The organism is Roseateles sp. FW305-36, from assembly GCF_058787015.1.
Genome location: NZ_JBYSZK010000010.1, coordinates 220,681 through 271,714 on the forward strand (window position 1 = coordinate 220,681; position 51,034 = coordinate 271,714).

General features: G+C 66.5%; 45 protein-coding genes and 1 pseudogene (1 of these 46 cut by a window edge). 19 read left to right on the forward strand and 27 right to left on the reverse strand.

From position 1 onward, the window contains the following. Together AC3WOE_RS19615 and AC3WOE_RS19620 are read left to right on the forward strand one after the other, a co-directional pair. A protein-coding gene (locus tag AC3WOE_RS19615) for an ABC transporter permease (RefSeq protein WP_492692795.1) crosses the window boundary here: on the forward strand, positions 1–106 show its final stretch. The gene continues 1,076 nt to the left of window position 1, outside the view; only the last 106 of its 1,182 coding nucleotides appear in the window; its start codon lies beyond the left edge, outside the window; it ends in the stop codon at positions 104–106. A gap of 20 nt (positions 107–126) precedes the next feature. Beyond that, positions 127–618, forward strand: a complete 492-nt coding sequence (locus AC3WOE_RS19620) for a DUF3299 domain-containing protein (protein ID WP_492692796.1) — start codon at positions 127–129, stop codon at positions 616–618. Between the two features lie 262 nt (positions 619–880). On the opposite strand, the gene pdxH is transcribed toward AC3WOE_RS19620, so the two are convergent. Next, positions 881–1,516, reverse strand: a complete 636-nt coding sequence (gene pdxH, locus AC3WOE_RS19625) for a pyridoxamine 5'-phosphate oxidase (protein WP_492692798.1) — start codon at positions 1,514–1,516, stop codon at positions 881–883. A 134-nt stretch (positions 1,517–1,650) separates the two neighbouring features. On the opposite strand from pdxH, the gene AC3WOE_RS19630 reads away from it, so the two are divergent. Beyond that, positions 1,651–2,259, forward strand: coding sequence for a nucleotidyltransferase family protein (locus tag AC3WOE_RS19630; RefSeq protein WP_492692800.1), 609 nt, complete (start codon positions 1,651–1,653; stop codon positions 2,257–2,259). Between the two features lie 9 nt (positions 2,260–2,268). Here AC3WOE_RS19630 and AC3WOE_RS19635 read toward each other — a convergent pair whose 3' ends face one another. Further along, on the reverse strand, positions 2,269–2,892 hold the full coding sequence (locus AC3WOE_RS19635) for a gamma-glutamylcyclotransferase (RefSeq protein ID WP_492692802.1): 624 nt from the start codon (positions 2,890–2,892) through the stop codon (positions 2,269–2,271). Positions 2,893–2,994: 102 nt separating this feature from the next. Between AC3WOE_RS19635 and edd the strand changes: the two genes are divergently transcribed. Then, positions 2,995–4,824, forward strand: a complete 1,830-nt coding sequence (gene edd / locus AC3WOE_RS19640; protein ID WP_492692803.1) for a phosphogluconate dehydratase — start codon at positions 2,995–2,997, stop codon at positions 4,822–4,824. Positions 4,825–4,838: 14 nt separating this feature from the next. Next, entirely contained in the window at positions 4,839–5,459 is a 621-nt protein-coding gene (eda, locus tag AC3WOE_RS19645; protein WP_492692805.1) for a bifunctional 4-hydroxy-2-oxoglutarate aldolase/2-dehydro-3-deoxy-phosphogluconate aldolase, read from the forward strand. An 8-nt stretch (positions 5,460–5,467) separates the two neighbouring features. Here eda and AC3WOE_RS19650 read toward each other — a convergent pair whose 3' ends face one another. From AC3WOE_RS19650 to AC3WOE_RS19660, 3 genes are all read right to left on the reverse strand, one after another. Continuing rightward, entirely contained in the window at positions 5,468–6,241 is a 774-nt protein-coding gene (locus AC3WOE_RS19650) for a substrate-binding periplasmic protein (protein ID WP_492692806.1), read from the reverse strand. A gap of 8 nt (positions 6,242–6,249) precedes the next feature. Beyond that, positions 6,250–6,798, reverse strand: coding sequence for a PaaI family thioesterase (locus tag AC3WOE_RS19655; RefSeq protein WP_492692807.1), 549 nt, complete (start codon positions 6,796–6,798; stop codon positions 6,250–6,252). Positions 6,799–6,866: 68 nt separating this feature from the next. Then, positions 6,867–7,283, reverse strand: a complete 417-nt coding sequence (locus tag AC3WOE_RS19660) for a DUF4902 domain-containing protein (protein ID WP_492692809.1) — start codon at positions 7,281–7,283, stop codon at positions 6,867–6,869. Between the two features lie 87 nt (positions 7,284–7,370). On the opposite strand from AC3WOE_RS19660, the gene AC3WOE_RS19665 reads away from it, so the two are divergent. The 4 genes from AC3WOE_RS19665 (at position 7,371) to AC3WOE_RS19680 (ending at position 11,263) form a co-directional block, all read left to right on the forward strand. Beyond that, positions 7,371–8,099, forward strand: a complete 729-nt coding sequence (locus AC3WOE_RS19665) for a helix-turn-helix transcriptional regulator (protein WP_492692811.1) — start codon at positions 7,371–7,373, stop codon at positions 8,097–8,099. 283 nt (positions 8,100–8,382) lie between these two features. After that, positions 8,383–8,634, forward strand: a complete 252-nt coding sequence (locus AC3WOE_RS19670) for a hypothetical protein (protein ID WP_492692813.1) — start codon at positions 8,383–8,385, stop codon at positions 8,632–8,634. Between the two features lie 83 nt (positions 8,635–8,717). Beyond that, positions 8,718–9,365 (forward strand): CatA-like O-acetyltransferase, encoded by a 648-nt coding sequence (locus AC3WOE_RS19675; protein ID WP_492692814.1) that lies wholly within the window; start codon positions 8,718–8,720, stop codon positions 9,363–9,365. Between the two features lie 176 nt (positions 9,366–9,541). Next, positions 9,542–11,263 carry a T6SS phospholipase effector Tle1-like catalytic domain-containing protein gene (locus AC3WOE_RS19680; RefSeq protein WP_492692815.1) on the forward strand — a complete coding sequence of 574 codons (1,722 nt, stop codon included), beginning with the start codon at positions 9,542–9,544 and terminating at the stop codon, positions 11,261–11,263. Here AC3WOE_RS19680 and AC3WOE_RS19685 read toward each other — a convergent pair. The 3 genes from AC3WOE_RS19685 to AC3WOE_RS19695 all read right to left on the reverse strand — a co-directional run bounded on the left by AC3WOE_RS19685 (position 11,260) and on the right by AC3WOE_RS19695 (position 14,235). Further along, positions 11,260–12,486, reverse strand: coding sequence for a vanadium-dependent haloperoxidase (locus tag AC3WOE_RS19685; protein ID WP_492692816.1), 1,227 nt, complete (start codon positions 12,484–12,486; stop codon positions 11,260–11,262). The genes AC3WOE_RS19680 and AC3WOE_RS19685 overlap by 4 nt on opposite strands. A gap of 89 nt (positions 12,487–12,575) precedes the next feature. Then, a complete protein-coding gene (xth, locus tag AC3WOE_RS19690) occupies positions 12,576–13,346 on the reverse strand; it encodes an exodeoxyribonuclease III (RefSeq protein WP_492692817.1) in 771 nt (256 codons plus the stop codon). Positions 13,347–13,356: 10 nt separating this feature from the next. Then, the gene (locus tag AC3WOE_RS19695; protein ID WP_492692818.1) at positions 13,357–14,235 is read right to left on the reverse strand and encodes a LysR family transcriptional regulator; all 879 of its coding nucleotides are present in this window, start codon (positions 14,233–14,235) and stop codon (positions 13,357–13,359) included. Between the two features lie 107 nt (positions 14,236–14,342). Here AC3WOE_RS19695 and AC3WOE_RS19700 point away from each other — a divergent pair, with 107 nt between their 5' ends. Further along, complete coding sequence (locus AC3WOE_RS19700) at positions 14,343–15,353, forward strand: zinc-dependent alcohol dehydrogenase family protein (RefSeq protein WP_492692820.1); 1,011 nt, start codon at positions 14,343–14,345, stop codon at positions 15,351–15,353. A 13-nt stretch (positions 15,354–15,366) separates the two neighbouring features. Here AC3WOE_RS19700 and AC3WOE_RS19705 read toward each other — a convergent pair whose 3' ends face one another. The 3 genes from AC3WOE_RS19705 to AC3WOE_RS19715 form a co-directional block, all read right to left on the reverse strand. Next, the gene (locus tag AC3WOE_RS19705) at positions 15,367–16,134 is read right to left on the reverse strand and encodes an SDR family NAD(P)-dependent oxidoreductase (RefSeq protein ID WP_492692822.1); all 768 of its coding nucleotides are present in this window, start codon (positions 16,132–16,134) and stop codon (positions 15,367–15,369) included. 79 nt (positions 16,135–16,213) lie between these two features. Beyond that, positions 16,214–17,635, reverse strand: coding sequence for a dihydrolipoyl dehydrogenase (locus tag AC3WOE_RS19710; protein ID WP_492692823.1), 1,422 nt, complete (start codon positions 17,633–17,635; stop codon positions 16,214–16,216). Continuing rightward, positions 17,632–18,531, reverse strand: coding sequence for an AraC family transcriptional regulator (locus AC3WOE_RS19715; protein ID WP_492692825.1), 900 nt, complete (start codon positions 18,529–18,531; stop codon positions 17,632–17,634). The genes AC3WOE_RS19710 and AC3WOE_RS19715 overlap by 4 nt, the downstream gene beginning before the upstream one ends. 114 nt (positions 18,532–18,645) lie before the next feature. Between AC3WOE_RS19715 and AC3WOE_RS19720 the strand changes: the two genes are divergently transcribed. Beyond that, the gene (locus AC3WOE_RS19720; RefSeq protein ID WP_492692826.1) at positions 18,646–19,278 is read left to right on the forward strand and encodes a hypothetical protein; all 633 of its coding nucleotides are present in this window, start codon (positions 18,646–18,648) and stop codon (positions 19,276–19,278) included. Here AC3WOE_RS19720 and AC3WOE_RS19725 read toward each other — a convergent pair. The 10 genes from AC3WOE_RS19725 to dgoD form a co-directional block, all read right to left on the reverse strand. Continuing rightward, the gene (locus tag AC3WOE_RS19725; RefSeq protein ID WP_492692827.1) at positions 19,275–20,222 is read right to left on the reverse strand and encodes a LysR family transcriptional regulator; all 948 of its coding nucleotides are present in this window, start codon (positions 20,220–20,222) and stop codon (positions 19,275–19,277) included. The two genes, AC3WOE_RS19720 and AC3WOE_RS19725, sit on opposite strands and share 4 nt — an antisense overlap. Further along, the gene (locus tag AC3WOE_RS19730; RefSeq protein ID WP_492692829.1) at positions 20,219–20,986 is read right to left on the reverse strand and encodes an SDR family oxidoreductase; all 768 of its coding nucleotides are present in this window, start codon (positions 20,984–20,986) and stop codon (positions 20,219–20,221) included. The genes AC3WOE_RS19725 and AC3WOE_RS19730 overlap by 4 nt, the downstream gene beginning before the upstream one ends. Continuing rightward, positions 20,979–21,887 carry an L-arabinose ABC transporter permease AraH gene (gene araH, locus AC3WOE_RS19735; RefSeq protein WP_492692859.1) on the reverse strand — a complete coding sequence of 303 codons (909 nt, stop codon included), beginning with the start codon at positions 21,885–21,887 and terminating at the stop codon, positions 20,979–20,981. The genes AC3WOE_RS19730 and araH overlap by 8 nt, the downstream gene beginning before the upstream one ends. A 74-nt stretch (positions 21,888–21,961) precedes the next feature. Then, positions 21,962–23,476 carry an L-arabinose ABC transporter ATP-binding protein AraG gene (gene araG, locus AC3WOE_RS19740; protein WP_492692830.1) on the reverse strand — a complete coding sequence of 505 codons (1,515 nt, stop codon included), beginning with the start codon at positions 23,474–23,476 and terminating at the stop codon, positions 21,962–21,964. Then, positions 23,473–24,447: an arabinose ABC transporter substrate-binding protein gene (locus tag AC3WOE_RS19745; RefSeq protein WP_492692861.1), complete on the reverse strand. Its 975-nt coding sequence runs from the start codon at positions 24,445–24,447 to the stop codon at positions 23,473–23,475. The genes araG and AC3WOE_RS19745 overlap by 4 nt, the downstream gene beginning before the upstream one ends. Positions 24,448–24,476: 29 nt before the next feature. Next, positions 24,477–25,367: an SMP-30/gluconolactonase/LRE family protein gene (locus AC3WOE_RS19750; protein WP_492692832.1), complete on the reverse strand. Its 891-nt coding sequence runs from the start codon at positions 25,365–25,367 to the stop codon at positions 24,477–24,479. Continuing rightward, on the reverse strand, positions 25,364–27,760 hold the full coding sequence (locus tag AC3WOE_RS19755; protein ID WP_492692833.1) for a beta-galactosidase: 2,397 nt from the start codon (positions 27,758–27,760) through the stop codon (positions 25,364–25,366). The genes AC3WOE_RS19750 and AC3WOE_RS19755 overlap by 4 nt, the downstream gene beginning before the upstream one ends. 35 nt (positions 27,761–27,795) lie before the next feature. Next, positions 27,796–28,413 carry a 2-dehydro-3-deoxy-6-phosphogalactonate aldolase gene (locus AC3WOE_RS19760; RefSeq protein ID WP_492692862.1) on the reverse strand — a complete coding sequence of 206 codons (618 nt, stop codon included), beginning with the start codon at positions 28,411–28,413 and terminating at the stop codon, positions 27,796–27,798. A gap of 5 nt (positions 28,414–28,418) precedes the next feature. After that, positions 28,419–29,312 (reverse strand): 2-dehydro-3-deoxygalactonokinase, encoded by an 894-nt coding sequence (locus tag AC3WOE_RS19765; RefSeq protein ID WP_492692835.1) that lies wholly within the window; start codon positions 29,310–29,312, stop codon positions 28,419–28,421. Continuing rightward, entirely contained in the window at positions 29,309–30,457 is a 1,149-nt protein-coding gene (dgoD, locus tag AC3WOE_RS19770; RefSeq protein WP_492692837.1) for a galactonate dehydratase, read from the reverse strand. Before dgoD ends, AC3WOE_RS19765 begins: the two co-directional genes overlap by 4 nt. A 714-nt stretch (positions 30,458–31,171) precedes the next feature. Here dgoD and AC3WOE_RS19775 point away from each other — a divergent pair. The 4 genes and pseudogenes from AC3WOE_RS19775 (at position 31,172) to AC3WOE_RS19790 (ending at position 35,718) form a co-directional block, all read left to right on the forward strand. Continuing rightward, the gene (locus AC3WOE_RS19775) at positions 31,172–31,534 is read left to right on the forward strand and encodes a hypothetical protein (RefSeq protein WP_492692838.1); all 363 of its coding nucleotides are present in this window, start codon (positions 31,172–31,174) and stop codon (positions 31,532–31,534) included. A gap of 27 nt (positions 31,535–31,561) precedes the next feature. Then, the gene (locus tag AC3WOE_RS19780) at positions 31,562–32,656 is read left to right on the forward strand and encodes an OmpA family protein (protein WP_492692839.1); all 1,095 of its coding nucleotides are present in this window, start codon (positions 31,562–31,564) and stop codon (positions 32,654–32,656) included. Between the two features lie 708 nt (positions 32,657–33,364). Next, positions 33,365–34,246, forward strand: a complete 882-nt coding sequence (locus tag AC3WOE_RS19785) for a hypothetical protein (protein ID WP_492692840.1) — start codon at positions 33,365–33,367, stop codon at positions 34,244–34,246. Between the two features lie 606 nt (positions 34,247–34,852). Further along, positions 34,853–35,718: pseudogene (locus AC3WOE_RS19790) on the forward strand (lysophospholipid acyltransferase family protein). Between the two features lie 48 nt (positions 35,719–35,766). Here the strand turns inward: AC3WOE_RS19790 and AC3WOE_RS19795 are convergent. After that, positions 35,767–36,894 carry a HEPN-associated N-terminal domain-containing protein gene (locus AC3WOE_RS19795; protein ID WP_492692841.1) on the reverse strand — a complete coding sequence of 376 codons (1,128 nt, stop codon included), beginning with the start codon at positions 36,892–36,894 and terminating at the stop codon, positions 35,767–35,769. Positions 36,895–37,171: 277 nt separating this feature from the next. Here AC3WOE_RS19795 and AC3WOE_RS19800 point away from each other — a divergent pair, with 277 nt between their 5' ends. The 3 genes from AC3WOE_RS19800 to AC3WOE_RS19810 are packed head-to-tail and all read left to right on the forward strand — an operon-like array spanning position 37,172 to position 39,704. Next, positions 37,172–38,062: a hypothetical protein gene (locus tag AC3WOE_RS19800; RefSeq protein WP_492692842.1), complete on the forward strand. Its 891-nt coding sequence runs from the start codon at positions 37,172–37,174 to the stop codon at positions 38,060–38,062. Between the two features lie 3 nt (positions 38,063–38,065). Continuing rightward, positions 38,066–38,785 (forward strand): hypothetical protein, encoded by a 720-nt coding sequence (locus AC3WOE_RS19805; RefSeq protein ID WP_492692843.1) that lies wholly within the window; start codon positions 38,066–38,068, stop codon positions 38,783–38,785. After that, complete coding sequence (locus AC3WOE_RS19810) at positions 38,760–39,704, forward strand: ATP-grasp domain-containing protein (protein WP_492692844.1); 945 nt, start codon at positions 38,760–38,762, stop codon at positions 39,702–39,704. The genes AC3WOE_RS19805 and AC3WOE_RS19810 overlap by 26 nt, the downstream gene beginning before the upstream one ends. A gap of 191 nt (positions 39,705–39,895) precedes the next feature. Here the strand turns inward: AC3WOE_RS19810 and AC3WOE_RS19815 are convergent, their stop codons facing one another. From AC3WOE_RS19815 to AC3WOE_RS19830, 4 genes are read right to left on the reverse strand one after another with little or no spacing between them, the layout of a single operon-like run. Next, on the reverse strand, positions 39,896–41,005 hold the full coding sequence (locus AC3WOE_RS19815) for a Wadjet anti-phage system protein JetD domain-containing protein (RefSeq protein WP_492692846.1): 1,110 nt from the start codon (positions 41,003–41,005) through the stop codon (positions 39,896–39,898). Next, the gene (locus AC3WOE_RS19820; RefSeq protein WP_492692848.1) at positions 40,998–45,893 is read right to left on the reverse strand and encodes a coiled-coil domain-containing protein; all 4,896 of its coding nucleotides are present in this window, start codon (positions 45,891–45,893) and stop codon (positions 40,998–41,000) included. The genes AC3WOE_RS19815 and AC3WOE_RS19820 overlap by 8 nt, the downstream gene beginning before the upstream one ends. Before the next feature lie 7 nt (positions 45,894–45,900). After that, a complete protein-coding gene (locus tag AC3WOE_RS19825; protein WP_492692850.1) occupies positions 45,901–46,614 on the reverse strand; it encodes a hypothetical protein in 714 nt (237 codons plus the stop codon). 50 nt (positions 46,615–46,664) lie between these two features. Then, positions 46,665–48,020 (reverse strand): hypothetical protein, encoded by a 1,356-nt coding sequence (locus AC3WOE_RS19830; protein ID WP_373716919.1) that lies wholly within the window; start codon positions 48,018–48,020, stop codon positions 46,665–46,667. A gap of 201 nt (positions 48,021–48,221) precedes the next feature. On the opposite strand from AC3WOE_RS19830, the gene AC3WOE_RS19835 reads away from it, so the two are divergent. Then, on the forward strand, positions 48,222–49,025 hold the full coding sequence (locus AC3WOE_RS19835) for a WYL domain-containing protein (RefSeq protein WP_268149091.1): 804 nt from the start codon (positions 48,222–48,224) through the stop codon (positions 49,023–49,025). A 166-nt stretch (positions 49,026–49,191) separates the two neighbouring features. Here the strand turns inward: AC3WOE_RS19835 and AC3WOE_RS19840 are convergent, their stop codons facing one another. Continuing rightward, positions 49,192–50,769, reverse strand: coding sequence for a hypothetical protein (locus AC3WOE_RS19840; protein ID WP_492692852.1), 1,578 nt, complete (start codon positions 50,767–50,769; stop codon positions 49,192–49,194). Positions 50,770–51,034 lie beyond the last annotated feature (265 nt).

The following is a 51,034-nucleotide window of genomic DNA, read 5'->3' on the forward strand; positions in this document are numbered from 1 at the left end:
GCTGGTGCCGCTGATGGCGGCCGGCCTCGCGCTGATCGCCGCGGCCTGGCCGGCCTGGCGCGCCTATCGCCTGGATGTCACCACGTTGCTGCAAGCTCCACGCTGAACACCGACAATCCGCCCACCATGAAGTTCAAGCCTCTTCTTGCCCTCGCCCTCGCCCTGGCTATCTCTGCCGCGTTCGCGCAGACCGCCCCCTCCATCGGCCAGGGCCCCGGCTATCACGACCCGCGCAGCCCTTTCAAGCCTCTGGAGGAGCGCGCCGACATCCTGTCCTGGAAGCTGCTGTCCCAGGTCACCGCCAAGGCCGAAAAGAAGAAGATCGTGCCGACCTTCCCGGCGGCAGTGCAGGCCCTGGACCGCAAGACGGTCAAGGTGCAGGGTTTCATGATGCCGCTGGAGGCCGGCGACAAGCAGCAGCATTTCCTGCTGTCCTCGGTGCCGACGACCTGCTCCTTCTGCGTGCCGGCCGGCCCCGAAGGCCTGGTCGAGGTGCGCACCAGGAAGCCGGTGCGCTACACGCTGGAACCGGTGGTCGTGGAAGGCCAGCTGGCCGTGCTGAACGACGACCCCTACGGCCTCTACTACCGCGTCGAGGACGGCAACGCCGTCAACTAGGGCCTTTTGCCCTGCGCCAACAGGCCGCGTTGTGGCCAGAAAGGCCGCAGGCCCGACAGCAGACCGCAAGCTGGGTGTCGACCCAGCGAGGATCTGCAACACAGCATGCGGCCTTTCTGGCCACAACCCTCCGGGAAGGCCCGCCGCAAGGTGCCACTCGTTGTTGCAGCCCTGGCCCGCACATGAGTGCGGGCGGCGCGCTGCGTCTAGATTTGCCCCTTGCGGCGGGCCTTCGCGGCCCATTGGCGCAGGGCAAAAGGCCCTAGGGTGCGAGCCGCTCACGCAGCCAGTTGCTGCCTTCCAGCTTGAAGCGCAGGCGGTCATGCAGCCGCGAGCGGCGCCCCTGCCAGAACTCGAAACTGTCCGGTACCAGGCGGTAACCGCCCCAGTGCGGCGGCCGGTCAGGGTTCAAACCGTGCTGGACCGCTGCCTTGGCCGCATTCGCCACCAGCACCGCGCGGGTGCTGATGACGCGGCTCTGCGGCGAGGCCCAGGCGCCCAGGCGCGAATCCAGCGGCCGGGTCTTGTAATAGTCGTCCGATTCCTGGGCCGAGGTCTTCTCGACGCGGCCCTCGATGCGCACGACGCGCTCCATCTCCACCCAATGGAACTGCAGGGCCGCGAAAGGATTGCCTGCTAACTCCTCACCTTTGCGGCTTTCGTAGTTGGTGAACCAGACCATGCCGCGGGCGTCGCTGCCCTTGAGGAGTACCACGCGCGTCGACGGCCGGTGGTCCGCGCCGACGGTGGCCACCGTCATGGCGGTGGGCTCGGACACGTCGTGGGCAATGGCCTCATCCATCCAGCGGTTGAACAGGGCCAGCGGTCCATCGGCCGCCTGCGCCTCGTCCAGCTCCCCTAGTTCATAGCTCTTTCGAAACTCGCTCAGCTTGCTCATGACCCGAAGTATGCAGACCTTCCCTTAAGTGAACGTCCCAGTTTCAAGAGCAAGACCACTCGGCATGCTTGTGGCACTGCAGCAAACGGCGCAGACCGGTGCTCGGCGAGTGGGTTTGGAAGGATCAATTGCACATGACAAAGCGACGCCCCGCCGTCGTGGTGCTGGCCGCAGGTCGCGGCTCGCGCTTCCGCGGCTCGGGTCACAAGCTCGAGCAGCATCTGGGCAGCGTGCCCGGCGGAGACACTTTGCTGGCGCGCAGCCTGCGCCATGCCATCGCGACGCAGCTTCCCGTCGTGGTGGTGACGACGACGGCGCTGGCGCCGGCCGTCCACAAGCTGATCGCAGCCCGTGACGTCGTGACCCTGCCGGATCGCGATGCCCAGGGCCGGCCCCAGCCCATCGGCATGGGGCATTCCATCGTGGCCGGCGTCAGCGCTACGGGCGATGCCGATGGCTGGCTCATCCTGCCTGCCGACATGCCGCTGGTGCAGCCCACCACCATCATGGCCGTCGCCGAAGGACTGGAGCGCTACCCGGTCTGCTATGCCCAGTACCGCGGCATCCAGGGCCATCCCGTCGGCTTCGGCACCGAGCTGTATTCCGAATTGATGGCCCTGCGGGGCGACGAGGGCGCCCGGCGCATCGTCGCGCGCTACGCGGCCCAGCCCATCGCCGTGGACGACCCGGGCGTGCACATCGACGTCGACACCGAGGAAGACCTGGCGCGGCTGCGCGGCTGAATCAGGGCTTCAAAGCGGAGCACACAGCCCGTGCTGCGCCGCCAGATGAGCCTGGCGCTCCAGCTCCATGTCCCGGATGCCGTGCTCGCGCAAACCCTGGACGGTGCGCAGCAGATAGTCCAGCGTGGTGCCGTAGCGGCCGCTGGCGTGCTGGAAGATGTGCAGCAACTCGGGCTCGTGCAGCGGGCCGGTCCAGTTGGGGCTCTGGCGCGACAGCGTGAAGGCCAGGGCGCGCAGCCGGCCGGCCGAGGTGTCGCAGTTCAGCCAGCGCGGCTCGTAGACACCGTTGGGCATCTCGCGTGCCCACAGCCGCGGCAGCACCTCTTCGCCCACGGCGCGCGGGATGCGGTAGACGAGGCCACGGCAGCTGCCGCCGGAGATCAGCGCCAGCACCAGCCCTGGTTCCTGGGGCGAGCCCCGGTTCACCCGCGAACGCATGCGCAGCACGCGGTGAAAGCCCAGCACCCGGGCCGGCAGGGCCTGGGCATACTCGAACTCCGGGCGCCAGATCAGCGAGCCATAGGCAAGCAGCAGCAGGTCATCGCCGCTGGCCCGCCATTCGGACGCCGTCCGCTGCAACAGGTGGGCGCTGCGTTCCGGGCCGTGGGGAATGTGAATTGCCTGTGACGCCATTGCCTCCATCGTACCCAGCACGTAACCCGGGCGACCCTGGAGACAAGTAATATGGTTACCTAAATTCTCAACGGCCGGTTACGAGAGCCGCAGGAGACCCGAATGCACGACACACTGACCCAAGTTACAGAACGCATCCGCGAACGCAGCGCCAAGCTGCGGGCCGACTACCTGGCCCGCATTGCCAAGATGAGCGGTCGCCAGCGCGGTTTCGAGCGCATGGGCTGCGCCAACGTCGCCCACGCGGTCGCGGCCCTGCCGTCCAACGACAAGCTGCGCATCGTGGCCGAGAAGGCGCCCCACCTGGGCGTCGTCACGGCCTACAACGACATGCTGTCGGCCCACCAGCCCTACGAGGGCTACCCCGAGCAGATCCGCGCCGAAGCCCACCGCCTGGGCGCCACGGTGCAGGTCGCCGGCGGCGTGCCGGCCATGTGCGATGGCGTGACCCAGGGCCTGCCCGGCATGGAGCTGAGCCTGTTCTCGCGCGACACCATCGCCATGAGCACGGCCATAGCGCTGACCCACGATGTCTTCGACGCGGCCCTGCTGCTGGGCATCTGCGACAAGATCGTGCCGGGCCTCTTGATCGGCGCCCTGCATTTCGGCCATCTGCCCTGCGTCTTCGTGCCGGCCGGCCCGATGAGCTCGGGCATCTCCAACAGCGACAAGGCCAAGGTCCGCGAGCTCTATGCCCAGGGCAAGGTCGGCCGCGACGAGCTGCTGAAGAGCGAGTCCGCCGCCTATCACGGTGCCGGCACCTGCACCTTCTACGGCACGGCCAACAGCAACCAGATGCTGCTGGAAGCCATGGGCCTGCACACGCCGGGCAGTGCCTTCGTGCACCCGCATGACGACCTGCGCACGGCGCTTACCCGCGAGGCCGTCGGCACGGCGCTGAACATCAGCGGTCGCGTCCAAGGCCAGGCCGCCAAGCCCATCGGCCACGTCGTCGACGAGCGCTGCATCGTCAATGCCATGGTGGCCCTGCTGGCCACCGGCGGCTCGACCAACCACCTCATCCACTGGGTGGCCGTCGCACGCTCGGCCGGCATCCTGATCAACTGGACGGACTTCTCCGACCTGTCCGCCGTCGTGCCGCTGCTGGCCCGCGTCTATCCCAACGGCAGTGCCGACGTGAACCAGTTCCAGGCCGCCGGCGGCCCCGGCTTCGTCATCCGCGAGCTGATGGACGCCGGCCTGATGCATGAGGACGTCCTCTCGGTAGCGGGCGACAGCCTGCGCCCCTATGCCTTTGTGCCGCGCGCGGTGGGGCAGGGCGGTGAGGTCGTGCGCGAGGCGTTGCCGGCCGCCAGCGGCGACGCCGGCGTCGTGCGCACCGCCGCCGAGCCCTTCAGCGCCACCGGCGGCCTCAAGCTGCTGGACGGCAACCTGGGCCGCGCCGTCATCAAGTCCTCGGCCGTGCCGGAAGACCGCCACACCATCGAGGCGCCCTGCCGCATCTTCACGACGCAGGAAGCCATGCTTACCGCCTTCAAGAACGGCGAGCTGGAAAAGGACGTCGTCGTCGTCGTGCGCTTCCAGGGGCCTCACGCCAACGGCATGCCCGAACTGCACAAGCTGACGCCGCCGCTGGCCGTGCTGCAGGGCAAGGGCTTCCGCGTGGCGCTGGTCACCGACGGCCGCATGAGTGGCGCCTCGGGCAAGGTGCCCGCCGCCATCCACGTCAGCCCCGAGGCCCTGGCCGGCGGCCCGCTGGCCAAGCTGCGTGACGGCGACGTGGTGCGAGTCTGTGCCGTCAATGGCGTGCTCGCGGCTCTTGTCGACGAGGCCGAGTGGGCCAAGCGCGAAGTGGCCAAGCTCGATCCCGATGAAGCCGCCGTCAACGGCCATGGCCTGGGCCGCGAACTCTTCGCCGGTCTGCGCCGCAATGTGCTGACCGCTGAAGAAGGCGCCGTCACTTGGCTATGAACCTAGAGAAGAACATGCTCGACACCCTCAGCCTGGCCAGCCACGGCCCCGTCATTCCCGTCATCGTCATCCAGCGCCTGGAAGACGCCGTGCCGCTGGCCGAGGCCCTGGTGGCCGGCGGCGTCAAGGTGCTCGAGGTGACGCTGCGCACCCCCGTCGCCCTGCAGGCCATGGAAGCCATGGCCAAGGTACCGGGCGCCATCGTCGGCGCCGGCACGCTGCGCACGCCCCAGGACGTGGCCAATGCCAGGAACGCCGGCTGCCAGTTCGGCGTCAGCCCCGGCTATACCGACGCCATCGGCACGGCCTGCCAGCAGCATGGCCTGCCGCTGCTGCCCGGCGTGTCCACCGCCTCCGAAGTCATGCAGGCCAACGCGGCCGGCTATGGTTTCCTGAAGCTCTTCCCGGCCGTCGCCGTGGGCGGCATCAACCTGCTGAAGGCCCTGGCCGGTCCCTTCCCGGATGTGGTGTTCTGTCCCACCGGCGGCATCTCGCTGGAAACGGCACCTCAGTTCCTGAAGCTGCCCAACGTCAAGGTCTGCGGCGGCTCCTGGCTGACGCCACAGGACGCGGTCGATGCCAAGGACTGGGCGCGCATCACCCAGCTCGCCGCCGAGGCTTCAGCACTGCGCTGAACGCGTCGTCAGCGTCGGGCCGGATCGCCGGCGCCCGTCACCTCGGCCTCGTAGCGGCGCCGGATCTGCTCGATGCTGCCGTCACGTTGGGCCGATTCCAGGCCACGCTTCAGGGCTTCGAGCAGCTCCGGCGTGGCGGATTTCCTGGCGACATGCAGCCAGAAGTCCTGACTGCCGACCACCAGCGGCGGCGCCAGCCTGTCCAGCGGCAGGTCCAGGCGATGCGCCGCGCCGAGCAGGCCCAGCCGGCTGCCGAAGGCCGCCTTCACGCGCCCGGCAGCGACCATGCGCACCGACATCTCGTTGTTCTGCACGCGTTCGAATTGAATGCCGGGCACCGCCTCCAGCCGTGGATCCAGCGGCGCACTGCGCGCTACCGCAACGGTCGCGCCCGCCAGGTCGGTCAGCTTTTCGACATGCGCCCCGGGCAGGCTGATCAGCACCGTCTGCATGGGCAGCACGCGCGCCAGTTGCACGGCAACCTCTGCCAGTTCCTCGTTGCTGAACCGGATCACCATGTCGGCGCTGCCGTTGCGCAGGCTGATCACCGTGCGGGCATAGGGCACGATCTGGTTGACGGCTTTGCGCCCGGCCCGCTCGGCGATGAGATTGCCGATCTCGTACATCATGCCGCTGCTGACGCCTGCCTCGACGACGCCGAAAGGTGCGGACTGGATGGTTTCGATTCGCAAGGTCTCGGGGTTCGCGCGGGCGCCAGCGCAGGCAAGCGCCAGGCCGGCCAACAAGGCCAGGCGACATCTGTCGCGGCGGCGCACGGCCATGGGTGGTTTCAGGCGGGATCGGGCAGGTCGAAGAGCAGGCATGTTGTGCTGGCATGCGCATAGAGCTTGCCATCATGACCGACAAGTTGCGCCTCCGACGTCGTCACCTGGCGGCCGCGGTGCACCACCTTGCCGAGAGCGCGCACCAGCGGCACCTTGTCGCTCAGCGACCGCACCAGATTGACCTTGAACTCCAGTGTCGTGTAGCCGCGGCCGACCGGCAGCGTCGTATGCACCGAGCAGCCCAGGGCCGAGTCCAGCAGCGTCGCGAACCAGCCGCCATGCACGCTGCCCAGCGGGTTGTAGTGCTTGAACTGGGGCCGCCCCTGGAAGGTCGCTTCGCCGTTGGCGACCGACACCAGCAGGAAGTCCAGCGTCTCGCTGATGGGCGGGCGCGGCGCCAGGCCATCCAGCATGGCCTGCATCTGCTGCAAACCGGTCTTGCCGGCCAGCACCTCGCGCGAGGCGAGACCCGCCTGCGGTTGCTGGCGCGAGCGCAGTGCGGCTTCGTCAGCCTGCCATTGCGCAAGGATGTCGTCGGGAGAGGAAGAACTCATGGTGGCGGCTTCGAGCAATGAAGCCGCCGATTCTGGGCAAAGCTCTCGCCCGACGCTGTCACCAGGGTTCAGGCCGCCAGGCGCTGGATCAGCGAGGCCGCGCGGCGGGCGGGTTCGTCCGCCCTCAGCTTGTCCAGCACCGGCCCCTGCCAGGGCAGCAGATAGACCAGGGTGGCCAGGGTGGCGCGGCGCCGCGAAGACAGCAGTGGCCGGCCGCGTTCGTTCAGCAGCAGCACATTCGACCTTACATTGAGCGGATCGGCCTGGGCGACGGTGCCCTCGCTGATCTCGACCCAGTCCCACTCCACCCAGGCGCAGGCATCCGCATAGCAGCGTTCCCAGCGCGTCGAGCCGCTGACGCGGCGCTCGCCGCCACGGGCGCGATGGACGTAGGTCTGGGCGTGGCGGACGTCCTGTGCCGCGCTGGACAGGGCGGAAACCGGCCAGCAGACGCTGCCTTCGGGCAATTGGATCAGGCTGGGCATGAGCTGCACCTCGCGGTCGTGTGATTCGAACGGGAGCGCAGTCTCTGGTCGGCGCCAGTGCGAAACAAGCTGGCAGACTTGGCAGGTATGGGCAAGCCCGAAATGGACTATCAGCAACTGGTCGACGTCGGCCTGAGCGAAGACTTCGAGAGCTTCGAGCGCCGGCTCGTCGCGACGGCGCACGCACTCGGGTTTCCCATCATCTCGGGCGTGCTGATGCGGGGTGCGCTGCAGGATGCCGACGTCCAGATCACGTCCCTGGGCAACACGCCCGAGGCCTATATCGCGGCCGCCAAGGACCTCGGCGACGCCCGGCGCGACCCGGTGATGGCCCGGCTGATGACCCAGGCCGTTCCGGTCGTCTACGACCAGCAGACCTATGTCGGTGCCGGCGTCGGCGAGCTGTGGGAGATGCAGGCGCCCTACGGCTACAAGACGGGCATTGCCGTCAAGCTGCACCTGCCCGGCGACAAGCACTTCCTGCTTGGCGTCGACCGGGAAGAGGCCTTGCCCCGGTCCGGAGCCCAGCTGATGCAGATGGTTGCAGGATTGCAGCTTCTTGCAGCACATGCGCTGACGGCGGCCGACCGCCTGCTGAGCCCCAATCTGAACCAGGGCGATCTGCCCAAGCTCACCAAGCGTGAGCTCGATGTGCTGAGCTGGACGGCCCAGGGCAAGACGGCCTGGGAAGTCAGCGTCATCCTGGGCATGAGCGAGAAGACGGTGAACTTCCATCTCGGCAATGCCATGCGCAAGCTGGGCGTGACGTCCAAGCACCAGGCCGTGCTCAAGTGCGTCGCCGCTGGCGTGTTGTAAGCGCTGCAACCTAGAAGACTTGCTAGGTTTCCGCAGGGGAGAAAACGAGGACAGTCCGGGTCAAGCGAATTTTGACCATCTCCCCGGAGCTCCCCATGGAAATCATTGACCTGATCTACGCAATCCTCGGCCTGCCTCGCCTGGGAGGCTGATCCGCCCGGCCGCGATGCATGCAGCCATGGATTGCCAAGGTGACCAGCTCCAGACACCGAGCTCCGCACCCGACGCAGACCTGAAACCGCTGCATCCAGCCCCAACCCTGACGCCCAAACGTGCAGCCATCGTGTCCATCTCCGCAGAAACCTATGCACGACTGCTCGGCCTGGCCGATCAGGCGCCGCTGGATTGCCTGCCGCTGAATTCGCGCACCCTGGCCTACGCCAAGACGCTGGGCTACAACCGGATCGGCCAGATCCGCAGCGCCTCCAGCAGCCGCCTCTTCGCCGATCTGGGCGAGGACCGTGCCGAGGAATTGCAGCGCGCGCTTTACGACTTCGGCGTGCGTCCGTCCCAGCGGGGTGAGCTGAGCGACTGACGCGCCTCAACCCGTCAACTCCTTCGAGCCCGCCTGCTTCGGCAGACCGGGCTTCTTTTTTGCCGCCGTGCGAGCATGCGGGCATGCAAGACCGCGACATTCCCCTGGACGCGTGGCCGCGCCGCGCCGCGCTGGCCCATTTCTGCAGCATGGCCCAGCCGGCCTTCAGCATCACCGCGCCCGTCGACGTGACGGGCCTGCGCGAACGCGCCGCCACCCACGGCGCCACGCCCTGGCTGGCCTACCACCATGCCGCGCTGGAGGCCGCCAACGGCATCGATGCGATGCGCCAGACCCTGAAGGCCGACGGCAGCGGTGTGCGCGAGTTCGCCGTCATCCATGCCAGCACCACCGTGCTGCGCGAGGACGGCAGCTTCGGCTTCCTGACGCTGCCACGCGACACCTCGCTGGCGGCCTTCGCCGCGCGGGCCCGACCGAACCTGGACCGCGTGCGCCAGGCCAGCGGCGACCTGTTCGCCGCCGACGATGCGGGCGAGGTGCGCGAGGAGACGCTGGTGCACATGACGGCCTTGCCCTGGATGTCCTTCACGGCCTTCACCCATGCGCGAGGCCGGGGCGACGACCGGCCCAAGGTCGCTTTCGGCCGCTTCAAGGAAGAGGGCGGCCGGCTGCTGATGCCGGTGGCCGTCGACGTGCACCACGCGCTGTGCGACGGCGTGCATGTGGGCCGCTTCTTCGAGCAGCTGCAGCGCCATCTGGATGCGATCTAGGACCGGCGGCCCGTCGATGGCCGGGCCCCACGTCATGGGCCACGGCCACGCGCCGGTGGCCTGATGCCTGGCCAAGGGCAAGTCGCAGGGCGCGCCCTCCACGTTTATGGGGATGATGCGGCCCGGATCGGGTGCAAGACTGCACTCGATCCGGTGCTTTCCTCACGAGGCTCCCCATGAAATCGCCACGTCAACTCGTGCTGCTGTGCGACGGCACCAACAACAATCTCAGCGGCCGCCACGCCGACACCCACGTGGTGCTGATGGCGGAACTGCTGCGCCTGTTTCCCGACCCCGACCGCCTCGTCTACTACGATCCCGGTGTCGGCAACCCGGGGCAATTGCCCGGCACGACGTTCGCCGACAAATTCGGCCGCGCCAAGGATCGCGTCAACGGCCTGGCCTTTGGCCGGGGGCTGTATGACAACGTCGCCGAGGGCTATCGCTTCCTGATGGCCAACTGGGAGCCGGGCGACCAGATCTTCCTGTTCGGCTTCTCGCGCGGCGCCTTCACGGCGCGTTCGATCGGCGGCATGGTCAATGCCTTCGGCATCATCGACAGCCATCAGGACACCCTGGTCTCCAGTCTCGTCGCCACCTATTTCTCGCGCGCCTCGCCGGCCCACGCGGCCATTCGCGAGCAGGCGGCGCGGCTGTTCGGCCAGGCCGGTTCGGCCCAGCCCTGGCCCGAGGTGCATTTCGTCGGCGTCTGGGACACCGTCGCCAGCGTCGGTCTGCCGCCCTTCGGCCTGAAGATCACCGCACGGCCGACGCTGGATGGCAAGCATTTCCGCCATGTGCGCCAGGCCATGGCCCTGGACGAACAGCGCGCCCAGTTCATGCCGCGGGCCTATGCGCAGCACAACGGCAGCTACGAGACGGCCGACCACCAGCCGGGCGACATCCGGCAATGCTGGTTCCGCGGCTCGCATTGCGACGTCGGCGGCGGCAACGTCTACCCCTATAGCGAGCTGTCTCGCGCGCCCTTTGCCTGGCTGGTGGCCGAGGCCATCCACTGCGGGCTCAGTCTGCCGGCCAACGCCGAGCACGCCACACCGGCCAGCGAGGCCGAGTTGCTGCAGCTGATACCGGTCCTCGATCCGCATCCGCCGCAGCGCCATGTCGCCCGCATCAACAGCGAGACCTGCGCCACGCCGCTGTGGGCGCTGACGGGCCTCAAGGTCAGGGACACCCTGCATGCCGAGGTGGACGAAGGCACCAGCATGCCGGTCAGGATGGAAGCGCATCCGTCGGTCACCCAGTGGACCCATGCCTTCCCGGCACGCACCGCCTGGTGCGAACGCGGCGGCATGGCGTCCTGGGGCCGGCTGGCCCTGGGCCTGCTGCTGCTCGTCGGCCTGATGGCGGTGATGGGGTGGATGCATGTCGCCTCGGGAGGCTGGCTGCCGCCCGCCGCCCAGGTTTCGGCTGCCTTCGACGCCAACCTCGATTTCCAGCGCTGGCAGCTCAGCCTCTCGTCCGTCGGTGAATGGGTGGCGCAGGCGCGGGTCTTCGCCCGGCCCAACCTGGCCCTGTTGCTGGATTTCGCGCTGATCGCCACCTGGGCCTGGCTGCTGGCGCCCTGGTTCTGCCGCGCCTTCGCCCGCCATGCCGGCCTGATCCAGTTGGGCACGACGCCGCCGGCCTGGCTCAACCGCGCCGGCTGGGCCCTGGCTGCCGCCGTGGGCGCCGATCTCGCCGAGGATGTGCTTTCCTTTGCGGCGCTGGCCGTGGCGGCGTCCAACCCGAGCGACCTGCTGGCCTGGGCGGTCCGACTGCCGCTGCTGCTGGCCAGCACACTGAAGTGGCTCGCTCTATTGAGCGTGGCGACGCTGATCCTGACGTCGCTGGTGCGTCGTCACCGCGCACTGCCGACATCGAAGCCGGCCATGACCTAGCGCGCGGCGCCGGCCGGTGCCGCGAACTGGCGCTGCACCAGGTCGCCCACCGACTGGCCCAGCTTGCTGCCCTCGCGGGTCGAATTGCGGTAATGCACGCCGTCGTAGATGCGAGCCAGGGCGACCTCTTCCATGAAGGCGTCCATGCTGCTCCACTCACGCACGGCGCCGGGCAACGTCGGGCTGCTCGCGCTGAACCTCGGAGAAGTGCTGCTGCCCAGCTCCTGCCGGACGACGGCGCCCAAGGCACCCGACACCACGCAATGCGCGCAGGGGTATTCGGGGTGCATGGGCGTGCTGATCAACGGCACCCAGCGCAGGTCGGCCTCGGTCTTGCTACCACCGGCCTGGTGCTCGGTGCGGATGGCCGTGACGGGTCGCCAGAAGTTGTAGGCGTACTTGGCGTCGAAGACGGCGATCAGGGCGTCGTCAACAGCCATGGTCGCGGCAGCGAAGAGGCGGGCGTTCTGCGCCACGCTGCGGCCCGGCATCAGGGCCACGCTACGCAGCACCGGGTGATAGACCAGGGGGCGGGTCTCTTCCCAGAAGCGCGCGATGTCGGTCTGCGCGGCCGTGCGCGCCGTGCTGTTCTTGCCGCCGAGCTGGCGCACCTCCTGAAGATCGCGAGCCCATGTCTCGCTCGCCAGGTCCGGCGGCGGGCCGGGTCGGAACTGGCTGGGGCTTTGCAGCATCCAGGGCTTGCGGCGCGGCCAGGTGGGGGCGGCCGGAACCACTGTGGGCACGTAGCGACCCGGCGTGGTCTGCCATTGATAGTTGTCCGGGCCGTCCGCGCCGTCGGCGGCGGCGCGCGCCATCACCTGGGCGGCGGACTTTTCGCCGATGGCGATGCCGTCGGCCTTGGCCGCCCCATCGGGCAGATTCTTCAAGGCTGCCTGGTAGGCGGCCTCCACCATCGCCTTCTCGGCCGGCATCAGCGTCGTCAGCACGCTGCGGTTGGCCGCGGCGATGGCGGCATCGACGGCGGCCCCGGGCGGCGCCGCGAGCTTCTCCAGATAGGGCTGGTAGCGCGGCTCGATGGCGTTGACGGCCTCGAACACGGCCACCTGCACGACCGCCATCAGACGGTGGCCGGGCGCTCCCGGGCCCAGCTTGGCGCTGACGTCGCAGGCGAGCTGGTTCCAGTCGGTGATCGCATCGGCCCTGGCAGAGGGCGCCAGGGCGAGTGCAGACAGCAGCAGGACGAGGGCTTTGCGCGTGGTCATGAACGCCTCCGCAGGACAGGCTGCGAAGATACGCGACGCGCCGCGGAGCCGTCACGCCGCGCCCCTCCATCCCCGGGAGGCGGCATCCTCTAGCCGTCGATGGTGACGATCACCGGCGCATGATCGCTGGGCCGCTCGTTCTTGCGCGGCAGCTTGTCGATCTCGCAGGCCGTCACGCGGCCCTTCAAGGCCGCGCTGACGAGGATGTGGTCGATGCGCAGGCCCTGGTTCTTGCGGAAGGCCAGGTTGCGGTAGTCCCACCAGCTCCAGCTCTTGGGCGGCTGCTCGAAGAGGCGGAAGGCGTCCGTCAGGCCCAGGTTGATGAGCTGCTGGAAATGTTCGCGCTCCTCGGGCGTGCAGTGGATCTGGCCGGCCCACGCAACGGGGTCGTAGACATCACGGTCCTCGGGGGCGATGTTGAAGTCGCCCATCAGCACCAGGTTCTCGTGGGCCTTCAGCTCCTCGACGAGCCAGTTGCGCAGCCCCGTCAGCCAGTTCATCTTGTAGACGAACTTCTCGCTGTCCGGTGCCTGGCCGTTGGGGAAGTAGCCGCCGATGACGCGCACGCCGTCCACGGTGCCGGCGATGACGCGGGCCTGCTCGTCGGCAAAGCCGGTGATGTTCTTGATGACGTCGGTGGCCGTCGTCTTGCTGATCAGGGCGACGCCGTTGTAGGTCTTCTGGCCGAACCACTGCACCTGGTAGCCGGCCTCGCCGATTTCCATCGTGGGGAATTTGTCGTCGGTGAGCTTGGTCTCCTGCAGCACCAGTGCGTCGACGGGATGGGCGGCCAGCCAGTCCAGCACCTGGGGCAGGCGGATGGACAGGGAGTTGACGTTCCAGGTGGCGAACTTCTTCATCGCGGCAATCTCAGGGCAGGGCGGTTGCGGGCATTGTGACCGGCGCCAGCCGGTCCACGACGTGGGCGAGCAGCTTCTGCAGCCGCCCCAGCCGACGCAGGTCGCGGTGATAGCCCACATAGACGTCGCGACTGGGCGGCGCCTCGACGGGGTCGGCGCGCTGCAGGCCGGGGTGGGCATCACCCAGGCGCCGCGGCAGCACGCACCAGCCGCAACCGGCCGCACACAGCGCGGCCTGCACCTCGCGGTTGTTGCTGCGCATGGCCACCTGGGCATTCGGCAACACGCGCTGCAACCATTGCACGTCAGGCATCTCGGCAAAAGCGCTGTCCATGGTGACCAGGGACAGGCCCTGGCCGTCACCCCAGTTCGGCACTGCCTGCCCGGGGGCGCCGTAGAGTGCGTAGTCCAGCGTCATCAGCCGGCGCTGCACGACCTCGGCGCCCTCGAAGGGCCGGATGCGAAAGACCAGCTCGGCCTCACGCCGCGCGAGGCTGAACAGGCGCGAATCGGTGATCAGCTCGATGCAGACGCCCGCATGGCGCTGGCGGAATTCCGCGAACACGGGCGCCAGCACATGCAGGCCAAACCAGTCGGAAGAGGACACGCGGATCAAGCCCTGCGGTTCATCGCCCTGGCCGGCCAGTCGCCGTACAAAGCCCAGGGCCTCGTCCTCCATGCGCTCGGCATTGGTCAGCACCTCTTCGCCCAGGTCCGTCAGCACGAAGCCGGCCGCGCTGCGCTGGAACAGCGGCGTCCCCAGGCTCTCCTCGAAGGCCTTGAGCCGTCGACCCATGGTCGGCTGCGACTGCCCGAGCGCCCGCGCCGCGCCACCCAGCGAGCCGGCCCGCGCGACGGCGAGAAAGACCTTGATGTCGTCCCAGTCCATGACCCGAAGCATACGAAATTGCATGAGTTCCGTACGAGATCGTTGCTTTTCATTCGAGATCGAATGACCAAAACTGAGTTCATCGCAATCACCCATGCAGGCAAGCCATGACTCAACCCAACGCGACGATGCACGCCCTGCGCGTGGAACAAGCCGGCGGCGATTTCCTCGCCGTCCAGTTCGCCCGGCCCGAACCCGCTGAAGGCCAGGTGCTGGTGCGCCTCCATGCCAGCGGCGTCAACCCGCTGGACACCAAAATCCGGGCCGGCCAGGCGGCGCATGCGCGCCAGCCCTTGCCGGCGGTGCTCGGCATCGACGGGGCCGGCGTCATCGACCGGGTCGGTACCGGCGTGGCCGGCTGGAAGCCGGGCGACGAAGTCTTCGGCATGCTGGGCGGCATCGCCGGCCTGCAAGGCACGTTGGCGGAGTTCATCGCCGTCGACGCCAGCCTGCTGGGCCGCAAGCCAGTTCGGCTGTCGATGCACGAAGCCGCCGCGCTGCCGCTGGCCGTCATCACCGCCTGGGAAGGCCTGGTGGACCGCGCCCAGGTGCAGGGCGGACAGACCGTGCTGGTCCAGGGCGGCGCGGGCGGCGTTGGCCATGTCGCGGTGCAACTGGCCGTTGCACGGGGCGCGAGAGTTTTCGCGACCGTTGCCGCGCCGGACTTCGACCTGGTGCGCTCCTGGGGCGCGACGCCCATCGATTTCCGCACCGAGACCGTGGCCGACTACATGGGCCAACACACCGGCGGCCAGGGCTTCGACATCGTCTTCGACGCCGTGGGCGGCGCAGTGCTGGATGCGTCCTTCACGGCGGTGCGCCGCAATGGTGGGCATGTCGTCAGCATCCTCGGCTGGGGCACGCACAGCCTGGCACCGCTGTCCTTCCGCGCGGCGACCTACTCGGGCGTGTTCACGCTGCTGCCGCTGCTCAGCGGCGAGGGTCGGCAGCGGCATGGCGACATCCTGCGCGAAGCGGCGGCCCTGGTGGACGCGGGGCTGATCACGCCGCGGCTGGACGCGCATCGCTTCACGCTGGCCACGGTAGGCCAGGCGCATGATCTGGTCGCCACCGGCCAGGGCCGCGGCAAGGTCGTCGTGGACGTGGTCGGCGACTGAACCGGGCTGGCCTTCAGCGGCAGGTGTAGCCGCCGTCGACGACGAGCTCGGTGCCGGTGACGAACTGGCTTTCGTCGCTGGCCAGGTAGACGCAGGCCCAGGCGATGTCGTCGGGCGTGCCGAGGTGGCCGAGAGGATGCAAGGCCGCGGTCGCTTGCTTGGCCGCCACCGGGTCGGCCTGGGTCTGCAGGAAGCCGTCGACCATGGGCGTCCAGATGAAGCCAGGATGGACGCTGTTCACGCGGATGCGGTCGCTCGCGTAGAGCAGGGCGTCGGTCTTGCTCATCATCCGCACCGCGCCCTTGCTGGCGTGATACGGCGGCACGTCGGGCGCGCTGACGATGCCGTAGATGCTGGACAGGTTGACGATGCTGCCGCCACCGGCCTCGCGCATCTGCGCGATGACGTGCTTGGTGCCCAGGAAGACGCCGCGCACATTGACCGCCTGCACGCTCTCCCATTCCTCGACGCTGAGTTCATGGGTGGGCTTGTTGGGGCCGGCGACGCCGGCGTTGTTGACCAGCACGTTGATCGGCCCGAAGCGCCGCTTCACGTCGGCAAAGACGCTGGCCACCTGGCTCTCGGTACTGACGTCGAGATGCCAGTAGGCCGCCTCGCCACCGGCGCGCCGGATGGCCGTGGCCACGGCTTCGCCGCGTGCATCGTCCCGGTCGGTCACCGCGACCCGGGCGCCTTCGCGCGCCATCACGGCGCAGACCGCCTCGCCAATCCCCATCGCGCCGCCGGTCACGAGCGCGACCTTGCCCTTGAGCCTATCCATGTCAGCCTCCGTTGCAGAACCGAGGCTTGCACTGTCGCGCCGCTGCGAGCCGGCGACGTTGAGCTTGATCAAGCCAGACTCAGTTGCCCACCTCGGCCGAGGTGTCGCAGTCCAGGCAGTTCTCGATGGGTGGCGGCGGCAGGTGCAGGTCGCTGCTGAGCTGGCGCAGCGCGGTGCGCAGGCCTTCCTCGACGACCGGGTGATAGAAAGGGCAGTCCAGCATGTCCTGCACGGTGTCGCCGCGCTGCACGCTCCAGGCCAGCAGGTGGCCCAGGTGCTCGGCCGCCGGGCCGATCATCTCGGCGCCCAGCAGCCGGCCGGTGCCGCTTTCGGCATAGACATGCAGGCCGCCGCGGTTGACCAGCATCACGCGGCTGCGGCCCTGGTCGGCAAAGCTGACGCGGCCGGTGTCGAACGCGCGGCCCGTGGCCCGCAACTCGGCGTGGCTGGCGCCGGCGATGGCGATCTGCGGTTCGCTGAAGACGACGGCCAGCGGTGCGCGGCGCGGCCGCCTGTGCACATCGGGCCAGCGCGCCGCGTTGTCGCCGGCGATGCGGCCGGCATCGGCGGCCTCGTGCAGCAGCGGTCGGTCGTTGGTCACGTCGCCGGCGATGAAGACGGGCATGCCGCCCCACTGGCTGGTGTGACGGTCGATGTCCGGATGTCCGTCGGCATCGCGCGGCAGATTCAGCGTCTCCAGCCCGAGGTCGTCCAGATTGGCCTGGCGGCCGGCCGTGCAGAGCAGGGCCTCGAAGCGCTCGCCTGCCATGACGACCTCGTCGCCGTCCAGCACGGGGTTGAGCTTGTCTGCATTCAGCGTCAGCGGCAGGTCTTCGGCAAATAGCTTCTGAGCCAGTGGCTGCAGTTCGGGGTCGGTCAGCGGGCCGACGCGGTTGCCGCGGGCGAACAGGCGCACGCGCACGCCGAGCTTGTGCAGGGCCAGGGCCAGCTCCAGGCCGATGACGCCGGCACCGACGACGGCCAGGGACTTGGGCAGATCAACCCAGTCGAACACGTCGTCGTTGACCAACAGTCTGGCGCCCAAGCGCTCGCGCCAGCCCTCAGGCACGAAGGGCCGTGAGCCGGTGGCGATGACGACCCGCTTGGCCTCGACCCGTTGGCCGTCGACGTCCAGCTTGCCCATGCCCGCGAAGCGGGCGCGGCCGAACAGGCGCGTCGCCTCGGGCCAGCCGTTGATGGTCTCGAGCACGAATCCGACGAAGCGGTCGCGCTCATCCCTCACTCGCTGCATGACGGCGCGGCCATCGATGCGCGGCGCATCCGCCTGCACGCCGAAGCGATGCGCCTCGCGCACGGCTTGCGCGGCCTCGGCCGCGGCGATCAGCAACTTGCTCGGCATGCAGCCGACGCGCGCGCAGGTCGTGCCGTAGTGGGCGGCCTCGATGAGCAGCACCTTGTCGGTATGCACGCGGGCGGCGCGGTAAGCGGCCATGCCGGCGGTGCCGGCGCCGATGATGGCGACGTCGCAGGAGAGGGTCATGGTGAGGGAGTCCTTCTGAAGGTCTGCGAGGGCAGCTCGCCGAAGAGATCGCGGTAGCGCGTGCTGAAGTGGCCGAGGTGCTCGAAGCCGGCGTCACCGGCGGCCTGGGACACGCTGAGTTCGCTGGCCGGCGTCGCCAGCAGGCGCTGGCGCACGGTGTTCAGCCGCAGGCTGCGCAGATAGTGCACGGCGGTCGTGTCCGCCACCTGGCGGAAGCCGTTCTGCAGGCTGCGCCGGCTGGTGCGCAGGCGCTGGCACAGGGTGTCGATGTCGGGCGGCTCGTCGCCAGCAGCCGCGACAAGTCGGTGGCAGGCTGCCACGATATAGGCGGCCGAGGCGCTGCCGGCGCGTTGAGCCGGGCCGGCAGCGGCTTCAAAGAGATCGGTCAGTGCGGCGAAAACGGCCGCGGCGGAGGCTGCTCGCAACAGCACGGCACGCAGGGCCTCCAGCTCGGCAGCCGGCGCTTGAATGCTGGACCGTGACAGCAGGGCGCCCGCCGATGCGCCCCAAGGTCGAGCATCCAACAAGCGCCGGAACGTCTCGGCCTCGAAGCTGCAGGCCAACAGCGCCATGCCCGGTGGGCGCTGAAGCATGAACTCCTGGCCGGTGCGCAGCACGAAGATCAAGTCCTCGCCCAGTTCCCGCCCCTGCATCCAGGGCTGTCCGGCGCCGCCGCCATGCAGCATCGCAAAGCAGATCTGTCCCGCCGGCAGGCAACCCTGCTGCACGACGCGCTCGCTCATCCATTTGCGGAACACATGCAGGCCCGGCGCCGCCGTCTCGATGAGGGCGCTGCGCATGACGCCGGGCGAGAGCTGCACGTAGCGCTGCTCCCACTCGGGCGCCGAGGCGCCGTGCAGGTGGAAGTCGTCGAAGACGTCGAGGCGGATCGCCATGCGGGCAAGGATAGCCGTCGAGGGGATGGCCCACGGCCCCCACGTTTTGCCGATTTGGGCTAACGCGCTGCCACGGCCGGCTCCCACACTGGGCAGCCAAGGAGGACTGCAACGATGTGGACCCGACGCGCCGCGCTGGCCCTGTGCCTGGCGGCTTCAGCCCTGAAAGCCCATGCCATGAACCTCGACGACCTGAAAACCCAGTTGCTGGGTGACTGGACCAGCCTCGCACCCGAGCTGCGCCCCAGCAGCCTGAAGAACGCCGATGGCAGCCTCAAGCCCTTCCATCTGAAGCGCGACTTCCGCTATCTGGCGGGCGATCGCTTCGAGCTGACGGTGACCAATTTCGCCGACCCTCTCGGCCGTGTGCCGCTGGCGCGCATCGTCATCCGTGGCCACATGCTGTGGCGCGGCGAGCACCCGGTTGCTGCAGGCGCGCAGAAGGTGGATTTCCTCGCCGACGAGTCCTACGAGGTCACGCCGCTGATCCAGGGCTTTGCCGATGTGTTGAACCAGGCCGCGAGCCAGGGCTATGCCAAATGGGAGGTGGGGGCGACGCAGAGCGTCTTCGGCAAGAACTTCGCGCCATTCGGTTTGGTGGAGGGCCGCAACTTCATGGAGTACGACCTCGTGCACCTCAGCCACGGCCTGCTGTTCTGGGGCGCGCGGCATATCGACGGTCGCGGCTTCGACAGCGAGGCCAACCGGCCGACCAATCTGCAGATCCCGCTGATGCGAAAGCCCTAGCGCGGCAGCCGCCGCGCGGCTTCCTCGCGCAGGCAGGCCAGCATCAGCTCGGCCCCGGGCGACAGCTGGTGGCCGCGGCGGGTGACGATGCCGTAGGCGTCCATGCGCAGGCCCAGGTCGAAGGGCAGCACCTCCAGCAGGCCGGCCGCCAGATAAGGCTTGACCAGTTCCTCGGGCAGGGCCGAGACCATGTCGGACTGGCTCAGCAGGCTGGTGACGACGGGCAGGGCCAGGGTCTCGACGGTCTGGTGGGGCTGGTCCAGGCCGGCCGACAGGAAGAGGGCCGTGAGGCGGTCGCGCAGGATGCTGCCACTGGGCGGCAGGATCCAACTCTGGCGGGCCAGTTCGGGCAGGCTGAGGTCGGTGCGGCCGGCCAGCGGATGGCCGGCGCGCACGACCAGGCAGTGGGGCTCGTCGTTCAGCGGCTCGAAGCTGAGCTGGGCGGCGGATTCGCTGTCCAGCACGCGGCCGATGACGAGGTCAAGTTCGCCGTTCTGCAGGTGCTGGATGAGGATCTTGCTGGTGTCCACCGAGATGGCCACATGCACCCGCGGCTGGCGTTGCTTGAGCAGGGTGATGGCGGGGGGCAGCAGCGTCGTCGACGGTGTCAGCACGGCGCCCACCGCCACGCGGCCGGACAGGCCCGACAGCAGCTCCATGACCTCCTGGTGGCCGGCGTCCAGCTCGGCCAGAGCGGCCCCGGCGCGGCGGATCATGACCTCGCCATACCAGGTCGGTGCCACGCCGCGGGGCAGGCGCTCGAAGAGCTTGACGCCCAGTGCATGCTCCAGGTCGGCCAGCAGCTTGGAGGCCGCCGGCTGGGTCAGGTTGGCGGCCTGGGCCGCATGCAGGATCGAACCGTGGCGCCCCAGTTCCACCAGCAGCACGAGCTGGCGGGTCTTCAGGTGGGAGCGGACGAAGCGGTCCGAACGGGGATCGGTCATTCGTGATAGAGCTGGGAGCGGCCGCCGTCGATCAGGATGTCGGTGGCGTTGATGAAGCGGGCCTCGTCGCTGGCGAGGAAGAGGGCGGTGTAGGCCACTTCCTCTGGCGCGCCGATGCGCTTGCAGGGTAGCAGGTCGATCTGGCGCTGCTTCTCCTCGGGCGGCGCACTGGCCAGCCAGTCGATGACGCGCTCCGACAGGATCAACCCCGGCGAGATCGAGTTGACCCGCACGTTGCGCGCTGCGTACTGGATGCCCAGCGCCTTGGTCATGCCGATCAGCGCATGCTTGGCGACCGGGTAGGGGAAGGCGTTGGGAATGATGCGGTGGCCGTGGACCGAGGCGACGTTGACGATGCTGCCGCCGCCCGTCTCCAGCATGCCCGGCAGCACGGCGCGGCTGCAGTGCATGGCGCCGTCGAGGTCGACCGCGAAGCAGCGCTGCCACTGCGCCGTCGTCATCTCCAGCGGTTCGGTGAAGACGTCCATGCCGGCGTTGTTGATCAGGACGTTGATGCTGCCAAAGCGTTCGGCGCCACGCGCCGCCATGGCCCGCACGGCGGCTTCGTCGGCGATGTCGGCGGCGACGAACATCGCCTTGTCCTCGCCCAGCTCGGCGATCAAGGCCTCGCCATGGGCATCGGCGTTCAGGCCGTTCAGGATGACCTTGGCGCCCTCGGCGACGAAGAGGCGAGCGATGGCCTTGCCGATGCCCTGGGTGGAGCCGGTCACCAGCGCGACCTTGCCTTTCAAGCGATCAGCCACGGCGTTCGCCTCGCGTCTTCAGTTGGTCCAGGAGAACCGCGGCCAAGAGGATCAGGCCGCGCACCAGGTATTGGTAGAAGGCATCGACGTTGAGCAGATTCATGACGTTCTCGACCGTGCCCATGATGAGCACGCCGATGACGACGCCGAAGATGCGCGCCTTGCCGCCCTGCAGGGACACGCCGCCCAGCACGCAGGCGGAGATGACGTCCAGCTCGAAGCCGGTGGCCGCATTGGGCTGGCCGCTGGTGATGCGGGCCGACAGCACCAGGCCGGCCAGCGCGGTGACGACGCCCTGCAGCAGGAAGATCCAGACGCGCAGCCTCTCCACCCGCACACCGGCCAGTCGCGCGGCTTCCGGGTTGCCGCCGATGGCCAGCGTGTTGCGGCCGAAGACGGTGTGGTTGAGCAGCACGCCGAAGACCAGGAAGCAGAAGGCCGTCAGCCAGATGGGCAGCGGCAGGTTCAGGAAGGTGGTGTCGCCGAAGCTGATGAAGCCTTCGTCGGCGATGCCCACGGCCTGGCCCTTGGAGGCGATGAAGGCCAGGCCGCGCACCATCAGCATGGTGGCCAGCGTGGCGATCAGCGCGTTGACGCGCAGATAGGCGATCAGCACGCCGTTGCCGGCGCCAATCAGCGCACCAGCCAGCAGGCCGCTGCCGATGGCGGCCGCGACGCTGCCGGTGCGCTCCAGCACCATGGCGCCGAGCACGCCGGCGAAGGCGATGGTGGAGCCCACGCTGAGGTCGAAGTCCCGCGAGGCCAGGCACAGCATCATGGTGCAGGCCACCATGCCGATCTGGGCCACCGACAACAGCAGGCCGACGATATTGGCCGAGGAGAAGAAGTTCTCCACCGAGAAGGCCAGCACGATGAAGAGCAGGGCATAGCCCAGCGTCATGCTGTGTTCCTTAAGCAGGGCACGGGCGGGAGACGTCATGGCGGGGCGTTGAGCAAGGGTGGTGGTGTTCATGATCAATGCAGGGGCGCGGCAGGCGCTCCGTCAGGTAGTGCCAACGCGAGAGCGGCGGTCTCGCTGGCTTGTTCGCGCGACAGTTCGCCGCTGATGCGGCCGTCGCGCATGACGATGAGGCGGTCGGCGATGCCCAGCACCTCGGGCAGCTCGCTGGAGATGACGATGACGCAGCAGCCCGAAGCGGCCACGTCGTGGATGATCTTGTAGATCTCGTTCTTGGCGCCGACGTCGATGCCGCGCGTCGGCTCGTCGAGGATGAGCACCTTCAGCCCCGGCTCGGCCAGCCAGCGCGCCAGGATGACCTTCTGCTGGTTGCCGCCGGACAGCAGGCGGATTTCCTGCTCGCGGTTGGGCGTCTTGATGCGCAGCTTCTGGATGAAGTCGTCGGCGCGCCGGGCCTCCTGGGCGTGGCGCAGGAAGACGCCACCCGCCAGGCCATGGCGGCGGCAGCTGATGTTGATGTTCTCGGCCACCGACGAGTGAGCCAGGATGCCCTGCTCCTTGCGGTCCTCGGGGCAGAGCACGATGCCGGCGGCAATCGCGTCGGCCGGGCTGCTGGCGGCGACCTTGGCGCCGTCCAGCAGCACCTCGCCGCCGCGGCGCGCATCGGCGCCGTAGAGCAGTCGCATCAGCTCGCTGCGGCCGGCGCCCACCAGGCCGAAGAAGCCCAGCACCTCGCCGCCGCGCATGGCAAAGCTCAGCGGCTGGGGCAGGCGCTCGCTGTGCAGGCCGCGGGCTTCCAGGCGCATCGGGCCCTGCTGGCGGCTGCGGTAGTCGTAGATGTCCTGCAGCTCGCGGCCCACCATGTCGGAAATCAGGCGCTCGCGCGGCACCGCGGCCATCACGTCATGCGTCACGATCTTGCGGCCGTCACGGAAAATGGTGCAGGCGTCGCAGAGCTCGTACAGCTCCTCGAGGCGGTGCGAGATGTAGATCAGCGTGCGGCCCTCGGCGCGCAGGCGCTTGACCAGCTTGAAGAGGATCTCGGTCTCGCGGTGGGACAGGCTGCTGGTGGGCTCGTCGAAGGCAATGACCTTGGCGTCCTGCATGACGGCCTTGCAGATCTCCACCATCTGGCGCTTGGCGATGGACAGGTCCGACAGCCGCGCGGCCGGATCCAGGTCCACGCCGATGGCGGCCAGTTGCTTGGCCACCAGCCGGCGCGCGGCCTGGTGGTCGACGAAGCCGAAGCGCGTCGGCAGGCGGCCCAGCAGCACGTTCTCGGCCACGGTCAGCTCGGCCACGTACTGCAGCTCCTGGTGGATGATGGCCACGCCGGCGCGAATAGCGTCGCCGGCGGACGTGAAGTGGCGCTCCTGGCCTTCCAGCAGCAGGCGGCCGCCGTCGGGCTTGTACTGGCCGCCGAGGATCTTCAGCAGCGTGCTCTTGCCCGCGCCGTTCTCGCCGAGCAGGCCCATGACCTGGCCGGCATGCGCCTCGAAGCTCACCCCGTTCAGCGCCTTGACGCCGGGGAAATGCTTGCTGATGTTGTCGAACTGCAGAGACGACATCACAGGCCCATTTGCTTGCGGAGTTCGGCCTGGTTCTGGCGCGTCATCAGCGTGCCGGCGGTCAGCGTGACCGGCGCGGGTGCCTTGCCGGCGGTGGCCCATTCGTAGACGGCGACGGCGGTCTCGTAACCGTGGCGCTTGGGGCTGATCAGCACCGTGCCGAAGAAGGCCGTCGGCGTGGGCTTGGTGAACTCGTTGAGCGCCGTCTGGCTGCCACCGATGCCGATGGCCAGCATGGCGTCGGCCTTGATGCCGCGGCCTTCCGCGGCACGCACGGCGCCGAGAGCGGCTTCGTCGTTCAGGCCGAAAGCCACCCAACGCTTGAACTTGGCGTTCTTGGTGAAGGCGATGTTGGCGGCGTTGAAGGCGCTCTCGGTGTCGGTCTTGGCCTGGGGCGCGTCGACGACATTGGCCGCGGGCACGCCGCCGGCCTTCAGCGCCTCCACGGCGCCCATGGTGCGGTCGTGGGCGGTGGGCAACTGGTCGAAGGCCACGCGCAGCACGCCGACCTCGTCGGGCTTCCAGCCGCGCGCCTTCATCTCGGCGAGCAGGCCCTGGCCGACCTGCTTGCCGATCTCCATGCCCGAGATGCCCATGTGGGGAATGTCGGCGATGGGCTTGCCGGCGCCGTCGACGAGTTGGTCGTCCACCGACATGACCTTGAGGTTGTGGCGCTTGGCGGCGCGGTTCACCGCCACGCCCAGCTTCACGTCGGGCGCGCAGATGACGAAGCCGACGGCCTTCTGCGCCGCCAGGTTGTCGATGGCGGCCATCATCTTCTCGCCGTTGGGGATGCCGATCTTCACCAGGGTGAAGCCCTTGTCCTTGGCGGCTTGCTCGGCGAACTTCCATTCGTCCTGGAACCAGGGCTCCTCGGCCTGCTTGACGAGGAAGCCGACCTTGACGGGCTCGGCTGCCTGCAGCGCGAAGGGGGTGGCCATCAGGGCCAGAGCGAGGGCGGCGCGTCGTTGCATCTTCATGGTCTGTCTCCTAGTCGTCTTTGTCAGTCTTCAAACAGGGCGTCGGGCACGCCCAGCGGGCCGGGCAGGCGCAGGCCGAACAGGCTGCCGGACAGCGGCTGCGCGGCCAGGGCCTCGCGGCTCAGCTCGGCGCGGGCGGTGGTGAGCATCAGCTGGTCCAGGCCTTCGCCGCCGATGGCGGGGCAGCTGGTGTGGGTGGCCGGGGCGGTCATCACGCCCATCAGCCGGCCTTGCGGGTCGTAGCGTGCCACGCGGCCGGCGCCCCACTGGGCGTTCCACAGGCAGCCTTCGGCGTCGATGACGGCACCATCGGGCCAGGTGTCTCGGGCATCCATCTGCGTGAACAGGCGGATGTTGTCGACCTGGGCCGTGTCGGCGTCGTAGTCGCACTGCTGGATGCGCCGGGTCAGCGTGTCACAGAAGTACATCGTGCGGCCGTCAAGGCTGAAGCAGATGCTGTTGGCGATGGCCACGGCCGGCAGGGCCAGTCGGCGCAGACCGTGGGCCATGGAGTATTGGTAGAAGCTGCCGATGGCACGCCTCTCCCTGGCCTCGTTCAACGTGCCGAAGACGAAGCGGCCGCTGCGGTCGGTGCGGCCGTCGTTGATGCGGGTGCGCGGCTCGGCGGCGTCGACCGGGGCCAGGGTCTGCAGATGGCCGAGCTCCAGGTCCTCGCCCAGCGTCGCCAGGGCCAGGCGCTTGGCCAGGCCCAGCAGCAGGCGGCCGGAGCGGCAATGGGCGAAGCTGCCGACGCGGTCGGGCAGGCGGCAGGACTGCGGGCCGGCCTCGCCCGGGCGCCAGGCGTGGAGGGTGGCGGCTTCGATGTCGGTCCACCACCAGCGGCCGTCGCGCCAGAGCAGGCCTTCGCCCAGCGTGGCGCTGTGCGGCAGGACGAGGTCCAGGGCCTGGCTCATGGCGTGATGGCAACGCGGCGCATCGGCAGCAGGCGGGCGCCGCGCAACTCGGCCACCTGGGTTTGGCCGGCCGCGAAGCTCGGGCGGTGGGCGGCGTCGATGTAGATGGGCGCGTCGGCACGCAGCGGCAGCACGCTGAGCTGAAGTTCTGCACCCGGCTTGAGGGCGAACTGGCGCAGGCCGATCTGCCAGCGCTGGCCGTTGTAATACCAATCGTCCAGCAGGCGGTTGCCGTCGAAGACGCGGGCCATGTCGCCGACGAAGTCCAGCTCCAGCAGCACGTCCTCGGCGTTGACCGCGAGGGGCTGGGGCAGCTTCAGCAACCAGGTCGCGGCCGTGGCGAAGGCTTCCGGGATGGGTTGCACGGCGGCCTTGGCCAGGCCACCCTTGAGCACGGGCGGTGCGTTGCGCGCCTCGCGCGACGCGGTGATCTGCAGCGTCGGCTGGGTCGTGTCGGGTTTGAACTCGAGGTGCTGCAGCGGGCCGTCCAGGCGGATCTGCAAGCCCGCTGCCTTCGGCTTGGCCAGGGCAGGGAAGACCGCGGCATGCAAAGGCTGCGTGGCCAGACCGCGCAGTTGCAGCTTGCCGTCGGCCACCCAGGCCTGCTGCTCGCTGAAGACGAGGTGGCGCTGGCCGGCGATGTCGAGGATCTGCAGCTCGGAGGCCTCTTCCTGCGACAGCAGCAGCACGCTGACCGGCCGGCCACCCGATTTGCCGATGGTCAGCAACTGACCGCCTTCGGAGGACATGGTCTTCACGCCATCGGCCAGCGCGAACTCGGCGTCGACACCGGTCGTCGGCGCAAACACGTGGACGATGCCCTGTGCACCCGCATCCAGCCGCGCCACCGGCTGGGCCGTGGCATAGCGCAGTTTCACGCCGTCGAGCTCGATGTTGAGCGGCCAGATGAAATAGCTGCCGTTGGGGATGTCGACCGGCTTGCTCGGCAAGGTCAGCGGGCCGCCGGGCAACTGCACCTCGAAGCGCACGCCGGTTTGTACCGGCATGGGGTACTTGCGCACATGGTTGTTGAAGAACAGGAAGCCGCTGTCGCCGCGTGAGCGCACCGACCAGCGCGGCGTCTGCAGGTCGGCCGGGTTGGCCGGCGTGCGCTCGGGTTGGCGCACCGTCATGGTGGCCAGCTGGGCGCCGTAGTCACGCAGGAAATAGTGGAAGGGGCGCAGCTTGGTCAGCACCGGGCGCTGCTGGCCATCGGGGCCGAGGGGCGCCTGGAAGTCGTAGCTGATGCGCGGCGTGTCGTTGTAGCCGCCGCTCAGCGTGCTTTCCTCCAGGCCGGTGCCGGCGGCGCTGACCGGGTTGCGACCGCCATGGAACATGTAGTAGCCGAACAGGTTGACGCCCGAGCCCAGTTGCACCGGCAGCATGGCGGCGATGTCGTCGGGCGACACCAGCGTGCGGCGGCGGTACATGGCCGGCAGGCCGGGGCCGTATTCGGCGCCGAGGAAGGGGACCTTGTCCTTGTCGGTCTCGGCCGTGCCGGGCGCGTGGGACTGGGTCTGGGCGCCGAGGTCGCCGCTGACGCGGGTGTCGAAGCGGAAGGCGTGGGTTTCCTTCGGCGGCAGCTCCTGGGTGCTGGTCGCCCAGGGCTCGTCGGGGTAGCCACCAAAGACCGGCGTCACCTCGCCGGACGGATAGACCGTGCCGTCCCAGCCGGTGACGGTGTAGAGGGGCACATCCATGCCGGCCTTCAGCGCCAGCTTCTTCAAGGCGCTGATGTGCTCTTCACCCCGGCCGGCGCCGCGGATGTTGTATTCGTTCTCCAGCTGCACGCCGATGACGGGGCCGCCGTCCTTCCACAGCAGGCCCTTGAGCTGGGCGCCGATCTCGGCATACAGGCGTTCGACATGGCCCAGGTACTCGGGGTCGTTGCCACGCGTGGGCATCTTGTCGACGACCCAGTCGGGGATGCCGCCGTAGCGCGACTCGCCATGTGCCCACGGCCCCAGGCGCACGACGACCTGCAGGCCAGCCGCCTGGGCCAGTTGCACGAAGCGGCGCAGGTCGCGGCTGCCCTTCCAGTTGAAGGCGCCGGGCAGCTCCTGGTGGTGGTTCCAGAACACATAGCTCGCGACGACGTCGATGCCCGAAGCCTTCATCAGCCGCAGTTGGTCGGCCCATTGCGTGGCCGGTGCACGGCTGAAGTGGTATTCGCCCATGACCGGCAGCCAGGGGTGGCCGTCGCGCAGCAGGTACTGGCTGTTGGCGGCCAGCGTGTGCCCCTGCGGCGAGCGCGCCGAGCCGAGCTTGAGAGTGCCGGTCTGAGGCGCCGGCGCCTCGGCGCGGGCATCGAGCTTCAACAAGGTCTCGGCAGCGGCGGCCGGGCCGAGTGCGGCCAGCAGCAGCGCCGCGCCGAGCGTGCGGATGCGGTTCATGGAGTCTCCGTTGTCGTTTTTGTTGGGGTCGCGCCTCAGTAGGCGCGCCAGGCCTGCACAAAGGCTTTCGCCCGGGTGGCCACATCAGCGGCGCTCATGCCCGGGGCATACAGCGCCGAGCCGAGGCCGAAGCCGCTGGCGCCGGCCCGCCGGAAGTCCGTCATGGTCTCGGGCGTGATGCCGCCCACGGGAAGCAGCTTCAACTCCCTGGGCAGCACGGCGCGCATGGCCTTGACGACGGGTGGGGTGACCAGTTCGGCCGGGAAAAGCTTGAGCGCATCGGCACCGGCCTGCAGGGCCGCGAAGGCTTCGGTGGGCGTTGCTGCGCCCGGCACGCAGGCCATGCCGCGCGCCTTGGCGACGCGGATGACGGCGACGTCGGCATGAGGCATGACGATGAGCTTGCCGCCGGCAATCTGCACATCGCGCACGGCGTCGGCGCTGAGCACGGTGCCGGCGCCGATCAGTGCATCGCCCGGCATGCGGCGTGACAAGCGGCCAATGGAGTCCAGCGCCTGCGGCGAGTTCAGCGGCACCTCGATGACGCGAAAGCCTTCGCCGTAGAGGGCGTCGGCGATGGCCTCGACCTCATCGGGCTTGACGCCGCGCAGGATGGCCACGAGGGGGAGTTGTTGCAGTGCCTGCTCGAGCATGTCGGTCAAAGCCCCATGGTTTGCGCCAGCTGCCAGAGGCCGGCGGGCGCGGTGTTGTCGAGTTGCAGCGGCGTTTCGATGCGGAAGCGGCCCAGGGCCAGGGCATAGCGCTCGCACAGCGCCGGGTCGCCGATCAGCGCGAGGCTCTCGGGCATGCCAGCTTCCAGCTCGTTGGCGATCTCATGGCCAATCAACAGGCCGGAGAGGTAGTCGGGCAGCTGTTCCGGCGGCAGGCGTTTGAAGAGGCCCAGGGTGCGGACGGCGAAGAGCTGGTGGCTCAGCGCGCCGTCCTTGCGTGCGGCATCGACACCGGCGAGGAAGGCTTGGGCGGAGGGCGGTGCGGCACCGTCGGCCGGCATCAGGCGAGCCAGCACCGAATGCTGTCGCAGCAGGGCATAGAGCTCGCCCGTCATGTGAGTGGCAAAGCCCGTCACCCGGCCGGCCTCGATCCGAGCCCATTTGGAATGCGTACCGGGCAGCACCAGGCAGGACTGCGCCGCCAGTTCAGGACGCAAGGCGAGGGCGCCGACGATCTGGGTCTCCTCGCCGCGCATCACGTCGGGCTGGCCGGCGTCACACATCAGGCCGGGCAGGATGGCGACGCGGTCGTTGAGCTTCAGCGCATGCTGGACCAGCGCGGCCGCATCGGCCGGGCAGGGCGCATAGGGCGCCTCGCGCCAGCCGTGCTGGCTGCCGACCATGCCGCAGGCCAGCACGGGGGGGGCGGGCCAATCGGCCACCACCGCCGCGAATGCCTGCTCGAAGGCCGCCGTGCCCGACAACGTCGAAGCGCCCTGCTCGGACTGGCGCGTGGCCAGCACCTCGCCGCCCGCGCCCAGCAGGAAGGCCCGCAGCCGCGTGCTGCCCCAGTCCAGCGCGATCAGACGGGCCTCGCTCACCATTCCGCGACGCTCCCGTCCGCATGGCGCCACAGCGGGTTGCGCCAGTCCGGCGCCACCTTGCTCGCCGCGATGACCTTTTCTTCATCGACCACGACGCCCAGGCCGGGCTTGGTCAGCGGCTTCATATAGCCGTTCTCGATATGGAAGTCTTCCTTGTTCAGCACATAGTCCAGCAGCTCGCCACCCTGGTTGTAGTGGATGCCCATGCTCTGTTCCTGCAGCACGGCGTTGTGCGAGACGAAGTCCACATGCAGACAGGCCGCCAGCGCAATCGGGCCCAGCGGGCAATGCGGGGCCAGGGCCACGTCATAGGCCTCGGCCATGGACGCGATCTTCATGCACTCGGTGATGCCGCCGGCATGCGAGAGGTCGGGCTGCACGATGGACAGGCCACCGGCCTGGAAGACGCGCTTGAACTCGAAGCGCGAATACATGCGCTCGCCGGCCGCCAGCGGGATGGCGGTGTGCTCGGCCAGGCGGGCATAGGTCTCGTCCTGCTCGGCCAGCACCGGTTCTTCGACGAACAGCGGCCGGTAGGGCTCCAGCGCCTTCAGCATGACCTTGGCCATGGGCGCGCCGATGCGCCCGTGGAAGTCGATGCCGAACTCGATGTCGTGGCCGAAGGCCGCGCGGATCTCGGCGATGCGGGCCACGGCCTCGTCCACCTTGCGGGCGCTGTCGATGAGGCCCATTTCCTCGGAGCCATTCATCTTGAAGGTGTCGAAGCCGCCTTCGCGCAGCCGCTTGATGTCGCGGATGACGTCGGCCGGACGGTCGCCGCCGACCCAGGAATAGACCTTGATCCTGTCGCGCACCAGGCCGCCGAGCAACTCGTGGACGGGCGCGCCCAGCACCTTGCCCTTGATGTCCCACAGCGCCTGGTCGATACCGGCGATGGCGCTCATCAGGATGGCGCCGCCACGGTAGAAACCGCCGCGGTACATGACCTGCCAGAGGTCGTTGATGCGGGACGGGTCCTGGCCGATCAGATAGGGCTCGAACTCGTGGACAGCGGCCTCGACCGAGCGCGCCTTGCCCTCGATGACGGGCTCACCCCAGCCGCTGATGCCGGCGTCGGTATCGATCTTCAGGAACATCCACCGCGGCGCGAGGCGGTAGGTCGTCAGCTTGGTGATTCGCATGGGCCGTGTCTGCTACAGGAACGGCCGTGAGCTTAGGAGGGTCAGCTAGTTCTGAAATATCGATTCTTTGCTGGTAGCTATATGGATTTCATATTGCTGTTTTCGGCACCGGAAAAGCAAAAGGGCTGCAGATGCAGCCCTTGAGACGGGGTGAAGCGATTTCAGTCGCGCTTGGTGGTGACGTCAGCCAGTTGAGCGATGACGGCCACGGTGGACAGCGTCAGGGTCACGATCAGCAGTTCCATTTTCTTTCCCTTTCTTCGTTGTTGATGCCGATATCTTAGGGTTTTTACTGAATTGCACAAGGGTTAACCCTATGCATTGCCGGCATGGAACGATACGGTACCGCGCACCGCGACCCGAGCTGGCGGATTTCCGTGCGCAGTGGCTGGGTCCCCAATCTTGTGGATTCATGGGCTCTCGACTTGATGTGAGATTGGCGTCGGGGAGGCGCTACGGCGGCGCAACAGTCGAATGGGCACGAAACTCAGTCTCACGGCCGAAGGCGTCCTGGTATTGGATGATGGGCGTCGCGCCATCGAGTTGCAGCGCAGCCGCCTTTTTGCGCTGGGCGAACTCGACTTGCCTGTGAGCCGGGAGCGGTTCAGATACCCGGGTGACGTCACCTCGCCCCCACCAGCGCCCAGCGCGCCATCGCAACAGCCCCCCGAGCAGACGACCAGGCCCGGCAGGCCGCGAATTCCATGGCCCTCCATGTTCAAGTCCCCACTCGATGCGAACCTGGAGCTTCCGACTCGACTGGTCCATGTTGCACGGCTGGACCTGATGGATCCGCAGCTCAAGGAAGCCTGGGGCAAGTCCATTCGCAGGACGGCATCCGTCGCGCGCTACGCCGCGCTGTGGAGCGAGCTGAACCACTATCCGGTCAAAGCCATCGCCGAACACCTGTCGAGCCAGGCGGACCAGGCGGCGATCACCGACGCGAGCACGCTGAATGTGCTGCTCCTGAAGGAGGATCTGGCGGCGCCGCTTGACCTGGGCGACATCGCGGGGAGGGCGGCTGACCTCAGCCCGGGTATCCAGACCCTGCAGGTCTACTACGTGCCGGGCATGTAGTCGGTGCGCTTTTGAGGACCAGATCCCATGAGCGACAACGTGGATGCCTATGCGACGCCGCGGGCCAACCTGCGCGAGAACGTCAAGACGATGTCGACCATCCTCGCCGGCACGGCGGGTGCCGTCATCGCAGGCTCGCCGTTTTCAGGGATAGGCGCGCTGGACCCCATGTCGCTGCGCTTGCTGGCCGCCATCATCGGCCTGGCAACGGTGGCGCTCTGTCTGTTCTGGGGCTGGAAGGAACTCACCTTCATGCTGCGACCAGACCTGCTGAATCCCATCATCCTGCGGGACTCCTTCACCCACGAGCAGATCCAGCAACTGGGGCTGCCGGCCTCCGAAACGGATGAGCTGCTGTACGTGAAGGCCGAGTTCGGCCGCACTCGCAGCAACTTGCTGCCCGAGGAGATCAGTTCCTACGAGGCCTTCGAGAAGTATCTCGACGATGAATGGGAAAAGATCTACGAGGCGGAAAAGGCGGTGGCGCAGCAAAAGCTGGACGCGACCGTGCCGGAAGCACTGAGAAAGAAGTTTGCGCAGTACGAACAGAACCTGCGGGACATCGGGTTCTGGGCCACCGTCACCCGGCTGGCCGACCGGGTTGAACGCGGCCTCAAGAAGGTTCAGACGCTGGGGGCAATCAGCCTGGCCGCATTGCTGTTGTTCGCCTGGGCGGCCAATCCGCCGAAGAAGGACGACGGGCCTGCGAAGCCCTCGATTGTCCAGGTCGTGACCTCGTGCGCGTCCTGTCCCGTGGGCCAGCCCATGCTGGCTGCGCGCAAGGTCACGTTCGCGAACAACTCGCATGAACTCGATGGCGCGGCCTACGCGGTGCTGAACGAGGCCGCAGCAATGCTTCGTCAACAGCCGACCCTGGGCGTGCTGCTGCTGGCCCACACCGACATGGTCGCAGCCCATCAGCTCAATCGCGCATTGGCCGCCAGGCGCGCTGCGGCCGTCCGGCGTGCCTTGCAGGACCAGGGCGGCGTCACGCCGAGCCGGGTGTTCGCCTCGGAACTGGCCAAGACGGACCTGCCGGTCGTGACCGGCCCGGAAGTCGCGCAGCCGGAAAATAGAAGCGTGGAGCTGCTGTTCGTGCCGCTGCCTTTGCCGGCACGCTGAGTTCAGCCCTTCGGATCGCTTGCCTAAAAGAGCGAGACCAGGTAGTGCGGGGGCGCGTTGCTTTTCAACAAACGCCTGCAGATTTGAAGCAGCCGGAGAATCGCCGCCAACGCTGTTGCATTTGGGCAAGGGCGTCAACTGTTGCGTTTCGAGCCCGATGCTTGCGAGCGCGGACCGTTGTCCGACGGCAGTAGACCTGGCCTGGTGACTGCGAGGGCAGGGCGCCAGGACGATGTGAACAGCCTGGCTTTGGAGTCTGCGCATGCGGGCGCCGACGGCGCCTTGCGAATTCGTGCTTCCTTTGGTCGATGCAGCCCCGGGCGACGGGCACCAGGCTTGGGCGGCCTACGCATTGAGGACTTGCACTGGCGAACGTTGCACGGCCTTTCAATTGCTGCTATCGCCTGCAGAGTCGGTTGTCATGCAAGGCGTCGGACTTGTGATCTGCGCGTAGAGCTGAGCGACGCTCCAGCGGGTGGCCGGGGCCCCGTCCGAGATCGAGGGGCTGACGTTGCGGAGGCCTCGAGCGTCGCGCTAGGAAATGCCGTTAGGCGGCAACTGCGCTGGTGGCGCCACGGAGGTAACCTCCAGGGGCGGGCTGAGGGTTGAAAGAAGCGGCGGCCATCTGGTGACCTGGCGCGCCTGGCTCGCGTTGCGGCTGCACACAAGAATTCCAGTCAATAGCGTCGACGGGCGGGAGGAACAAAGATGGCCAGCACGGGCAATGCGCTTGAGAGCGAAATCGTCAAATGGCTTATTTCATTGATCGAGTCCGAGAAGCTCGTCGCCGAGATCGGCGGAGTCGACCGGATTCGTGAGATCGAAGCGTCGTTCGATCAGCCGGACAACATTCCCGCGTTTGGGTTCGACCACCTGTCCCGGCGAGCCAGCGTGCGCGCGGCAGACGCCGTGTTGGAGAGTCTCGAACTGTTGGAAGTCGTTGCGGTCGACAAGAGCGTATCGCTGACCACAAGTGAGATTCTTCGACCGGACATCGTGTGCTTCAACCGTGAGAAGCGTGCCTTCGTCGTCTTCGAGGTGAAGCGTGACGGTCTGACCGAACGTCAGGCGATCACCGAATTGGCGGGCTACGAACATGAGCTGCGCAACCTTCTGCCCTTCATCGGCAACTGCGAGGTCAACTTCGTTGTGGTCTCCACGCACTGGGACACGTTACTCGATCACGCTGTCGCCAATCACAACACTTGGTCAGGCAAGAATTGTCTTGCGCTCAAAGTTGACGCAAGCAGCAGCCAGTTCACCTTGAATTGCCACATCCCTCAGGCATGGCAACTCCGCGGCGGTGTTGGCCTTCCTGAGGACGCACTTCAAACCATCGACGTGTATCTTGAAGAGAAGGACGCCGCCGATGACGAAGACGGCGATGAAATTCCACCGCAGCTGATCACGGCGATGAACGCAATTGCGAGGTCCGGGGATCGCTTGGGATCCCACGGTTTCGCGCTGTTGTGGCGCGATACCGCTGGCTTTGGCAGCGGCGTCTGGGCCATCACTCTATGCGGCATTGATCCCATCGCGATGCACGCCTGGTGCGCCAATAGTGGCCTTGCTACAGAACTGCCGGTATGAACTTGTTGTCGCGGTTCAGGGTGTTTCGAGGGGGGAAATCTTGTCGGCTCGCTAGTGTAGGAAGGCGAACCCTAGAACTGTGAAACGCAACACTCCGACAACTACCGGATATGGCGACAATGTGCATTATGTTAAATAACAAATGCGCAGCCCCCTAAGCTGTCGACGAATTTCCGAGCGCTTGAGGATGACTGGCTGGACAACGTGATCCCTGTACCGATGTCCTCCGGCGGAGCCGCCTGATGATGCGCCGTGGGGGCCTTGGATCCGTCGCCCAACGTTTACCGGTGGCGGCCGCCGATATGACACCAACGTTGGGCGTGGTCGTCCTGCCCAACCTTCACCTACTTGTGGCCGTTTCGCCCAACGTTAGCGTGCGGCGCGGTGAGCTGGTTGGGACGGTCGCACAGACCTGCCCTCAGCGCCGGCCCCGTCGCGCAGACCTGCCTGCCGCCTGCGGCCCGCACAACGTTGACCTCCGCTGGCGCACTGACAGCAACGTTGACCACCCATTTCCGCGCGGACGGCCGCCTCACACAGCGTTGACCTCCGGTGTTGTGCCGGCTCAGCGCCGATCCGCATCTGCATAGCTACAAGAGTCCATCAGTGTTCTTCAAAGCGACCGTTGCTTTTGTCTGGCTGCTGAGCTGGCTACCGTTCACGGCGATCTCGGCGCTGGGCTGGCTCGTTGGCCACCTCATCGCATCGATCCCGTCCTCCCGACGCCACATCGGTCAAGTGAACCTCAGACGTTGTCTGCCTGACTGGACTGAGGCCGATCGCTCCCGGCTGCTTCGTCGCCACTTCGTCGCCATGGTTCAGATGCTGCTGGAGTACGGGTACTGCTGGTTTGCGTCGCCCGAACGCCTGCGGCGACTGATGCGCATCGAAGGCCTGGAGAACCTGAAACAGCACGAAGGCAGGCCGGTGATTTTGATGATGCCGCACTTCACCGGCTTGGACCTGGCTGGCCTGCGCGTGTCGCTGGAGACGGAACTCGTCAGCATCTACTCGCGCCAAAAAGACCCCTGGCTGGACGAGTTCTTCCGGACCCGCCGGCTGCGGCTGGGTACCGGCATCATCTTTTCGCGACAGCAAGGCACACGCGCCGTCATTCGTGCGCTGAGGGACGGCTACCGGTGTATTACCTGCCCGACCAGGATTTCGGGCACCGCGACTCAGTTTTCGTGCCCTTCTTCGGTGTGAACGCCGCGACCATCACTGGCCTCTCGCGTATGGCCATGGTCGCTGGCGCGGCAGTACTGCCTTGCTACCCAAGGCGCGAGGCTGGCGGCTACGCCTTGGTTATCGAGCCTGCACTGGACAACTTTCCGACCAATGACCCAACTGCGGATGCGGCGCGCATGAATGCCATCATCGAAGCCCAGGTCCGGCGCCAGCCCCATCAATACTTCTGGCTGCACAAGCGCTTCAAGTCGAGACCTCCGGGGGAAGCAGACTTTTATGGTTAGCGCGTCAAGCTACTAGGTTTGGCAGCCTTGCTCGCCGCAAAAGCCGCTTCAGGTTTCCGTGCTGAACGCTGATGCGCCGTCAAATCTCAACCAAGGGTCCACCTTTCGCCAGTTGGATTCCTGCAAGCCGAGATGCGCAGGCTCCGCAAAGAGGACAACGTTCCAGCCCTGCCTATGCACCGTGCTGCCGTAGGCGATTCCGTCCAGGCGGCCGCCAGGGAAAGCAAAGTCGCGCAGGAACTCTGTCACCACCTGGGACGGCAGATAGTCGATGTGCACGCGCTCGTCACGCTCGACCGGCTTCATCACGTCGGCGGCGAAAGCGTGCAGGAAGCGAAGCACGAGGCGCCGCTGGCGTCCGACGTCTGAAAACAACCCCGGGACTGCCGGGAGCTCGCGCAGATCCAGCACACGAAGCGGCTTCAGCGCCACCCATCGGCCGACGTCGGCACGCGTTACGCGCGTTTCCATGACCGCCGTCCTTCGGGACGAAGCCACGTAGAGCATGGGTATGCCAGGCGGGTTCATGCGGTTGCTCTGGGTCGCAAACTCGACCGGCGGCGTGCCGTATTCATTGGCCAGATCCCGTCGGTCAGGCGGCAGGTTCGTTCGTGCACGCCAGAGGGGCGTGCCCTCCTCTATTTCCCTGACGAGGCCCATCTCCCGGCTTGCGCTTGCGATCGTGGCCAGCAGCGAAGCCGGCGTGTATGAATCGACATCGTCTGACCCGGTGCTGTGGAAGAAGAAGCGGCGCTTGTGCTTCACCGTCTCGCAGAAGCTCTCCCAGCTCGTGAGGAGCGCCTGATCAAGATCCAGGCAGGTCCAATCGTGGTCGCACCATGTCTCATCCGGAAGCGCGTGCAGCAATGCGTAGAAGAGCTTTTCCTTGTGGTCCCGCGGCAAGGAAAGCGCGATCTCGTCTCTGAGCAGGTCATAGGTATCCCACGTGTTGCCACCGATGTAGCCGCCTTCGGCGGTCTCATAGGGCATCTGGTCGACCGCTCGGCCCCAGTACTTCTGAATGCACGCTGTGATGAAGTCGCAGACCCCCTTGAACTCGACGGCCGGCGCATCGATCCTGCCGCAGAAATCACAAAGCCGGTGCTCGCCGTTCCGGCTTATCCACGCGCCTAGGTCCTCGTCCTCAAAACACGCTGAGCAGACGTAATCTGGCATTGCTTCTCCCTCAACTCCCATTGGTTTTGACCAACGGCTCGGTTCTGGCGGCGCTGTGCTACCGCCCTACTCCGGCTGACTGGGCACCGAACCGCCCTACTCCCAAGCCTCGCCGCCCTCCCCCGGCGCCTGCGCGCCCTGCCCCAGCGAGTTGATGCGTGGGCAGGTCACGATTACCGGGCCTGGGCGGCCGCTGAAGGCCGTGATCTCCACAATTTGTGCGATGACGGACCGCTAGGTCATGTCGAAGATCGCTCCCCACACAAGGGAGACGACCATGGCCATCATCACCCAGTTCGCGACGGATCCGACGCTGACCGCGATCATGAACAAGCACCACGCCTGGCACACGCCAGGCGGTGCGCACGGCAATCCTGGCCGGCAGTTCCCGATGGGAACGCCTGGGTCAGGACTCGAGTTCCTGCAGTTCCACCAGGACGTCATCAATCAGTTCTTTGCGTGGAACAACGTCCACCACGCTGCGTCGGCAGCTGACATCGCCCCATGGAGCGCAATCCCCGCGGAACTCAAGCTGCCGGAGACCGGCTGGCCGAACCCGGGTTTTGGCGGCGATCTTTCGGTGGCTGAGGCTCGCATCAATTCGAACTCGCCGCCGTTCGCGTCGGCCGACGAGCTGGGCATTCACATCGAGACCACGATCCACAACTGGATTCACGGCGCGGTTGCTGCGTCCAGCATCCTCAACCTACCGGCTGCCGAGAAGACGATCATTGCCGGCTTCCATTCCGTGCAGAGCACCTTCTTCTACAAGATCCACGGCCTGGTGCAGTACTGGTGGAACCACTGGGCGCATCCGAAGTCGCACATCAAGGAAATCGTCGACCAGAAGTTCGTGGTCAAGGACTTCCAGGACACCAAGCATCACCTCAAGGAAATCATCGATACCAAGTCGGTGGTGAAGGACGTTTCCGAGAACGGGCCGAAACGCATCAAGGACAAGGACAAGGACCTGGTCGAGAACAAGATGATGGTCGAGGTCATCGATCCTGCAGAGATCCGCGGCGACCCGGTGATGATCAAGACCCTCATCGACCAGGTCGCAACGCTGCAGGCGAAAGCGGGCATCAAGCGCTCGCCCTTCATCAAGCCCTTCATGCGTCCGGCTGTTTCCCACGTCGTAGCGAAGAAGCGCAAGGGCAAGGAGTGACGTTTGCTGCTCATCGTCGCCAGCGAGCTTGATACCGCCGCGGCGCAGGCCTCCCGCATCTGGCCCGAGGCGCGGGTGGGGATCATGACGCCGCGCGACCTTTGCAGTGGCGGTACCGCCATCGAGGTCGACGCCTTTGGTGAAGGCAAAGTCGTCGTCCAAGGGCAAGTGGAAGCTGTCAGCGGCATCGACGCGGCCATATCGCTGTTGCGGGCGGTGCCGCAGTACGAGTTGTGGCAAATCGACGATGCTGACAGGCCCTACGTCGCGTCCGAGCTCACCGCCTTTCTCTACTATTTCCTGTCGCGCCTTGAATGCCCGGTGCTCAACCGGCCGAGCGCGCATCTGCTTTCAGGGCCTGGTTGGGGTTCGATGCAATGGGTCTGGGCCTGCCGGCAATGTGATCTGCGCACTCGACCTGACTCGTTGCACCGACTGGAGGGCGCGGCGCCCCCGGAGCCGTTGCCCCGTTGCGGAACGGTGCATGTCCTGGACGATCAGACATTTCACGAAGGCCGGACTCAGGCCGATGCCGGCCACTACGTTCGACTAGCACGGCGGGCTGGCGTTCGCTACCTTGCAATTCACGAGTCGGAAGATCAATTCGGCTGCTACGTTTCGCTTGTCGACACGGTCCCCAACCTCGCCGACCCTCGCGTTGCCGACTTGCTGAAGAACCAGTTCAGATGGAGGGAGCATGGTTTTGCTCTGGGGGCTGACTGAAGACGGGCCGCTGAGTGCGGTGCAAGCTGAGCTTGAGCGGCAGAAGGTGCCGGTGGCTTTTGTTGATCAGCGGCTGGGGCCGAAGTACACCCTCGACTTCGACGGCGTGAAGCCGGGCACGCTGGTCGGTCCCGATTTCTCGGTTGCACTCGACACCATCGTCTCGGTCTACGCGCGTCCGTACAACTTCTCGGAGCTCGATACGTTCGAGGGTGTCGAGTCGTCCGATCCGACCTGGCTGGAGATGGCTCGCCTTGAGGAGAGGCTGTCCGGCTGGTGCGATGTGGCCGATGTTCTGGTGATCAATCGGCCCTGCCAGATGGGCTCGAACTCGTCAAAACCCTTCCAGCTCGAGATCATCCGCAAGGCCGGTTTCTTGACGCCCGAGACCTTGCTGACGACCGACGCCGAGGCCGTCCGGCGCTTCATCGCGAAGCACGGCCAGGTGATCTACAAGTCGATCAGCGGTTGGCGCAGCGTCGTCAAGCGGCTGGGCGACGACGAGCTGGCCACCATTGATGACGTGAGTTGCTGCCCAACCCAGTTCCAGCAGTACGTCGAAGGCGTTGACTACCGCGTCCACGTGATCGGGGACGAGATCCATCCGATGCGCATCGTCTCGGAGCAAGACGACTACCGTTATGCCCAAGACACGGAGATGCTGCCGGTGACGTTGCCGGCCGAAGTTGCAGACCGGTGCGTGCGTCTATGCCGAACCCTCGACCTCCACTTCGGCGGAGTTGACTTGCGTTTGAGCCCCGACGGTGGCTGGTACTGCTTTGAAGTCAATCCGTCGCCAGGCTTCACCTACTTCGATCGCCAAACCAGCTCAATCGTCAGGGCGCTGGCGTCTTGCCTTGCCACAGGCGCGGGGAAGACAGTTGTCTCGCAAGGGGCCCACTGTGCCGCTCTGAAATAGCCGCCCCGTCGGCGTTCAAGAGCTGGTGTTGGTCTTGTGCCGGCCGACGTGGGCGATCACCGCCTCGCTGCCCTCCCCCGGCGCCTGGGCGCCTGCCCCAGCGAGTTCCTGCAAGTGCTGGTCACGCCTGCCCGACTTGCGTGGCCGCCAGAGGCCGCGATCTTCTCAATTGTTGCGATTCGTGGATGGCCTCAAGCACCGAGCGCCAAACTCGACGCTTCGGCCAGGCCCACATGGGCCAGCGGCTTGTACTGCCTGACGTCAAGGGTCTCCTGATCGACCGCGCGGGCGTTGCAGGAAGCTGCGAGGCCGTCCAGCAAGCTGTCGCCCGTGGGTGTCCAGGCCATTTGCAGCGCCTTGCCGCTGAGCCCAACGTAGGGATGCGAGGACTCGCGCCGAGCGACCAATGCCCGCATCGGCACATATAAACCGCTGAGTTCCAGCTGTGGCAAATGCTGCCTCAGGGCCATCGCGATTCGCAGCCCCTCCCGGTCGAGGTCGCCCCAAAAAAACATCCGATGGTGGCCAAACAGTCGATCCAGGCTATGCCCGCTTCCAGTGCGGCTCAGTACTTCACACCCCCCGCTTCGCACACTTTCCAGCAATGCCAGACCAGCACTGCTGTCTGACATCATGTTCAGGCCGTAGCCGTACGCCGCGATCAGGGCCACTTGCTCGTCGAGCCCTGCTTTCACCGCCATCTCGAAGCTGGTCGTGTTTTCGATGAAGAGAACAGCCACTGGCTGCGGTGGGCCAGCGACGACCAAGTATCGAGGCGTCGATGGCAGTCGATCCACCCCCAAGAGTCTGAGCGTGGCCAACGGAAGGCGGCTCAACACCTTGGAGGAGCCAAGGATGTGCTGTGCGCTCACGCTGAATCCGAACTCGCCCTCCAACGAGGCCGCAGCGCCCCGGATTCGAAGCAGTCCTTGGATGACGTGGAGCATGTCGATGGACTCCAGGCCGTCAAAGAGCGCATGGGAAACCGCCAGCGCGTCGGCGAGTTGAGCGTCGCTCGTGCCAGCCGCCAGGGCCTCCCGCCATGCCTTTTCGGTCTCCGACACATCGATTAAGGTGGGGACAACGGTCAGGTATCCCGCGTAAGGAATTCCCATCGTGTCGGGCTTGTACGAAACCAGCTCGCTTGACCGCAACTGCCGCAATGCGTCGTAGATCGAGACGAGATCAGTCCGGAGCGCCCGCGCCGCGCGCGAGGCCACGTCCGCCGCGAGGAGCTTGCGGCCCTTGGGACCCGAGGTTCGTCGCAACCATGCGAGCAAAGGACCGACGACGTCATCCATCGAGCGCCCCATTCCCGTTCGGTTGGCGCTTGTGCATGAACGTGGCGAGCCCCATCGAGCCTTCCGGCCGCCCGTCTTCGCACCGGATGTAACTACGCCCGCCTTCTGTATCGCGGCTGCCGACGCGCCGGCCGACCACATAGGTTGGGAAGATATTCGAGTTGTTGCGGTACTCGGGGTTGTGGATGAGCCCGATCAGCTGCAGGCTGCTGTCGGCTTCACCCAGTCCCTTGAACGCCTCGTCGATGAGACGACGATCAGTCAGGTTGCTGAAGAGGCCGTCGAAGAACAACACACGTTGCGATCGGCTGCGCAACCGCTTCTTGGAGCCGCCACCCAGGTGTCGGCGTACCGCGCATTCCAGGTGGTACTCGGACTCGCGAATGAGCCACAGCATCTGCAGGGCCGACTTCTGACCCTCGGACATGCCCGGCTGGACCGGCCGCTCTTTGCCCTCCCACATGCCGACATGGATGAACTCGACGGCCGGATCGACGAAGATCCGCTCGATCAGCGCGCGACGGATGTCGGAATTGAGGCTGCTCTCCACGACCCGACGGGTCAGCTTCTGCCGATCCTTGGCCTCGCGCTTGCGGCCCTCGATGTGATCGCGCAGGTCTTCCATCAGCTTCTTGATGCTTTCCGTCGCAATGACCTCGGCCTTGATCGTGAAACGGGCTTTGGGGTTGCGAGCCATCACGGCATTCATCGTCACCAGGTTGCCCTTGCAGCTCTCGACCAGTCGCGTCAGCGTTTCGATGCTCGCCGACTCGATCACCTGGGTCGACTGCTGCAACTGCTCGAGCTCGGCCTTCTCGGCCTTGAGCTGATCGCGCAAGCGTTCACTGATCTTGGCCAGATCCGAGAGCTCCGCGGTCGTGTTGGCAGTCTGGATGGCTTCGATCTCGCCTTCGGAGAACCCGCCGCTGGACGAGGCGCGCGCCTTGCTGCAGAACTCGCCGCGGACCCGCTCGAAGTCTGACCTGACGCGCGAGGCGTACTTGCGGGCGTCCCCGACCTCCTTTCCGGTGCGCGCGATGTCCATGGCTTCGACCTCTGCGCGAACCACACTGATGGCAGTGCGGTCGAACCGCCCATGGTCGGGGCGCCAGTCCCGCAACTGCCACTGCAGTGAATCCGTGGCCTGGTAGGCCTCATGGGCCTCCGCAGGCGAGCTGCCGACGTCGCGGCTTCTCAGATCCTCTTCGAACGGCGCCGCCGCATTCCTGCGGTTGCGCAGGAAGAAGGCAAGCTCGTGCAGTGCGTCCGCAGCCAGCTGTGCTTCCGTGATTTCGCCTTCCAGGGTTTCTACTTCGCCGTTGAGCTTGATCGCCTTGGCTACCGCGTCGGCGCGGCGCGCCTTCGCCTCACCGATCTGACGCTGCAGAGCCGCCTCGTCCTGTCCCTGGTGCTGCTTGAAGTCATGCGCGCGCTGATAGTTGATCTTTTTCAACGGGTCGAGCGCATCGCGGAGGTCCTCAAGTCCAACCAGGACACCGGCTTGGCTCTCCATGAAAGCCGCATGGCCATCCGCTTCGAACTTCTGCGCCCGCGCCAGGCGGCCCAGCGTGGTGTGGAACGTCGACATGAAGGCGAGCTCACGAGCACTGGCTGCATCGAAATCTGCCTGGCACCTCGCCAACCGTGTCGCGCGCGCCGGCATCTCGGCGTCAATCGTCCCGACCTGCTCTTCAAGGGATGACCGCTTGTCGCTGAGCCCCTCGAACGTCTCATGTCCACCCGCCAGCACAAACCGGCGCGCGCCATCGTGCGCGACGATCGCTTCCCTCGTGACCAGGGGAGTGATTTCCGCGACCCGCTCCTCCAGCCTGACAAATTGGCCGGTGAGTTCTTCGATGTCCAGGGTCACCGCGGCCAAAGCTTCATCACCGCCGATCTGGATGAACCTCCTCGCATCCTGGAGCAGCGTCAGGGCCTCGGTGGACACGAGGCGCTTGGCTGCTTCAAGCGCGGTCTCCAAAGTCGCGAGTTCGGTTTTCGCTGCAGCAGCCTTGGCGACCGAGCCACGCTTCTGGGCCTCCTGGGCGCGCACAGCCTGACGGTAGGCGTTGGTGTGCGGGGTGAGCGACTCCGCCGCCGCCATGGCGGCTTGTCGGTGCCCCTCCTGCTCCTGCCGCTTCTGGGCAAGCGCCTCGCGCTCTTCGGCCAACGCCTGCGGATCGACGATGGCGCGCATGCGCCGGGACTTGGCGCCCGCAAAGAATCCCAGGGATGCGGATGTCGCTGTGTGATGACCCGGCCCTTGCTTGAGCCGCTCGACCAGCGGATCGAGCAGCAGCACCGGCACGTCGTGATCGCCGCGTTGCAGGACCGAGAGCGCCGCTTCAGCCTGGTCCATGTCGACAGCCACCGGCGCATCCAGCAACGGCCCCAGCGCGGCCAGGAGCGGCAACGCATCATCCTTCGGCAGGCTGAGACCGAGGATCACATCCAGGACGCGGCCGACGCCAACGCTCGCCGCCTCAAGGGCGCCGTGGGCTGAGGCGTAGTCCGCGTTGCCGACCTGGTCGAGGTTGTCGAGCGCCGCCAGTTCGAGGTCCAGCTCTGCGACCAATGCCCGAGCCTGCCGCGCCCGCTCCAGCGCGGCGGCGTGAGCGGCGTCCGTGTCCCGCAGCCAAGCGCTGGGATCCTGTCCCGTTCGCTCCAGGTGCTCCTCCAGGCTCTCCGCCAACGGCTGGTGCTGGCCGTACTCCGCCTGAGCAGCGCTCTGCGCTTCCAACAGGGTTTCATGGCGTCGCTGTGGCGATGCAGTCAGCGGGTCGACATCGCCGAAGAGCCGCTTGAAGTCGCGCGTGGCGCCTGCCAGGCGCTGCAGCGACTCCTGTGTCTGCATCTTCGTGCGGCGCTGCCCTTCCCACTGCTGGCGCTTCTGGCCCAGCTGCCGGTGTTCATCCACTGGCGGAGCAACCTTTTGCGGGTCCACGTTGCCGAAGATGCCGACAAACGCTTCAAACGCCGCGCGGTGTTCCGACAGCGTACTGAGCTGCGCCACTGCGCTGGCGATGTCGCGACGCAGGTCGGCAGCAGCCTTTGCGCCGTCGTCGCACGCGGCCTGCGCGGTCCGCAAATCAGCCGATCGGGCCGCCTTGGTGCTTTCGACGGCGGTGTGCTCGGCTTGCAACTCCTCGATGCGGTCTTCGATGCCGATCAGGCCCAGGTCATTGCGGACTTCGTTGCGCTCTACCCAGCCGCCGGACAGTTCGCCGACCCGCCTGATGTGCTGGTTGACTGCATCGGTGCGCACCTTCGTCTGCGTTTCCAGCCAGGCCGGGACAAGAGCCGGAGCATCGTGGAAGTCCTGGGGCAGCAAGTGAAGTCGTTCGCAGAACTCCTGGTACGCCCCCTGGTTCTCGCGCCACTCGGTGACCTGCCGCTCCAGGCCTTCCTTCTCGGCATCCGCGGCCCGTCCGGCGCGCTCTGCTTCGGCGATGCCCTCCTTCAGCGTGGCCTTGCTGCGCGTCAGGCGCCGCACTTCATGGCGGAAGACATTCGTGTCCAGCATGGTCCGGGCGAACTCGAACGCCTCGTCCAGCACGCCGAGCAGGTCGGAGGCGGCTTCCGGACGGCGCGACACGAGCTCGCGCGCCGACGCCGAGTCGTAGTACCGAAGCGCCTTGCGCTGGCCTCCGCGCCCCTCGGAATCTTTGATATCACAATACAAATCAATAACTTGCGAGCTGACCGAGTGGCTCGCAACGGCGCCCTTGGTGGCTGTGACGCGACCGGCGAGCTGGTTCAGGTGACCGGTCGTTTGTTCCAAAAGGTCGGCAAGGCCGGAGCTTTCGATCAGCACGCTGCCATCCTTGTCCAACACCATGGCCTTCAGGCATTGCCTCACCTTGGCACCCAGGGAAAACTCTCCCAGGGCGTTGGGTACGCCTGGCACCCTGGAATCCTTCTTGTCGACGAAGCGTGTCAGGAAGGCCGCATCGACGGCCAGCGTCTGCAGCTGCGTCTGGTACGCATTCCAGGCGTCCTCGATCTTGCCGGCGGCGTCCAGAACCGGCCGAAGCTCGGCCTCCAGCGCCTCACGGCCCTCGAGGTAGGCCTCGTTGCTTTCCACCTGCAGCTTGGCGTCGATGAAGCTGCTCATCGACCTCATGATGGTGTCTTCGACGTTGCGTTCGTCCTCCTCGGCCGACTCTCCCATGACATTCATCAAAAGCTGCGGCGCGACCACCTGTCGGAAATAGGCTTCGTCGAACCGCTCTCCCGGACCGGACGTGACCTTGGAGAAGGCGGCCGACGCGTCGCCGGCGCCTTCACGGTGGAACATGACGTTCTGCCGGACCACGTCCGGGCTCATGAACATCCCCACCACCTTGCTCCACTCGGCGGCGGTGTTCCAGATATTCCACTGGCCTCGGATGTTCTTGACCGCGGCCTGAAGTGCGGACGCGGTGGTGAACTCGATGGCGGTGCCATCCATGCGGCAGGCCGGGACGTCCTCCAACGCGCCGGAGTAGCGATAGAAGCGCGGACTGTCGTCATCTCGGTTGGCACAGACGCCGATCACGAAGGTTTCTGCCGGCGAGTTTTCCGGGTCCGGCGTCATCAGGTCGCGCTGGGTCAGGTCTTGATCGTGGAGGATCGCGAACTCGATGCGGATGTGGGTGGCCACCATGCCGGCCGGAGAGCACCTCTCAAGAAAGCGCGGCTTGAGCACGCGATCCTGGCTCAGCAGGTAGAGAACCGCGTTGGTCAGCGACGTTTTCCCTCCGCCATTGGGGACCTGCACTGCCGTGGACGCGCCACAAAGGTTGATGACGTTGGCTGGCCAGAGCGGACGCCAATTCGCAACACCCATGCTGGGCACCCAGCCCTCGCAGAGGTAGTTGACGATCTCGATGCGGTTGATGAGCGCCATGGCGTTCTTAGCCTTCGGAAGAATCGGAGGGGCGGACAAGCAACTCACGTCCCGCTTCAAGCGGGCCAGTGGCCTGGATCCAAGGTTCGAGTCCCTGGAGATGGTTGTTCTTCATCTCCAGCGCGCCAAGCAGCGACTGGCGGTAGCGGTCTGCCCCGAGGTCGTCCACTTGCGCGCCGTCCACCATCAGCTCGATGAACCGTCCCGCGTACTTGTCCACCTGGGCGCCGCTTTCCGAGATCAGGCAGTTGTAGACCACGTCACCTTTCAGCGCGTCCTGGCCGAGCTTGCGAACCATGTCGTTGATGTACTCATGCATGGCCTGCACGAGGTCGGCGCGCGTGAAGGTCGTCTCGACATAACGCGTCACTTCCGTCGCGACGCGGTTGCGATGGGTGTAGAAAAGTGCGAGCAGCACGAACCAGAGCTGGGTGAACCAGATGCGCCGCGTCGTGATGGTCTCGTTCTTGAGCTGCATGCGTTCGTCGATCCAGCGCTCGCTGAACAACGCGCTCACCTGATCCAGGCGACGCGGCAACAGGAAGACCTTGCCTCCGTGAGCAAGACCCTGAGTCTGGAAGTCGTCCAGCGCCACCAGGTCGAAACCAAACCCCTGCAGGAGGCCTTCGAGCTCGGTGCGCGCCTCCAGGTCGGCGTCGTTCAGCAGCCGGGCGAGCTCCCGCTCGTCGACGCGCCCCTTCCCTCGCGGGATGATCTCCATGCGGCGATGCTGAAGCAGGAAGGCCTGGACGCGGCCCATCTCGATTCGGTTCATGCTGATGCGCCCCTCTCGACCCTGGCCAACTCCAGGTCGGAATAAATCAACTCGCCAACCACGCCATCGGACCGGGTCGCCACCTCGCGCGGGATCCGAAGTTCAATGGGTTCGCCCTCGGTCAGCGCCCAGGGCGCGACATAGACGCCCAGCAGTTCCGCCAGTTCGAGCGTGCCGTCCAGGACGCACCACCCACGTTCGAGCGCTTCGGAAAGCGGCAGCGGCCCAGACGCCAGGCGAGCCCGGATGACGTCGCCGTATTCGCCAAGAAACCTCAAGCGGGTGTCGGCCACCTCGACTGCGCCCACAGCGGTCTCAAAGCGCGGCGCCATCTCCGCCTTGGTCAGCGAGACACGCACCCTGCCCCGGACGTCTGCCGGCGAGGGAAAGATGCCATCGAGACGAAGCGGACCGAACCGGCGAAACAGCGACTCAAGCTGGCGGTCGGAGGGCGGGCGCTTGACCAGGTTCAGCGCCACCTCCAGGAAATCAGTGGCGCTGACCGCCGACGTGCGGCGCTTGGCGGCGATCTTCGTCAACTCCGCCAGGTCGCGCCCGAACGATTCCAGCGCCTGGTAAACGCGCAGGACCTGGTGCTCAAGGTCGTACACATCGACGGCCAGCGTGTCGTCGAGTTCGTCGCTGTCCGTCGCGCGCCAGGACTTCAGCCGAGCCTCGGCCTGGCGCAGGAGTTCGGACGTTTTCTCGATGACATCGCGGAATCGCGGCATCTTGACCTTGAACACCTCCGAGTCCTTGTCCACCTGGCCGCGCTCGATCTCCTGGCGCAGTTCCACGCTGGCGAACCTGATCGTGTCCAGCAGACCGTCGGAGAAGGAAGGCACCACGTCGAAATCACCGGACTCGATAGCGCGCAGCAACTTGAGGGCATCACCTTCCGCATAGGCGAAATCACTGATGTTGGAAGAGACGCTGATCGCATCCCGGCCGATAGACGTCAGCCGGTAGTCATCGGCGTAGTGCGTGCGCTCCACCAGGTGCGTCTGCTTGTCGCTGACCAGATCGGCCCTCCCGTCGGAGCGGTCGATCGCCCACAGTTCCGTCGGCCGCGCGAGCACGTTGAGGACGTACCGAAGATCCTCTGAATCGACTTGCGGCTCCACCTCACGGACAGAGATCAGCAATGCGTCAAACCCGATGAACTCATTGCCGGACTCGTGCGCCAGCCCCCTCAGCACGTCGAGCACGATGCAAGCCAGGTCCAGATAGCGACCATCCCCGCGTCCAGCGCGCTCCTCCTGCGTGTACACAGGCGAATTGCCTGGCTCCCGCTGCGCGTCATGCAGGTCCAGCAGACGCGCGCTGAGTCGGAGCAACGGGAGGCACTTCATTGAAGGATTAGCGTCTTCTCAATAACAGTTAGCCTTAAAGATAACATATCTCGCCTGATAACTGTAACCTGCTTGACTCTAGGCCATACCCGCGCTGTATACTTTCACAGTTATCACTTGTGAATAATCACCCGCGTGCCACCTTCGAACGTCATAAGCCCCGGAAGCGGTCAGGAAGATGGGTCCGGGCGCATCAGAGACATGGACGTCCTGGTGCGCTGGGAAGGCGAGCTTTCGAACGCGCGCATCCGTGAGGTGTTCGGCGTCCAGGCAGTCCAATCTAGCCGGCTGCTGGCCGCTTACATGGCGGAGCGTGGCGAGGCGCTGTCCCGCGCGACCCCACGCGCACCGGTCAAGCCATCTCCAAGGTTCGACGACGTGGTCCCTCCGACCTCCGCCGACGACTACGTGCGGCTGCTGTCCGGGGCATCGACCAGTCTGCCCGGCTCCGACCTCCTCGTCGATGCGCGCCCTTCCCTGTTGAGCGAGAACCCGCGGCTGTTTGCGGATCTGTTGACCGCGTGCCGCGCCGGTACCGGCCTCTGGATTGCCTACGGATCGATGCAGAACCCTGGCGGGATTGAGCGATCCATCTTTCCTCACAGCCTGGTTCGCGCGCCGCGGCGTTGGCACATGCGTGCGTGGTGCGACCTGCGCAAGGAGTTCCGCGATTTCGCCCTTGGACGGGTGCTCTCGTACACGATGCTGGATCAGGCCGCGCCAAAACTACGCCGTCAAGATGTCGACTGGAACAAGTTCGTCAACTTAAAGGTCGTGGCGCATCCTGAATTCGGCGAGGAGCATCAACGCTTGTTGCGCAGAGAGTACTTCGCCGGAAAGGCGTCCTTGAACCTGAGAGTGCGCAAGGCCCTTGCTAGCTACGTCGTGCAGGATCTCCGCCTTGCGACCGATCTGAAGCGAGATCGGCCACCGCAGTTCCAGCTCTATCTCGAGAATTCCGAGAGTCTGGGAGACCTGTTCAGCGTCGGTAGCGTTCCCTCGTGAGGTCACCACCAAGCTGCAATCCGAGTTTGAAAGCTGCGTCTACTTTGATCGCCAGACCAACTCAGTAGTCAGGGCCCTGGCGCCTTGCGTTGCCACAGGTGCGAGGAGGACTGTTTTCTCGCAAGAGGCCCACTGCGCCGCACCGGAATAGCCTCCCCGTCAGCGTTCAAGAGCTGGTGTTGGTCTTGTGCCGGCCGACATGGGCGACCACCGCCTTGCCGGTCGATTCGTCCCAGGCCCAGTGGATCGACAGACAGGAGTCAGCCTGCTTGGCGCCGATGGTGATGTGCGGGGAAATGTCGTAGGTCCGGCCGCCGTCTTTGGCCTCGTACTCGTCGCCATAGCGGTTGCCAGAGGTCTGCGAGACGTCGTCGGCATAGGTGAAGCCCAGCTTCTTGAAGTGGTCCTTCAGAGATCCGACCGACTTCTTGGACTTGAGGCTGTTCTGCCAGACGCCCGCCACTTCATTGATCGCCTGCAGCGCCTGCAACGCACGCTCCGGATGGCGGAAGGGCGAGTCTTCGGCCGAACTGAACGCGCTTTGCAGGAACGTCAGGTGGTCGTTTTCTTCCGCGGCGCGGCGGACCGCGGCTGCGACTGTGACGACCGGCTCGCCCTCTTCAACTGCTTCTGGCCCTGGAGCCGGCTCATCCACCGCCGGCGCTGCATCCCACATGCCAGGCGACGTGAGTGCCGCGATGTTCTCCTCGTGCCGCTTCACCTGCTCGCGCAACGCGTCGTTGTCCGCCTGCGCTGTCTTGAGCCGCTCCTCCATGTCATAGAGGTCGTGAAGCAGCTTGTCGACGTCGGCCGCATCGGCGGCGGGCTGACGCGCCGATTGGCGTTCTTCGCGGTCAGCGAGGCGCCTGAAATCCGTGATTTCCTGCGGTTCTGAGAAGCGAAATGACGCCGCGTTGAAGACTGCGGTGCACAGCTGCCGCTGGGACCGCGCGGCCATCTCGTCCGTCGAAAGCGACTTGGCAAGCCAAAGCGGATGCGCATAGGGCCTTGCGGTCAGCGTGAACCCTGGCCAGTAGATCCGAATCGCCCCGTCAAAGCAGGCCAGCTCACGGCCCACAAGTTCGTCCAGTTTGTAGGCCGCCCACTTGTCGGCCAGTTCATAGACCTTGGCGACGCCGGCGAGGCTCTCTGCCAACGCGCTGCTGTCGATCAGTGGGGCGTCCTGGCGCGTGCGCCGCGAGACCACAACCACCGGGTGCGCTCGCTGTTGGAGCACGAGCTCGGCGACCAAATCGTCGACCTCAGGCGCCTGGATCACTTCGGGCGTCTTGCTGTAGGCGCGGCCAGCGAGGTAGACCGACCTCAGCCGGCTGATGTCTCTCACCAACCGCGGCGAGCCCAGCTTGATGTTGGCTGGCGCGACCTTGAAGCTCAGGCCGGTCACGCACACCTCCAACGCCAAGTCCAGCCGGTCCGCTGTTCGGTACAGCGTCAGGTTGGTGTACCAACCCAAGCTCTTGTCGTACTGGTCCGGATAGCTCCAGCGTAGGTCAATGACGCGTTCGTTCGGCCGCTCGGTCGTTTGCAAGCTGCGGACGACCAGCCGGTGCCCTGCCATAGGCATAGCGTCGATCTCACCTTCGCCGATCGCCGCGACGACGTCATCGACGTTGACGCGAAACCGCGCGTACCAGTCGGTGATCCACCGGCCGACCAAATCCAGCGCCGCGTGGACGTCGTTGGCGTCGTGCACAGACAGCACCGTTGCGTAAACCGTTCTCATGGGCCCTCCCCTGCAGACCGACCTAATTTCGCTGTGTGGTGAGTATCTGGGCCCAGGCCGTGAAAGCGCATTGGGTGGCTACCCTCACCTCAATTGCGACGGCACGCTATGCAGGGAGAAGCCGGGATAACGGGTTCTATCGGATCAAGCAACGGTCCAAGGTTAAGGGCGTGGGTGTGCTCGCACTGCTGTGAGCGTCCAGCCTGACCATCTTGAGGCGAGGCTTTCGCCCTGTCTCACGAAGCTAAAGTGGCGTCCATGGCTG

What these genes read in the sequence shown, in the direction of transcription:
- eda (WP_492692805.1), top strand. Translation starts at nt 4,839, where the DNA reads ATGCTCGACACCCTCAGCCTGGCCAGCCACGGCCCCGTCATTCCCGTC.
- AC3WOE_RS19685 (WP_492692816.1), bottom strand. Translation starts at nt 12,486, where the DNA reads ATGACCACGCGCAAAGCCCTCGTCCTGCTGCTGTCTGCACTCGCCCTG.
- AC3WOE_RS19715 (WP_492692825.1), bottom strand. Translation starts at nt 18,531, where the DNA reads ATGGCGATCCGCCTCGACGTCTTCGACGACTTCCACCTGCACGGCGCC.
- edd (WP_492692803.1), top strand. Translation starts at nt 2,995, where the DNA reads ATGCACGACACACTGACCCAAGTTACAGAACGCATCCGCGAACGCAGC.
- AC3WOE_RS19840 (WP_492692852.1), bottom strand. Translation starts at nt 50,769, where the DNA reads ATGAGAACGGTTTACGCAACGGTGCTGTCTGTGCACGACGCCAACGAC.
- araH (WP_492692859.1), bottom strand. Translation starts at nt 21,887, where the DNA reads ATGACGCTGGGCTATGCCCTGCTCTTCATCGTGCTGGCCTTCTCGGTG.
- AC3WOE_RS19680 (WP_492692815.1), top strand. Translation starts at nt 9,542, where the DNA reads ATGAAATCGCCACGTCAACTCGTGCTGCTGTGCGACGGCACCAACAAC.
- AC3WOE_RS19725 (WP_492692827.1), bottom strand. Translation starts at nt 20,222, where the DNA reads ATGACCGATCCCCGTTCGGACCGCTTCGTCCGCTCCCACCTGAAGACC.
- AC3WOE_RS19755 (WP_492692833.1), bottom strand. Translation starts at nt 27,760, where the DNA reads ATGAACCGCATCCGCACGCTCGGCGCGGCGCTGCTGCTGGCCGCACTC.
- AC3WOE_RS19830 (WP_373716919.1), bottom strand. Translation starts at nt 48,020, where the DNA reads ATGAAGTGCCTCCCGTTGCTCCGACTCAGCGCGCGTCTGCTGGACCTG.
- AC3WOE_RS19675 (WP_492692814.1), top strand. Translation starts at nt 8,718, where the DNA reads ATGCAAGACCGCGACATTCCCCTGGACGCGTGGCCGCGCCGCGCCGCG.
- pdxH (WP_492692798.1), bottom strand. Translation starts at nt 1,516, where the DNA reads ATGAGCAAGCTGAGCGAGTTTCGAAAGAGCTATGAACTAGGGGAGCTG.
- AC3WOE_RS19800 (WP_492692842.1), top strand. Translation starts at nt 37,172, where the DNA reads ATGGCCATCATCACCCAGTTCGCGACGGATCCGACGCTGACCGCGATC.
- xth (WP_492692817.1), bottom strand. Translation starts at nt 13,346, where the DNA reads ATGAAGAAGTTCGCCACCTGGAACGTCAACTCCCTGTCCATCCGCCTG.
- AC3WOE_RS19635 (WP_492692802.1), bottom strand. Translation starts at nt 2,892, where the DNA reads ATGGCGTCACAGGCAATTCACATTCCCCACGGCCCGGAACGCAGCGCC.
- AC3WOE_RS19710 (WP_492692823.1), bottom strand. Translation starts at nt 17,635, where the DNA reads ATGACCCTCTCCTGCGACGTCGCCATCATCGGCGCCGGCACCGCCGGC.
- AC3WOE_RS19795 (WP_492692841.1), bottom strand. Translation starts at nt 36,894, where the DNA reads ATGCCAGATTACGTCTGCTCAGCGTGTTTTGAGGACGAGGACCTAGGC.
- AC3WOE_RS19705 (WP_492692822.1), bottom strand. Translation starts at nt 16,134, where the DNA reads ATGGATAGGCTCAAGGGCAAGGTCGCGCTCGTGACCGGCGGCGCGATG.
- AC3WOE_RS19700 (WP_492692820.1), top strand. Translation starts at nt 14,343, where the DNA reads ATGACTCAACCCAACGCGACGATGCACGCCCTGCGCGTGGAACAAGCC.
- AC3WOE_RS19630 (WP_492692800.1), top strand. Translation starts at nt 1,651, where the DNA reads ATGACAAAGCGACGCCCCGCCGTCGTGGTGCTGGCCGCAGGTCGCGGC.
- AC3WOE_RS19820 (WP_492692848.1), bottom strand. Translation starts at nt 45,893, where the DNA reads ATGGCGCTCATCAACCGCATCGAGATCGTCAACTACCTCTGCGAGGGC.
- AC3WOE_RS19695 (WP_492692818.1), bottom strand. Translation starts at nt 14,235, where the DNA reads ATGGACTGGGACGACATCAAGGTCTTTCTCGCCGTCGCGCGGGCCGGC.
- AC3WOE_RS19785 (WP_492692840.1), top strand. Translation starts at nt 33,365, where the DNA reads ATGGCCAGCACGGGCAATGCGCTTGAGAGCGAAATCGTCAAATGGCTT.
- AC3WOE_RS19775 (WP_492692838.1), top strand. Translation starts at nt 31,172, where the DNA reads ATGTTCAAGTCCCCACTCGATGCGAACCTGGAGCTTCCGACTCGACTG.
- AC3WOE_RS19815 (WP_492692846.1), bottom strand. Translation starts at nt 41,005, where the DNA reads ATGGATGACGTCGTCGGTCCTTTGCTCGCATGGTTGCGACGAACCTCG.
- dgoD (WP_492692837.1), bottom strand. Translation starts at nt 30,457, where the DNA reads ATGCGAATCACCAAGCTGACGACCTACCGCCTCGCGCCGCGGTGGATG.
- AC3WOE_RS19720 (WP_492692826.1), top strand. Translation starts at nt 18,646, where the DNA reads ATGTGGACCCGACGCGCCGCGCTGGCCCTGTGCCTGGCGGCTTCAGCC.
- AC3WOE_RS19810 (WP_492692844.1), top strand. Translation starts at nt 38,760, where the DNA reads ATGGTTTTGCTCTGGGGGCTGACTGAAGACGGGCCGCTGAGTGCGGTG.
- AC3WOE_RS19650 (WP_492692806.1), bottom strand. Translation starts at nt 6,241, where the DNA reads ATGGCCGTGCGCCGCCGCGACAGATGTCGCCTGGCCTTGTTGGCCGGC.
- AC3WOE_RS19835 (WP_268149091.1), top strand. Translation starts at nt 48,222, where the DNA reads ATGGACGTCCTGGTGCGCTGGGAAGGCGAGCTTTCGAACGCGCGCATC.
- AC3WOE_RS19655 (WP_492692807.1), bottom strand. Translation starts at nt 6,798, where the DNA reads ATGAGTTCTTCCTCTCCCGACGACATCCTTGCGCAATGGCAGGCTGAC.
- AC3WOE_RS19620 (WP_492692796.1), top strand. Translation starts at nt 127, where the DNA reads ATGAAGTTCAAGCCTCTTCTTGCCCTCGCCCTCGCCCTGGCTATCTCT.
- AC3WOE_RS19825 (WP_492692850.1), bottom strand. Translation starts at nt 46,614, where the DNA reads ATGGAGATCATCCCGCGAGGGAAGGGGCGCGTCGACGAGCGGGAGCTC.
- AC3WOE_RS19780 (WP_492692839.1), top strand. Translation starts at nt 31,562, where the DNA reads ATGAGCGACAACGTGGATGCCTATGCGACGCCGCGGGCCAACCTGCGC.
- AC3WOE_RS19665 (WP_492692811.1), top strand. Translation starts at nt 7,371, where the DNA reads ATGGGCAAGCCCGAAATGGACTATCAGCAACTGGTCGACGTCGGCCTG.
- AC3WOE_RS19760 (WP_492692862.1), bottom strand. Translation starts at nt 28,413, where the DNA reads ATGCTCGAGCAGGCACTGCAACAACTCCCCCTCGTGGCCATCCTGCGC.
- AC3WOE_RS19660 (WP_492692809.1), bottom strand. Translation starts at nt 7,283, where the DNA reads ATGCCCAGCCTGATCCAATTGCCCGAAGGCAGCGTCTGCTGGCCGGTT.
- AC3WOE_RS19745 (WP_492692861.1), bottom strand. Translation starts at nt 24,447, where the DNA reads ATGCAACGACGCGCCGCCCTCGCTCTGGCCCTGATGGCCACCCCCTTC.
- AC3WOE_RS19750 (WP_492692832.1), bottom strand. Translation starts at nt 25,367, where the DNA reads ATGAGCCAGGCCCTGGACCTCGTCCTGCCGCACAGCGCCACGCTGGGC.